The sequence below is a fragment of the Haemophilus seminalis genome (assembly GCF_006384255.1).
GTDB lineage: Bacteria > Pseudomonadota > Gammaproteobacteria > Enterobacterales > Pasteurellaceae > Haemophilus > Haemophilus seminalis.
The window spans coordinates 173,015-230,685 of sequence record NZ_VCED01000001.1 but is presented as its reverse complement, the minus strand read 5'-3'; the positions used below and the strand labels follow the sequence as shown (position 1 = coordinate 230,685).

Annotated in this window: 57 protein-coding genes, 1 tRNA gene and 1 riboswitch (2 of these 59 running past the window's edge); of the genes, 29 read left to right on the top strand and 29 right to left on the bottom strand. The window is 37.7% G+C overall.

The window, feature by feature from the left end; all coding sequences use genetic code 11:
- Nucleotides 1-618: the 3' end of a peptide ABC transporter substrate-binding protein gene (locus FE813_RS01125; protein ID WP_139989143.1), read on the top strand. Its footprint begins 924 nt before the window's first position; 618 of the gene's 1,542 nt are visible here — the last part of the coding sequence; its start codon lies off the left edge, out of view; its stop codon occupies nt 616-618.
- Between the two features lie 320 nt (nt 619-938).
- Here FE813_RS01125 and ribA read toward each other — a convergent pair whose 3' ends face one another.
- On the bottom strand, nt 939-1,589 hold the full coding sequence (gene ribA, locus FE813_RS01120; protein WP_005629111.1) for a GTP cyclohydrolase II: 651 nt from the start codon (nt 1,587-1,589) through the stop codon (nt 939-941).
- Nucleotides 1,590-1,658: 69 nt separating this feature from the next.
- Here ribA and FE813_RS01115 point away from each other — a divergent pair, with 69 nt between their 5' ends.
- Nucleotides 1,659-2,384, top strand: a complete 726-nt coding sequence (locus FE813_RS01115) for a phosphatase PAP2 family protein (protein ID WP_139989142.1) — start codon at nt 1,659-1,661, stop codon at nt 2,382-2,384.
- 63 nt (nt 2,385-2,447) lie between these two features.
- Nucleotides 2,448-3,362 carry an N-acetylglucosamine kinase gene (gene nagK / locus FE813_RS01110; RefSeq protein WP_139989141.1) on the top strand — a complete coding sequence of 305 codons (915 nt, stop codon included), beginning with the start codon at nt 2,448-2,450 and terminating at the stop codon, nt 3,360-3,362.
- 158 nt (nt 3,363-3,520) lie between these two features.
- Here nagK and fbpC read toward each other — a convergent pair whose 3' ends face one another.
- The 4 genes from fbpC to FE813_RS01090 all read right to left on the bottom strand — a co-directional run bounded on the left by fbpC (nt 3,521) and on the right by FE813_RS01090 (nt 8,913).
- Nucleotides 3,521-4,570 (bottom strand): ferric ABC transporter ATP-binding protein, encoded by a 1,050-nt coding sequence (fbpC, locus tag FE813_RS01105; protein ID WP_139989140.1) that lies wholly within the window; start codon nt 4,568-4,570, stop codon nt 3,521-3,523.
- Nucleotides 4,571-4,594: 24 nt separating this feature from the next.
- Nucleotides 4,595-6,652 carry an ABC transporter permease gene (locus FE813_RS01100; protein WP_180978652.1) on the bottom strand — a complete coding sequence of 686 codons (2,058 nt, stop codon included), beginning with the start codon at nt 6,650-6,652 and terminating at the stop codon, nt 4,595-4,597.
- Between the two features lie 63 nt (nt 6,653-6,715).
- Nucleotides 6,716-7,750 (bottom strand): ABC transporter substrate-binding protein, encoded by a 1,035-nt coding sequence (locus FE813_RS01095; protein WP_139989139.1) that lies wholly within the window; start codon nt 7,748-7,750, stop codon nt 6,716-6,718.
- 122 nt (nt 7,751-7,872) lie between these two features.
- On the bottom strand, nt 7,873-8,913 hold the full coding sequence (locus tag FE813_RS01090; protein ID WP_139989138.1) for an ABC transporter substrate-binding protein: 1,041 nt from the start codon (nt 8,911-8,913) through the stop codon (nt 7,873-7,875).
- A gap of 166 nt (nt 8,914-9,079) precedes the next feature.
- Here FE813_RS01090 and udk point away from each other — a divergent pair, with 166 nt between their 5' ends.
- Genes udk through FE813_RS01070 form a run of 4 tightly spaced genes read left to right on the top strand, consistent with a single transcriptional unit; the run spans nt 9,080 to nt 12,686 of the window.
- Complete coding sequence (udk, locus tag FE813_RS01085) at nt 9,080-9,718, top strand: uridine kinase (protein WP_180978651.1); 639 nt, start codon at nt 9,080-9,082, stop codon at nt 9,716-9,718.
- Between the two features lie 8 nt (nt 9,719-9,726).
- Entirely contained in the window at nt 9,727-10,314 is a 588-nt protein-coding gene (gene dcd / locus FE813_RS01080; RefSeq protein ID WP_046953132.1) for a dCTP deaminase, read from the top strand.
- Between the two features lie 3 nt (nt 10,315-10,317).
- The gene (locus FE813_RS01075) at nt 10,318-11,505 is read left to right on the top strand and encodes a hypothetical protein (protein ID WP_139989137.1); all 1,188 of its coding nucleotides are present in this window, start codon (nt 10,318-10,320) and stop codon (nt 11,503-11,505) included.
- Nucleotides 11,505-12,686 (top strand): sugar transporter, encoded by a 1,182-nt coding sequence (locus tag FE813_RS01070; RefSeq protein ID WP_139989136.1) that lies wholly within the window; start codon nt 11,505-11,507, stop codon nt 12,684-12,686. Before FE813_RS01075 ends, FE813_RS01070 begins: the two co-directional genes overlap by 1 nt.
- A 77-nt stretch (nt 12,687-12,763) precedes the next feature.
- On the opposite strand, the gene miaB is transcribed toward FE813_RS01070, so the two are convergent.
- The 11 genes from miaB to FE813_RS01015 all read right to left on the bottom strand — a co-directional run bounded on the left by miaB (nt 12,764) and on the right by FE813_RS01015 (nt 24,198).
- A complete protein-coding gene (gene miaB / locus FE813_RS01065; protein ID WP_005630294.1) occupies nt 12,764-14,188 on the bottom strand; it encodes a tRNA (N6-isopentenyl adenosine(37)-C2)-methylthiotransferase MiaB in 1,425 nt (474 codons plus the stop codon).
- A 170-nt stretch (nt 14,189-14,358) separates the two neighbouring features.
- The gene (gene lipA, locus FE813_RS01060) at nt 14,359-15,321 is read right to left on the bottom strand and encodes a lipoyl synthase (protein ID WP_139989135.1); all 963 of its coding nucleotides are present in this window, start codon (nt 15,319-15,321) and stop codon (nt 14,359-14,361) included.
- 51 nt (nt 15,322-15,372) lie between these two features.
- Entirely contained in the window at nt 15,373-16,011 is a 639-nt protein-coding gene (lipB, locus tag FE813_RS01055) for a lipoyl(octanoyl) transferase LipB (RefSeq protein WP_139989134.1), read from the bottom strand.
- Between the two features lies 1 nt (nt 16,012).
- Complete coding sequence (gene ybeD / locus FE813_RS01050; RefSeq protein ID WP_006995721.1) at nt 16,013-16,291, bottom strand: DUF493 family protein YbeD; 279 nt, start codon at nt 16,289-16,291, stop codon at nt 16,013-16,015.
- Nucleotides 16,292-16,394: 103 nt separating this feature from the next.
- The gene (locus FE813_RS01045) at nt 16,395-17,576 is read right to left on the bottom strand and encodes a serine hydrolase (protein ID WP_139989133.1); all 1,182 of its coding nucleotides are present in this window, start codon (nt 17,574-17,576) and stop codon (nt 16,395-16,397) included.
- A gap of 15 nt (nt 17,577-17,591) precedes the next feature.
- Nucleotides 17,592-18,452: a septal ring lytic transglycosylase RlpA family protein gene (locus FE813_RS01040; RefSeq protein WP_139989132.1), complete on the bottom strand. Its 861-nt coding sequence runs from the start codon at nt 18,450-18,452 to the stop codon at nt 17,592-17,594.
- 52 nt (nt 18,453-18,504) lie between these two features.
- Nucleotides 18,505-19,620 carry a rod shape-determining protein RodA gene (gene rodA / locus FE813_RS01035; RefSeq protein ID WP_139989131.1) on the bottom strand — a complete coding sequence of 372 codons (1,116 nt, stop codon included), beginning with the start codon at nt 19,618-19,620 and terminating at the stop codon, nt 18,505-18,507.
- The gene (gene mrdA, locus FE813_RS01030) at nt 19,610-21,565 is read right to left on the bottom strand and encodes a penicillin-binding protein 2 (RefSeq protein WP_139989130.1); all 1,956 of its coding nucleotides are present in this window, start codon (nt 21,563-21,565) and stop codon (nt 19,610-19,612) included. Before mrdA ends, rodA begins: the two co-directional genes overlap by 11 nt.
- A gap of 21 nt (nt 21,566-21,586) precedes the next feature.
- The gene (rlmH, locus tag FE813_RS01025; protein WP_139989129.1) at nt 21,587-22,054 is read right to left on the bottom strand and encodes a 23S rRNA (pseudouridine(1915)-N(3))-methyltransferase RlmH; all 468 of its coding nucleotides are present in this window, start codon (nt 22,052-22,054) and stop codon (nt 21,587-21,589) included.
- Nucleotides 22,055-22,107: 53 nt separating this feature from the next.
- Entirely contained in the window at nt 22,108-22,416 is a 309-nt protein-coding gene (gene rsfS, locus FE813_RS01020; protein ID WP_139989128.1) for a ribosome silencing factor, read from the bottom strand.
- A gap of 126 nt (nt 22,417-22,542) precedes the next feature.
- Complete coding sequence (locus tag FE813_RS01015; protein WP_139989127.1) at nt 22,543-24,198, bottom strand: putative transporter; 1,656 nt, start codon at nt 24,196-24,198, stop codon at nt 22,543-22,545.
- A gap of 204 nt (nt 24,199-24,402) precedes the next feature.
- Between FE813_RS01015 and FE813_RS01010 the strand changes: the two genes are divergently transcribed.
- The 4 genes from FE813_RS01010 (at nt 24,403) to mreD (ending at nt 28,994) form a co-directional block, all read left to right on the top strand.
- Nucleotides 24,403-26,181, top strand: coding sequence for an ABC transporter ATP-binding protein/permease (locus FE813_RS01010; protein WP_139989126.1), 1,779 nt, complete (start codon nt 24,403-24,405; stop codon nt 26,179-26,181).
- Between the two features lie 134 nt (nt 26,182-26,315).
- A complete protein-coding gene (locus FE813_RS01005; RefSeq protein WP_005637582.1) occupies nt 26,316-27,371 on the top strand; it encodes a rod shape-determining protein in 1,056 nt (351 codons plus the stop codon).
- A 79-nt stretch (nt 27,372-27,450) separates the two neighbouring features.
- Nucleotides 27,451-28,506, top strand: a complete 1,056-nt coding sequence (mreC, locus tag FE813_RS01000) for a rod shape-determining protein MreC (protein ID WP_118878245.1) — start codon at nt 27,451-27,453, stop codon at nt 28,504-28,506.
- Nucleotides 28,506-28,994: a rod shape-determining protein MreD gene (gene mreD / locus FE813_RS00995; protein ID WP_139989125.1), complete on the top strand. Its 489-nt coding sequence runs from the start codon at nt 28,506-28,508 to the stop codon at nt 28,992-28,994. The genes mreC and mreD overlap by 1 nt, the downstream gene beginning before the upstream one ends.
- Before the next feature lie 50 nt (nt 28,995-29,044).
- On the opposite strand, the gene FE813_RS00990 is transcribed toward mreD, so the two are convergent.
- Genes FE813_RS00990 through FE813_RS00970 form a run of 5 tightly spaced genes read right to left on the bottom strand, consistent with a single transcriptional unit; the run spans nt 29,045 to nt 33,139 of the window.
- Nucleotides 29,045-29,818: a TIGR01619 family protein gene (locus tag FE813_RS00990; protein WP_139989124.1), complete on the bottom strand. Its 774-nt coding sequence runs from the start codon at nt 29,816-29,818 to the stop codon at nt 29,045-29,047.
- Between the two features lie 9 nt (nt 29,819-29,827).
- Complete coding sequence (xthA, locus tag FE813_RS00985) at nt 29,828-30,631, bottom strand: exodeoxyribonuclease III (RefSeq protein WP_139989123.1); 804 nt, start codon at nt 30,629-30,631, stop codon at nt 29,828-29,830.
- 47 nt (nt 30,632-30,678) lie between these two features.
- The gene (locus FE813_RS00980) at nt 30,679-31,353 is read right to left on the bottom strand and encodes a TIGR01621 family pseudouridine synthase (protein WP_139989122.1); all 675 of its coding nucleotides are present in this window, start codon (nt 31,351-31,353) and stop codon (nt 30,679-30,681) included.
- Nucleotides 31,353-32,417: a YcjF family protein gene (locus FE813_RS00975; protein ID WP_139989121.1), complete on the bottom strand. Its 1,065-nt coding sequence runs from the start codon at nt 32,415-32,417 to the stop codon at nt 31,353-31,355. The genes FE813_RS00980 and FE813_RS00975 overlap by 1 nt, the downstream gene beginning before the upstream one ends.
- Nucleotides 32,418-32,476: 59 nt before the next feature.
- Nucleotides 32,477-33,139, bottom strand: a complete 663-nt coding sequence (locus FE813_RS00970) for a Bax inhibitor-1/YccA family membrane protein (RefSeq protein WP_139989120.1) — start codon at nt 33,137-33,139, stop codon at nt 32,477-32,479.
- 180 nt (nt 33,140-33,319) lie between these two features.
- On the opposite strand from FE813_RS00970, the gene FE813_RS00965 reads away from it, so the two are divergent.
- The 8 genes from FE813_RS00965 to mtgA all read left to right on the top strand — a co-directional run bounded on the left by FE813_RS00965 (nt 33,320) and on the right by mtgA (nt 38,633).
- Nucleotides 33,320-33,409: transfer RNA gene (locus FE813_RS00965), tRNA-Ser, on the top strand.
- A gap of 176 nt (nt 33,410-33,585) precedes the next feature.
- Entirely contained in the window at nt 33,586-34,323 is a 738-nt protein-coding gene (locus tag FE813_RS00960) for a hypothetical protein (RefSeq protein ID WP_139989119.1), read from the top strand.
- 2 nt (nt 34,324-34,325) lie between these two features.
- Complete coding sequence (locus FE813_RS00955) at nt 34,326-34,883, top strand: septation protein A (RefSeq protein WP_048953818.1); 558 nt, start codon at nt 34,326-34,328, stop codon at nt 34,881-34,883.
- A complete protein-coding gene (gene yciA / locus FE813_RS00950) occupies nt 34,883-35,365 on the top strand; it encodes an acyl-CoA thioester hydrolase YciA (protein WP_111407524.1) in 483 nt (160 codons plus the stop codon). Before FE813_RS00955 ends, yciA begins: the two co-directional genes overlap by 1 nt.
- A gap of 11 nt (nt 35,366-35,376) precedes the next feature.
- Nucleotides 35,377-35,673, top strand: coding sequence for a YciI family protein (locus FE813_RS00945; protein WP_139989118.1), 297 nt, complete (start codon nt 35,377-35,379; stop codon nt 35,671-35,673).
- A gap of 111 nt (nt 35,674-35,784) precedes the next feature.
- Entirely contained in the window at nt 35,785-37,569 is a 1,785-nt protein-coding gene (locus tag FE813_RS00940; RefSeq protein WP_139989117.1) for a transglycosylase SLT domain-containing protein, read from the top strand.
- A 31-nt stretch (nt 37,570-37,600) separates the two neighbouring features.
- Complete coding sequence (trpR, locus tag FE813_RS00935) at nt 37,601-37,906, top strand: trp operon repressor (RefSeq protein WP_048953822.1); 306 nt, start codon at nt 37,601-37,603, stop codon at nt 37,904-37,906.
- Nucleotides 37,884-38,633, top strand: coding sequence for a monofunctional biosynthetic peptidoglycan transglycosylase (mtgA, locus tag FE813_RS00930; RefSeq protein WP_373366629.1), 750 nt, complete (start codon nt 37,884-37,886; stop codon nt 38,631-38,633). Before trpR ends, mtgA begins: the two co-directional genes overlap by 23 nt.
- A gap of 59 nt (nt 38,634-38,692) precedes the next feature.
- Here the strand turns inward: mtgA and FE813_RS00925 are convergent, their stop codons facing one another.
- Nucleotides 38,693-39,907 (bottom strand): pyridoxal phosphate-dependent aminotransferase, encoded by a 1,215-nt coding sequence (locus FE813_RS00925; RefSeq protein ID WP_106014091.1) that lies wholly within the window; start codon nt 39,905-39,907, stop codon nt 38,693-38,695.
- A gap of 156 nt (nt 39,908-40,063) precedes the next feature.
- Here FE813_RS00925 and FE813_RS00915 point away from each other — a divergent pair, with 156 nt between their 5' ends.
- Genes FE813_RS00915 through FE813_RS00900 form a run of 4 tightly spaced genes read left to right on the top strand, consistent with a single transcriptional unit; the run spans nt 40,064 to nt 45,231 of the window.
- The gene (locus tag FE813_RS00915; RefSeq protein ID WP_180978650.1) at nt 40,064-41,368 is read left to right on the top strand and encodes an isochorismate synthase; all 1,305 of its coding nucleotides are present in this window, start codon (nt 40,064-40,066) and stop codon (nt 41,366-41,368) included.
- A complete protein-coding gene (gene menD / locus FE813_RS00910) occupies nt 41,349-43,055 on the top strand; it encodes a 2-succinyl-5-enolpyruvyl-6-hydroxy-3-cyclohexene-1-carboxylic-acid synthase (RefSeq protein ID WP_139989114.1) in 1,707 nt (568 codons plus the stop codon). Before FE813_RS00915 ends, menD begins: the two co-directional genes overlap by 20 nt.
- A 60-nt stretch (nt 43,056-43,115) precedes the next feature.
- Nucleotides 43,116-43,859 (top strand): 2-succinyl-6-hydroxy-2,4-cyclohexadiene-1-carboxylate synthase, encoded by a 744-nt coding sequence (gene menH, locus FE813_RS00905; RefSeq protein WP_139989113.1) that lies wholly within the window; start codon nt 43,116-43,118, stop codon nt 43,857-43,859.
- 55 nt (nt 43,860-43,914) lie between these two features.
- Nucleotides 43,915-45,231, top strand: coding sequence for an MFS transporter (locus FE813_RS00900; protein WP_139989112.1), 1,317 nt, complete (start codon nt 43,915-43,917; stop codon nt 45,229-45,231).
- A 71-nt stretch (nt 45,232-45,302) separates the two neighbouring features.
- On the opposite strand, the gene hpf is transcribed toward FE813_RS00900, so the two are convergent.
- The 6 genes from hpf to FE813_RS00870 form a co-directional block, all read right to left on the bottom strand.
- A complete protein-coding gene (gene hpf / locus FE813_RS00895) occupies nt 45,303-45,626 on the bottom strand; it encodes a ribosome hibernation-promoting factor, HPF/YfiA family (protein ID WP_139989111.1) in 324 nt (107 codons plus the stop codon).
- 233 nt (nt 45,627-45,859) lie between these two features.
- Nucleotides 45,860-47,230: an alanine/glycine:cation symporter family protein gene (locus tag FE813_RS00890; RefSeq protein WP_139989110.1), complete on the bottom strand. Its 1,371-nt coding sequence runs from the start codon at nt 47,228-47,230 to the stop codon at nt 45,860-45,862.
- Between the two features lie 111 nt (nt 47,231-47,341).
- A riboswitch (glycine riboswitch) is annotated at nt 47,342-47,452 on the bottom strand.
- Nucleotides 47,453-47,642: 190 nt separating this feature from the next.
- The gene (locus tag FE813_RS00885) at nt 47,643-48,464 is read right to left on the bottom strand and encodes a metal ABC transporter permease (RefSeq protein ID WP_139989109.1); all 822 of its coding nucleotides are present in this window, start codon (nt 48,462-48,464) and stop codon (nt 47,643-47,645) included.
- Nucleotides 48,457-49,305, bottom strand: coding sequence for a metal ABC transporter permease (locus FE813_RS00880; protein ID WP_139989108.1), 849 nt, complete (start codon nt 49,303-49,305; stop codon nt 48,457-48,459). Before FE813_RS00880 ends, FE813_RS00885 begins: the two co-directional genes overlap by 8 nt.
- Before the next feature lie 3 nt (nt 49,306-49,308).
- The gene (locus FE813_RS00875) at nt 49,309-50,229 is read right to left on the bottom strand and encodes an ATP-binding cassette domain-containing protein (RefSeq protein WP_005637461.1); all 921 of its coding nucleotides are present in this window, start codon (nt 50,227-50,229) and stop codon (nt 49,309-49,311) included.
- Nucleotides 50,229-51,110, bottom strand: a complete 882-nt coding sequence (locus FE813_RS00870) for a metal ABC transporter substrate-binding protein (RefSeq protein ID WP_139989107.1) — start codon at nt 51,108-51,110, stop codon at nt 50,229-50,231. Before FE813_RS00870 ends, FE813_RS00875 begins: the two co-directional genes overlap by 1 nt.
- 356 nt (nt 51,111-51,466) lie before the next feature.
- On the opposite strand from FE813_RS00870, the gene FE813_RS00865 reads away from it, so the two are divergent.
- Nucleotides 51,467-51,913: a hypothetical protein gene (locus FE813_RS00865; protein WP_139989106.1), complete on the top strand. Its 447-nt coding sequence runs from the start codon at nt 51,467-51,469 to the stop codon at nt 51,911-51,913.
- 110 nt (nt 51,914-52,023) lie between these two features.
- Here the strand turns inward: FE813_RS00865 and FE813_RS00860 are convergent, their stop codons facing one another.
- Nucleotides 52,024-52,902, bottom strand: a complete 879-nt coding sequence (locus FE813_RS00860) for a D-alanyl-D-alanine carboxypeptidase family protein (protein ID WP_139989105.1) — start codon at nt 52,900-52,902, stop codon at nt 52,024-52,026.
- A 246-nt stretch (nt 52,903-53,148) separates the two neighbouring features.
- Here FE813_RS00860 and rlmN point away from each other — a divergent pair, with 246 nt between their 5' ends.
- The 5 genes from rlmN to hisS form a co-directional block, all read left to right on the top strand.
- Complete coding sequence (gene rlmN / locus FE813_RS00855; RefSeq protein ID WP_180978649.1) at nt 53,149-54,300, top strand: dual-specificity RNA methyltransferase RlmN; 1,152 nt, start codon at nt 53,149-53,151, stop codon at nt 54,298-54,300.
- 100 nt (nt 54,301-54,400) lie between these two features.
- Entirely contained in the window at nt 54,401-54,943 is a 543-nt protein-coding gene (gene pilW, locus FE813_RS00850) for a type IV pilus biogenesis/stability protein PilW (protein WP_139989103.1), read from the top strand.
- Between the two features lie 70 nt (nt 54,944-55,013).
- Nucleotides 55,014-55,925 (top strand): RodZ domain-containing protein, encoded by a 912-nt coding sequence (locus FE813_RS00845; protein ID WP_139989102.1) that lies wholly within the window; start codon nt 55,014-55,016, stop codon nt 55,923-55,925.
- Nucleotides 55,926-55,936: 11 nt separating this feature from the next.
- Nucleotides 55,937-57,043, top strand: a complete 1,107-nt coding sequence (gene ispG, locus FE813_RS00840) for a flavodoxin-dependent (E)-4-hydroxy-3-methylbut-2-enyl-diphosphate synthase (RefSeq protein WP_005630108.1) — start codon at nt 55,937-55,939, stop codon at nt 57,041-57,043.
- A gap of 9 nt (nt 57,044-57,052) precedes the next feature.
- On the top strand, nt 57,053-57,671 hold the start of the coding sequence (hisS, locus tag FE813_RS00835; RefSeq protein WP_139989101.1) for a histidine--tRNA ligase. 653 nt of this gene lie beyond the right edge of the window; only the first 619 of its 1,272 coding nucleotides appear in the window; it begins with the start codon at nt 57,053-57,055; its stop codon lies beyond the right edge, outside the window.

The following is a 57,671-nucleotide window of genomic DNA, read 5'->3' as shown; positions in this document are numbered from 1 at the left end:
TTGGTTGCAGATATTACTCATCTTCATCCTAGTAATACTTTTTTGCCAAAATCTATGCTAGGTGAGCAAGAATCGGTTTGGGAGCCAGTTGTTGCAGAACAGTTTCTTTCCCAAAACCAAATTAGTGAAACTCACCCATTGAAATTACGCATTCGTTATGATGATTCGTCTCTGAATCAAACTATTGCAACGCGATTGAATCGTCAATTATCGCAATCAGATTTATTACGAGTTGAAAATCAAGGGATGGGTTGGCAAGAATTGCAAACGGCTCGCACAAAAGGCGATTTTCAATTAATTCGTTCTGGTTGGTGTGCTGATTTTAATGATCCCGTCGCTTTCTTAAATTTGTTTTATTCAAAAAGCCCTGATAACAAAAATGGCTATAAAAATGCAGAATTTGATCGTTTATTTGAAGCTGCAATGACGACGACATCTGAAAAAGTGCGGTTAGAAAATTACGCGAAATTAAAAGGGATAGTTCAGCAAGAATATTTAGTGTTACCCATTTTTCAATATAGTACGCCAGTTTATCTTGCGCCAAGTATAATGGGCGCGCAAGTAAATTCTGTTGGAACCATTTATAGTAAAGATTTATGGCGAAAGGTTAAAAATTAGTAATCACGCTTGCAATCAAGGAAAGAATTCTTTAAGATTGGAGGCGTTGGGGACAACTCCGACATCGTCTCCGTAGCGATTATCTTAGATAACTGTACCAGAACAGCTAACTAAACAACAGATAATCAAGAAAATGAAAAAGAGTGTTTTTTTCATTTTACTTACTCTTGATAAGCCCCGATCTTTGGAATACGAGACGGGGTTTCTCGTTTTTAGCAATATGCTAAAAAATCTTTTGATTATTCCATGGCATAAGGTTTAAATAAAAAAGCCACACTGTTCAATATAACAGTATGGCTTTTTTTGCATGTATTATTTTATTAAATAATCTCTTCCTGGCAATGCGGGCAAGTCATTAAATGTTGTTCATCATTGTTATGCACAATGTAATGCCCCATTTTTTTCGCTTTAGTATCAAGATATTTTGTGTTGTAGCGGTTTTCGCCAACATTAAGGGGAACTCTCTCAACTACGTTGATACCTGCTTTTTTCATGGTTTCTACTTTTTCTGGGTTGTTGGTCATCAAGCGAACCTTTTTGACACCAAGTAGCTCGAACATATCGGCACAGACTTCAAAGTTACGTTCATCTGCTTTGAAACCTAAAGCAAGATTGGCTTCAATGGTATCCATTCCTTTATCTTGTAAAGAATACGCGCGGATTTTATTAATCAAACCAATGCCACGGCCTTCTTCGCGATGATAAATTAAGACACCGCGACCTTCTTCTTGAATTTGTTTCAATGCTGTCGCCAGTTGGAAACCACAATCGCATTTTAAGCTATGGAGTGCATCGCCAGTTAAACATTCAGAATGGATGCGAGCTAACACAGGTTCATCAGCATTAGAAATATCACCCATCACTAAGGCTACATGTTCTTTTTTTGTATCTGGAAATTCAAATCCCACCATTTTGAAAATACCATATTCAGTGGGTAAATTGGCTTGCGCAACTAGCTGAATTTTTGCCATAAAGTGATCCTTATCCGTAGTCATTTCTGTTAGAATGCGCGCGTTATTTTTTATTATTAAGGGGCGAGCATGTTCAAAAGGCTGTCATTATATACGTTATTACTTTGTCTTGTACCATTTTTTATTTGGGGTATTTCCTATCAGTGGCATGGCAATAGCCAATTAACTCAAGCTGATTATTGGCTTTATTTGCTCACTGAAACGGGTAGCGTACCTTATGCGTTGATCACCTGTGTGTTATTTACGCTTTTGTTTGCTTTTTTATTTAAAAATCCAAAACAATGGATATTAGGCGTAATTGTGATGGGGATTTCAGTTATTGCAACTCAAGCCGCAAAAACAGGGGCAAAAGCATTATTTGAAGAACCTCGTCCGTTCACTGTGTATCTAGCTGAGCAAACTCATTCAACGCCAGAAAATTTTTATAAAAATGACCGCACTTTGCGTGCAGAAATCGCTAAGAATTTTTATGCGATGGATGCCATCACACCAGCTTGGTTAGTTCATCATTATGAAAATGAAACGGGATATTCGTTCCCATCAGGGCATACGATTTTTGCAGCAACTTGGCTAATGCTTGCTGTTGGCTTTACCCAATTATTGGGTAACCGTTCTTTTAAAGCAAAATTGCTGGTAGCGGGTATTGCGGTGTGGGGCTTGTTGATGTTGATTAGCCGTGTGCGATTAGGCATGCATTACCCAATTGATTTATTTGTGGCGACATTGCTGGCATGGTTGATTAATAGCATTATTTTTGCCTTTTTAAAGAAAAAGGCGATCTTCGTCATAAAATAATGATTTAAGTGCGGTTAAAATTTTGGCTAATTTTAACCGCACTTCTTTATAAAGGAGCAGATTATGTATTATGGTTTAGATATTGGTGGCACGAAAATCGAGCTTGCCGTATTCAATGAAAAATTAGAAAAATTATATTCTGAACGGGTACCAACACCTAAAATTGACTATGAAGAATGGCTTAACACGATTGTGGATTTAGTGAATCGTGCTGATGAAAAGTTTGGTGAAGTGGGCACCGTAGGTTTGGGCGTACCTGGTTTTGTTAATCAACAAACTGGATTAGCCGAAATTACCAATATTCGTGTGGCAGATAATAAACCAATTTTACGCGATCTGTCTGCGCGTTTAGGGCGTGAAGTGCGGGCAGAAAATGACGCAAATTGTTTTGCGTTATCTGAAGCATGGGATGCGGAAAATCAGCAATATCCAACGGTACTTGGTTTAATTCTTGGGACTGGTTTTGGTGGTGGCTTTGTCTTAAATGGTAAAGTTCATTCAGGTCAAGTGGGAATGGCGGGAGAGCTTGGTCATTTACAACTAAATTATCATGCCTTGAAATTATTGGGATGGGATAAAGCCCCAATTTATCAATGCGGTTGTGGTAACAAGGCCTGTTTGGATAATTATCTGTCTGGTCGCGGTTTTGAAATGCTTTATCGAGATTTGAAAGGCGAAACATTATCTGCTCGTGAAATTATTGATTTGTTCTATCAAGGCAATGAAAGTGCGATAGATTTTGTGAATCTTTTTGTTGAATTGGCGGCGATTTCTATTGGCAATATCATTACGGCATTTGATCCGCATATGATTGTGTTAGGTGGTGGATTATCTAATTTTGATTACCTTTATGAGGCTTTACCAAAAGCGCTTCCGCCTTATTTGATGCGGACAGCAAAAGTCCCACCAATTAAAAAAGCGAAACACGGCGATTCTGGTGGTGTGCGTGGTGCGGCCGCCTTATTCCTTTCAAAATAATCCTTACTCTCGCCTATCCGATTGTTAGGATAGGCGATGTAAGAACGCATTTTTATTCAACTAACATATCCTGAAGTACTTCATCATATTACGTCTTAGTCAATTCGCACGATGATAAAAAAGTATGGCTATTATTCATCGCACTTTTATGCGCTATACTACTCTTTCTTCAATAAGAAAATACCATGATCAGATAAATTTACATAAGCTTGTTTTAAATCGGCATTAAAATCTTCTGGCTTACAATTCACTAATAAATCTTTTCCTGCCCAATTTGCGACCACTTCCCAATGGTTGCCCATATAGACCGCACTTTTAATCTCACAACGTTGTGCATCACGGCCCTCTGCAGCAAGATAAATTGCTTCTGGGCGAATACCTACTAAGCATTCACCATCGGGTAAATTAAACTGTGCAGCATCTTTTAAAGACACATGATAGCCATTAATATCCACCACGCCATTTTCTAATTTTCCATCGAAAATACTGGATTCACCCATAAAGTTTGCTAAGAACAAAGAATTTGGTCGTAAATAAAGCTCTTTCGCTGGCGCTTTTTGCATAATTTTACCTTTATGCATAACAATAACTTCATCAGATACCGCAAAGGCCTCTGTTTGGTCGTGTGTCACATAAAGCGAGGTAATACCTAAACGTTGTTGCAATTCACGGATTTTTTCACGCATTGAACGACGTAAGTTTGCATCCAAATTACTTAATGGTTCATCAAACAATAGGACTTTTGGTTTCAATACCAAAGCACGAGCCAATGCAACACGTTGTTGTTGACCACCTGAAATTTGATCCACGAAACGATCTTCAAACCCTGCTAAGTCCACCAATTCTAAAGCCTCTTTTACTCGTTGAGCACGTTCTTCTTTGCCAATGCCTTGCATTTTTAAGCCGTAGCCCACGTTATCACCGATGCTCATATGCGGGAATAGCGCATAAGATTGGAAGACAATACAAATATCTCGATTTTGAATAGAGGATTTTGTTACATCTTCACCATCAATAAAAATTTGTCCTGATGTTGGATTTTCTAACCCCGCGACTAAACGCAACACGGTAGTTTTGCCGCAACCTGATGGCCCTAACAATGTCACCATCGTGCCACGTTTGATCGTTAAATCTAAATTATCAATGACGACAGCTTTACCAAATGCTTTGGTGATATTTTTTAATACTAAGAAATCATTATTACTCATAATATTTACCTACAACTTAACGAGTTAATTCATTTTTTTCGCTTTAGAACGAGAGATACGTGTATCACCTACAATCCAGTCGAAGAATAAAATAATTGCCATCATGACAACAATTAGGATTGAACCGTATGCAATAGCAACACCGTATTCACCATCTTCAACGCGATTTAGGATATAAGCTGTTGCGACCCGAGTATCTGCTGTCACTAAGAATATAATTGCGCTCACCGTCGTCATTGCACGAACGAAACTGGTAACAAGCGCTGAAAGCAATGCGGGTTTTAATAATGGCAAGACGATATACCATAAGGTTTTCCACGAACTTCCTTTTAAAGAAAGCGATGCTTCATCAAGAGATTTATCAAGCTGACCTAACCCTGCAATCGCAGCTCGCATACCAATTGGTAAGTCACGCATAACCATTGAAATAATCACGATAATGCCAGTACCCGTAATATAAAGTGGTGCATTGTTGAAAGCTAAAATATAAGACACCCCTGCCACAGTACCTGGCACGGCAAAACAAAGCATGGTTAAGAACTCAAGGGATTTTTTACCTTGGAAATCTTTACGCACCACAATGTACGCAATCAATAATCCAAAGAATGCGGTCAATGGTGCGGCAATACCTGCATAGATTAAGGTATTAATCAGTGATGGCCACGCTCCATCGCTCAATCCTTGCCCGAATAACATGGCATAATTTTTCAAGGTTAAAGTGTAGTCGACACCCCAGTTTACAGTGAAGCTTCCGTAGAAAATACTTCCGTAAAGAGCCATATTAAAGATTACCCAGAATCCAAGCATGCCAATGATGGTATATTTCAAACCAGTTGGAAGATCTTGCACATCACCACGATAAGATTTACCTGAAACGGTGACATAAGAGCGGTTACCAATCCAAATGTATTGAATGATAAAAATCGCTAGAGAGAAAATTAATAATATTGAACCTAAGGTACTTGCCGATGCGTAATCTAACTGTGACCCCGCAATATAGAAATAAATCTGTGTTGCAATCACATCAAAGCTCCCCCCCAATACCAATGGGTTACTAAAATCTGCAAGGGATTGGATAAATACAATTAAAAATGAGTTTGCCAACGCAGGGCGTAACAGTGGGAAAATAATGTTATAAAAAGTTTGATAGCGATTGGCTCGTAACGTATAAGAGGCTTCTTCAATAGAAGGATGTACCGATTTCAATGCGCCATCTAAAATCATAAAAGAAATAGGAGCAAATGCGAGAATTTGAGCAATTGCAATCCCATTAAAACCATAAAGCCAGTTATGATTGGTGAAACCAAAATTCGTACTTAAAAATTCGGTTACATAACCAGAACGGCCAAGCATTAAAGTTACCCCTAATCCCACAACAAATGGTGGCGTAACAATTGGCAAAATAGAGAAAATTTTTCCGATAAATGCCGTTCTACGAGCAATACGCGTAGTATAAAGCGCAAAGGCTAAACCAAATACAGTAGACACTACGCCCACAAAGCCCGATAAGAAAAGAGAATTCGTAATCACTCGAACAATATAGCTCTGCGTTAAAATTCGCATCACTTGTTGTGGCGCAAACGTATCACCGTCATAAAACATTGAAACGAAAATAGCCAATGTTGGATAAACGATAAAGAAGAAAATGAGCAAGATAATGCAAAGTAAAGAAGCGATGATAAATTTGTCACCTTGCATCACTTTTAGTTTTGCCAGTGAAAGTGTCGCCAATGCGGTATATCCCGCAAGCAACACAATCACAGAATAGCCCATGCTAATTTTGTACAGCGTCGCACTGATAAACATAAATAGTACAGAAAGTGCGGTCAAAAATAGCTCTGTTTTTGCTTGGGTTTGCTGTGGCAATCTCAATAACGGCAAAGCACCATACACAATAACAGGCAGGAACCAAGCCCAAGTTAAATTGAAAGAAGCCCAGCCCATTGCCTCTAAATATTCATCTGAAGTACTTTCAAACAAACCGTAATCAAGTGCATTGGAAGGCAGAAGCACAAATGCCAATAAGGATAAAATAATCCAAAAATAAGCAGAATGCATTATGGAAAGTTTTTTTGCGTTCATACAACCTCGCATAAGGTAAAAAAACGAAGCGATATGCGACATATCACTTCGTTAGTGACATCATTATTTGGCTAATTTTACTTCATCAACCCATTTTGTGATTAAGCGTTTACGTAAATCAGTCGCACCGTATTTATCAAAATCATAGTTAATTAAATTAATAGATTTAAAATCTAACGCATAAGGCGATTGTTGTGCGGTGGTGTTCGTTAAAATGGAATACGCCTCACCTTTTTGCCAAGTTAATTCTTGCGCCTCTTTGGATAACGCCCAATCAACAAAAAGTTTCGCATTATCTAAATTACGCGCACCTTTAATGACACTTACGCCACCAATTTCATAGCCAGTACCTTCACAAGGGACGACTAATTCTACTGGTGCGCCTTTCGCTTTTTCTAAAGAATATTCATGTAAGAAACCAATGCCAATTGCCGTTTCCCCACGCGCTGTATTGCGTGTTGCCGTATTACCAGATTTGGTATATTGCGATACGTTTTTATTCAACTCTTTTAAGAATTTAAACGCCTCGTCTTCTCCCCAAAGTTGCATATAAGTGGCTAGCTGAGTGTAACCCGTACCAGAACTTTGTGGATCTGCGGCTTGAATTTCATTTTTGTAAATTGGGTTAGCTAAATCCTTCCAGCATTTTGGAATAGGTAAATTCAATTTTTTCAAACGTTCTGGATTTACACCAAAACCTAACACGCCTAAATAAATCGCCGAAGAATAATTCCCTTTCATTTTGGCTGGATCACGGAATTTTTCTACAATCTGAGGAAGATTGGATGATTTATAAGGCTCCAACAAGCCCATTTCTCCTGCTTGAGAATGAGGATCCATCGTCCCACCATACCAAACATCACCTTGTGGATTATCTTTCTCAGCATCAATTTTCGCTAGAATAGTACCTGTTCCACCACGAATAAAACTTGTTTTAACATCAAATTTTTTCTCAAATGCCATCGCTTCTTGCTCGCACATCGTATTTTGCGCACTGCAATAAATGACTAGACGTCCTTTTGCAAAAGATGGATTACTTAAAAGCAATCCGCTTAACATCACACCTGACAAGGTTACTGCGATTTTTGATAGTTTCATCTGATTATAACTCCCTTATGAATGAAAATTTTGCAATCTCTTAGAGGGAAAACGAAATCACATTAAAAATACGAAAAAGTGCGGTCAAAAACTTCAGTATTTTTTACCGCACTTATTCAGCGCTATTTCGCTAATTTAACTTCTTGTACCCATTTTTCAATTAAGGCTTTACGTTGTTCTGTTGCACCGTATTTTTCAAAGTCATAATTGATCAATTTAAGTTTATTTGGATCAAACGCGGTTGGTGATTGTTCTGCGGTCGTGTTAGTTAAGATTTGTAAAGAATCCCCTTGTTTCCAAGCTAATTCTTGGCCTTCTTTTGATAAAGCCCAATCGACGAATAATTTTGCATTATCAATATTACGCGCACCTTTTAAGATACTCACGCCACCTAACTCATAACCGGTTCCTTCACAAGGCACAACTAATTCTAACGGTGCCCCATTGCGTTTTTCTAATGCATAATCATGTAAGAAACCTACCCCAATTGTCGCTTCACCACGCGCAGCGTTACGTGATGGCGTGATACCCGATTTGGTATATTGAGAAACATTAGGATGCAATGCTTTTAAGTATTCAAACGCCTCTTTTTCACCCCATAATTGGACGAAAGTTGCCAATGCTGTGTAAGCGGTACCCGCACTTTGAGGGTCTGCAATTTGAACTTCGCCTTTTAAACGTGGATCTGTTAAGTCTTTCCAGCATTTTGGCACTTCTTTAATACCTAATTTTGCCAAACGTTCAGTATTCACACCAAAACCTAAGATCCCCATATAAATTGAGGAAACATAATGACCTTTCGTTTTTGCTGGATCACGGAAACGTTCTACAATTTCATCAATGTGTTTAGATTTATAAGGCTCAATTAACCCTAATTCTGCAGCTTGTGCTTGAGGGTCAAAAGTACCACCGAACCAAACATCCGCTTGAGGGTTATTTTTTTCAGCTTCAACTTTGGCAAAAGTACTGCCTGAACCATTGCGAATAAAGGATGTTTTCACATCATATTTTTCGCCAAATGCTTTTGTGGTGGTTTCGCACAAAATATTGGTTGCACTACAGTACACAACTAAACGACCTTTAGCGTTAGCAGAACCAGAAATAGCCAAGCCTGCAGCTAAAAGTGCGGCAGAAACAGAAAGAGAAATTTTGTTGAATTTCATAATAAATACTCCTTATTGGATAGAATGGTACGAATCCTACGTGAAAAAGGCGAATAATACCGTGATGAAGCTCACACTTTTTAAAATTCAAGTGAAAAAATAAACGTGAAATTCACCGCACTTTTACTTATAATTGCCGAAATTTCCCTTACATCAAAACACAATTATGTCAGATTCTTGTATAATCATTGCCATCACTGGCGCATCCGCATCAGGCAAAAGTTCTATCGCCTCCACCGTTCACAAAGAACTCTGTAATGAATTAGGCTGCCAAGAAATTGGGATTATTGCTGAAGACAGTTACTACAAAGATCAAAGCCATTTAGAAATGAGCGAACGTATAAAAACAAATTACGACCATCCAAGCTCTATGGATCGCGATTTGCTTATTCAACATTTAAAAGATTTAAAATCAGGAAAAGCGGTTGATGTGCCTGTTTATAGCTATGTTGATCATACTCGTACGGGTCAAACCACAACATTTACACCAAAACGTATTGTGATTTTAGAAGGGATTTTACTGCTCACTGATGAACGCGTTCGTCAACTTGCGGATATTTCCGTATTCGTGGACACGCCATTAGACATTTGTTTTATTCGTCGTTTACAACGTGATATGGAAGAACGTGGTCGTTCCCTACAATCGGTTATTGATCAATATCGTGCAACCGTGCGCCCAATGTTCTTACAATTTATTGAGCCTTCTAAACAATATGCGGATATTGTCATTCCTCGTGGCGGTAAAAACCGTATTGCAATCAATATGTTAAAAGCTCAAATCCTTCATTTATTGAATCAAAAATAGGAAATCTTATGCGCCTTTGCGATACTGATATTGAACGCTATCTCGATGATGGCATTATTTCTTTAACTCCTCGTCCAAATAATGACAAAATCAACGGTGCGACGATTGATGTTCGCTTGGGTAATTCTTTCCGCGTATTTCGTGAGCATTCCGCGCCTTTCATTGATTTAAGCGGCCCGAAAGAAGAAGTGTCCGCCCAGCTTGAATCGGTGATGAGCGATGAAATTATTGTGCCTGAAGACGAAGCATTTTTCTTACATCCAGGTACTTTAGCGTTAGCAACCACACTTGAATCAGTGAAATTACCCGCCAATATTATCGGTTGGTTAGATGGTCGATCTTCTTTAGCTCGTTTAGGTTTAATGGTACACGTCACTGCCCACCGCATTGATCCGGGTTGGGAAGGAAAAATCGTATTGGAATTTTATAATTCAGGGAAATTACCATTAGCATTACGTCCAAATATGGTGATTGGTGCATTAAGCTTTGAAATATTAAGTGGCGAAGCGAAACGACCATACAGTAGCCGCAAAGATGCAAAATATAAAAATCAACAAAGTGCGGTTGCGAGTCGTATTGACGAAGATAAGGAATAATCAATGAAAAAGTTCGCGCTTAGCGTAGGGATCGTCGCTTTGGCAATCTTTTCTTTTTTGTATATCCAACTTTATCGAGTACAAAGTTCCATCAGTGAACAACTGGCACAACAAAATATTGCGGTTCAATCAGTCAATTTATCTCTATTTCCACCCGCACTTTCTCTCGAGAAAGTTCAGTCTGAACAATTTTCTGTGCAAAAGATTGAAAGTCAATTCAACCTGTTGCCACTTTTTTACGGTAATATTAACCTTTCCTCACTTCAACTTAAACAGCTCAAATTAAGCAATAAAGCACAAAATCTAGCCGATATAAAAATGCATTTTTCAGCGCTTTCTTTAACTCAATTATTGGCAAAAAAAATAATTTTAAATGGTAATAATCAAATATCTATTAAGTTAGAAAAACCATTTTATGGGAAAAATAAAACCTTTGATTTTACTTTTACTAAAGCTAATATTGACCTCTCTAATGAAAAATTATCGCTCATTCAGTTTGTCAATGCCAAATTAAATAATCAATCACTTGGTTATATTGAAGCTCATGGTGATTTTAACAAGCCATTAAAACGGCTTGTTACCTATATCAAACCACAATGTGATAATAATTGTTTAGCTGTAGTTAATTATCAGAGTGTGGGTGATCAAAGCATGATCAATTTTTCTGGTAAGGAGTTTCCTGTCAAGCCATTGCTTAGCTTATTGAGCTTTCCTGAATCCTTGAGTGGTTACACTGATTTTAAAATCAATTTAGGTTTTAAGAATTCTGAAATAACACAAGGAAAATTCAATTTTCAGGCAAAAAATGGCGAAATTATCGGTGTAAATTTATTAGATATTGTCTCACAATATTTCCCGATTAATTACAGCAATGATTTATTAGCGAATAAAGAATTAAATACACAGTTTGAACAATTTCAAATACAACTCTCACTGTTAAAAGATCAATTAAATGCTGAAAAATTTGAATTAAAAACCCCCACACTTTTGGGAAATGGTACGGGTGTCGTCTCATTAAATCAAATGCAATGTGATATAAATCTTACAGTACGTTCTACAAATAAAAATTATCAAAATCTTATCTTACCAATCCGATTCTTTGGGGATTGTTATTCACCTCAATATAAATTTAATTTTACAAAAGAATTTCGTCATCAACTCATAGACATCATAAAAGAGAAGCTACATTAATGTCACCACTAAATATAAGAAAAATTCAATTATGGCGAGTCCTATTAATGGCATTCGCAGGGTTTATTTTTAATACTACTGAATTCGTCCCTGTTGCAATGTTAAGTGATATAGCAACCAGTTTTAATATGCAAACTGCCGATACAGGACTAATGATGACAGTATATGCCTGGACAGTACTTATTGTATCTCTTCCAGCAATGCTTCTAACAGGTGAAATAGAGCGGAAAAATTTACTTACCAAGCTCTTTATTATTTTCATCATAGGGCATATTTTATCTGTTATAGCATGGAATTTCTGGATTCTACTTATTGCTCGAGTTTGTATTGCCATTGCTCATTCTGTCTTCTGGTCTATTACGGCTTCGCTTGTGATGAGAATCGCACCGAAAGATAAAAAGACACAAGCGCTAGGAATGCTTGCTATAGGAACATCCCTTGCAACAATTTTAGGGTTGCCTATTGGAAGAATTATAGGACAACTCGTAGGCTGGCGTATTACTTTCGGAATTATTGCGCTTTTAGCATTCTTCGTTATGCTACTAATAATTCAACTCTTACCAAAACTACCAAGTAAAAACGCAGGTTCTATTACAAGCTTACCAATACTCGCTAAGCGTCCGCTACTCATTGGGCTTTATATCGCCACAATGCTGATTGTTGCCGCACATTTTACGGCTTATACTTATATTGAGCCTTTTATGATTGAAATAGGCCATTTGGATCCAAATTTTGCAACTTTTGTACTTCTTATTTTTGGTATATCTGGCATTTTAGCTAGCCTTTTATTCAATCGATTACACCGTTTTGGCCCTACTAAATTTGTTGTTGTCGCAATGGCTTTGCAAAGCCTTTCTCTCTTACTATTACTCCTTTCAACAGAATATATCATCACAATGCTTGCTCTTTCTTTTCTTTGGGGAATTGGTGTTGGTTGTATTGGTCTTGCTTTACAAATACGCGTATTAAGACTTGCACCTGATGCAACAGATGTGGCTACGGCTATTTACTCTGGTATTTATAATGCAGGTATCGGTACTGGGGCATTATTTGGAAATCTTGTGGCAACCCATATAGGGCTAGACAAAATTGGCTATATTGGCGCAATGTTAGGATTATGTAGCCTTATTCTTTTTATTGGGTCACATTTAAAATATCGTCATACATTTCTCTCTAAATAATTGAAGCCCTGAATATTTAACAAAAAATAACCGCACTTTAATTTCTCAAAGTGCGGTTAAATATTTCAAGATTTCAATTAGCCGTGATAACGCCCTACACCTAATTCATCTTCTTTACGCGTGCGATTCATCACTTCTTGTGGAGATTGCGCAATACGTAATCCCATTTCATCTTCAGTACGCACTACTTCACCGCGTAGAGAATTGGTATAAACATCAGTGATTTTCACATCCACAAATTTACCAATCATTTCCGGAGAACCTTGGAAATTGACAATACGATTCGTTTCAGTACGTCCCGTTAATTCCATAATGTCTTTCTTCGATGGCCCTTCAACTAACACGCGTTGTTCTGTGCCAAGCATGCGACGGCTAAACTGTGCAGCTTGTTGATTAATACGCTCTTGTAACACATAAAGACGTTGTTTCTTTTCATCTTCCGTTACATCATCTGGCATATCTGCAGCTGGCGTACCTGGTCGGGCAGAATACACAAAACTGAAGCTCATATCAAAGTTCACTTGTGCAATCAAATTCATAGTTTGCTCAAAATCTTCAGCAGTTTCGCCCGGGAAACCAACAATAAAGTCTGAGCTGATTTGAATATCAGGACGCACAGCACGAAGTTTACGAATAATAGATTTATATTCTAATGCTGTATGACCACGTTTCATCATCGTTAATACACGATCAGAACCCGCTTGGACTGGAAGATGTAAGAAACTCACCAATTCAGGCGTATCACGATATACGTCAATAATATCATCTGTAAATTCTATTGGATGACTAGTTGTGAAGCGTAAACGGTCAATACCATCGATAGAGGCCACGAGACGAAGCAACTCAGCAAAGCTACAAATTTGACCATCATGTGTCGGACCACGATAAGCATTCACGTTTTGACCAAGTAAGTTAACCTCACGCACACCTTGATCCGCAAGCTGCGCAATTTCAAATAAGACATCATCAACAGGACGGCTGACTTCCTCACCGCGTGTATAAGGTACAACACAGAAAGTACAGTATTTATTACAGCCCTCCATAATCGAAACGAATGCCGTTGGGCCTTCTGCACGAGGTTCTGGTAAGCGGTCAAATTTCTCAATTTCAGGAAAACTTACATCTACAACAGAACTCTTACCACCACGAATTTGGTTAATCATTTCAGGCAGGCGGTGCAAAGTTTGCGGACCAAAAATAATATCTACATAAGGCGCACGATGGCGAATATGTTCACCTTCTTGAGAAGCTACACAGCCGCCCACACCAATCACTAAATTTGGATTATTTTTCTTTAATTCTTTCCAACGCCCAAGTTGGTGGAAAACTTTTTCTTGTGCTTTTTCACGAATAGAACAGGTATTCAATAATAATACGTCTGCTTCTTCAGGAATTTCAGTAAGTTCTAATCCATGAGTACTTAATAAAAGATCGGCCATTTTAGATGAATCGTATTCATTCATCTGGCAGCCCCAAGTTTTAATATGTAATTTTTGAGTCATTTTCTACAATATCGTCAGGTGTTATAAATAATTAGTCGAATAAAGCGGTCGGTTATTTTACAGGCTTGCAATAATTCTGGCTAGTAAATATTCGGTGAAAAAAAATATCAAAAATAAACCGCACTTTCGTGACAAGCCAAAAGTGCGGTTTAATTCAGCGCAATTTTTAATTATTTCACCAATTCACCACTGGCTTGTAAATCAGCGTGATAAGAAGAACGAACAAATGGCCCACAAGCCGCATGTTCAAAGCCCATTGCATTGGCTTTTTCACGGAATTCATCAAATTCAGCTGGCGGTACATAACGGGCCACTGGCAAATGATGACGGCTAGGTTGAAGATATTGCCCCAACGTGAGCATTGTCACACCATTATCACGTAAATCTTGCATGACTTGTAAAATTTCCTCGTTGGTTTCGCCTAATCCCACCATTAAACCTGATTTAGTTGGGATATTCGGGAACATTTCTTTAAATTCACGCAATAATTTAAGTGACCATTCGTAATCTGCCCCTGGACGAATCTCTTTATATAGGCGCGGCACGTTTTCTAAATTATGGTTAAAGACATCTGGCGGATTATCTTTTAATTTTTCCAATGCCTGTGTAATGCGACCACGGAAATCAGGCACTAAAATTTCAATCTTAATGTTAGGATTAAGCTCGCGCACAGCTTTTACACATTCTGCAAAATGACCCGCACCACGATCAGGCAAATCATCACGATCCACCGATGTAATCACCACATATTTAAGTTTCATATCTTGGATAGTTTCAGCCAATTTTTGTGGCTCTTCAAGATCGGGCGGTAATGGTTTCCCATGCGCGACATCACAGAACGGGCAACGGCGCGTGCAAATTGCGCCTAAAATCATAAAAGTTGCTGTTCCATGATTAAAACATTCGTGTAAATTTGGACAAGATGCTTCTTCACACACGGAATGCAAACCATGACGACGCATTCCATTTTTGATACTTTCAATTTTAAGTGAATTTGCCGGAAGTTTAATTTTCATCCATTCAGGCTTTTTCAATAGCTCTTGGTTTGGATCAATATTTTTTACTGGAATAATCGACGTTTTTGCCGCATCGCGATATTTTACACCGCGTTCCATTTTGAAAGGCGTAGACATAAGCGTTCCTAAATAAAAATGCCCAAACAGGGCATTTTTGATCATTAAATATTACAAATTTGTTACATTATAGCCTAAAAGCTCAGCAAAGTGTTTAATTAATTTTGGTGAAACCTTATCACAATTAGCCTCATATTGATTAACAAAATCCGCTAATTGACACATTTCAAGACCAGCATAGCCGCATGGGTTAATATAATGAAATGGATTCAGATCCATATTAATATTCAATGCTAACCCGTGAAAAGAGCAACCACGACGAATACGCAGCCCAAGAGAACAAATCTTTTTTCCATCCACATACACGCCTGGCGCATCAGGTTTTGGATAACTTTCAATACCATATTCAGCTAAAGTTTTTACCACCGTTTGTTCAAGTGCGGTAACTAATTGACGTACATTTAAATTCTCATGACGCTTAATATCAATGAGCACATACATCACTTGCTGACCGGGTGCATGATAGGTTATTTGCCCACCACGATCCGACTGCACCACAGGTATTTCACTACGTTGTAAAAGATGCTCAGGTTTACCTGCTTGCCCTTGGGTAAATACAGGAGGATGTTGCACCAACCAAATTTCGTCTTGCGTTTCTGCTGTGCGACTATCTGTAAAATTCTGCATTTTATGCCAAATTTCTTGATAATCTTGCAACCCTAACTGACGAACCATAAGGGAATTATTCATGCTAGATGACCATTTTTACGCCTTCAACTTTAGCAAGTTCTTTATAAAGTGTTTCTACCTGCTCAAAGTTTTCAGCAATAATGTCGATTGAAACCGAATTATAGGTACCTTTACTACTCCGTTTTTCCTTAGGAATATAATCACCTTTAATATATTTTTGGACGACTTGAATTAGATCTTGTGCTAACCCCTCGCGATTAATTCCAGCAACTTTAAATGTCATTTTTGCTGGAAATTCCATTAATTCTTTAAGTTTTGCGTAATCGTTTTCTGTTGTCATATTATTTCCCAATAATAAAAATGATGTGTGGATAGTACACCACCCACACATTACGAATGCCTCAGTTAAAAATGAAAAAAGTGCGGTAAGTTTCTGGCATATTTTATGCAAATAAGCCTTTCACAGTGAGCACGAGCCAATCCCAAACTTTTCCGAAAATACTCGCTTCGCCCACTTCATCCATCACTTGTAAGTTTACCGCTGCAATATCTTTACCTTCTAATTGATAAATGACTTTACCTACGACTTGACCTTTTGCTAAAGGCGCTTGTAAGTTTTTACTTTCTAACTCATATCGAGCTTTAAGCTCATTTTGTTTGCCTTTCGGAACCGTGATAAAACTATCTTGTAAGGTTCCTAATTTCACACTACCTTTATTACCATAATAAACAGGTTGTTCTGAAACTTCTTTGCCTGCCTCTAAAGTTTTAAATGTTTCGAAATTAGCAAAGCCCCATTGTAAAAGTTTTTTACTTTCTACTTCACGACCTTTGTAAGTTGGAACACCCATTACTACAGAAATTAAACGCATATTGTTTGGTGTAGTCGCTGAAGCAACTAAGTTATATCCAGCTTGGCTAGTATGGCCTGTTTTCATTCCATCAACATTGATGGTTTTATCCCATAATAGGCCATTACGGTTAGGTTGTTTGATTTTATTAAATGTAAAATCTTTTTCTGAGTAAATTTTATATTCTTCAGGTAAATCACGAATAATATGTGCTCCAATAAGCGCCATATCACGAGCAGAAGAATATTGATTAGGATCGTCTAAACCATGCGGCGTGGTGAAATTTGTATTTTTCAAACCAAATTGTTGAACATATTTGTTCATTGTTTCTACAAAGTTCGGGACATTGCCAGAAATATATTCAGCCAATGCCACTGTTGCATCATTACCGGATACAACAATCACACCACGATTCAAATCTGCTACAGATACTTGTGTATTTAAATCTAAAAACATTTTTGATGAGTCAGGGAAATTACGCCCCCACGCACTCTGACCGATAGTTACCATATCGGTATTGTGAATTTTACCCTGTTTTAAAGCGCTCCCTACCACATAACTTGTCATCATTTTTGTTAATGATGCAGGATATTGACGCTCATCAGGATTAAGTGCGGCCAAAATTGCGCCTGAATTGTAATCCATCAATACATACGTTTGAGCAGTAATTTGTGGTGGGGTTACGCCAAACTGGATATCCTCGGCAGCTACCGAAAAAGCACTAAGTGCTACAAAACTTGATAAAAATGCGATTTTTGTTGTTCTTTTCAACATAGTGTGTTCCTACAATTAATTTTTATATGTGTAAACAATTAGTGGCTTGTTTACTGCCATTTTTTGTAATTTGGTTCTTACTTGTGACATTTGTGTTTCGTTATCAAAAGGTCCAATGTGAATTTCGTATTTATTGCCTGAGCGATTTACTTCGGCTTGAATATTATCTAACGCGAGTTGCGTAATTAACTTATCAGCTTGACTACGAGAAGTAACCTCAAGCATTTTCAAACGATAAACTTCATTTCCTTTTTTTTCATTTATCATCTTAAACGACTTATTAGAAGATTCATTAAATTTCACTAAACGATCAGCAGCTTCTTGAGTTTTTGCATGCTTAGCCAGCGTTCTTGTCGCTGCCCCCGATAAATTCCCATTTTTAGCAACATGCAACGCCTCAATTCTAACATGCCCCATACCTCGAGAAATTAATCCAATTTCTTTCGCCGCCGCATGAGAAAGATCAATTAAACGTTTATCACTAAAAGGCCCTCGATCGTTAATACGTACAATCACTTTTCGATTATTATGTAAATTCGTCACCAAGGCATAAGAATTGATTGGAAGCGTTTTATGTGCTGCAGTAAATTGTGTTGAATTATAAACATCACCACTTGCAGTTCTACGCCCATTAAATTTGAGATGATAGTAACTAGCCATCCCTTCTTTCGTATAAGATTTAGCATCATCTTCAGTTTTTGTCGTATAAGTTTGCCCTTTCACAGAATAAGTACTAGGAGAAGGTACTTTGGTTATAATCGAAAGTTTATCCCCTTGGATACCATACATTTTGTGAGTGTCCGCATGGGCTGAAAAGCTAGTAATTATAGCAAACAAAGCAAGTGCGGTCAGATTTAATAATGTTTTTAATTTCATAAGTGTTGACTATTTTCATTTATTTACTCTTTTAAGAAAAGCAAAAATGAAATTAGTTCCCTTTCATAAATTTTACTTGATGTGTATGAACTGACATCACCAAGCCAAAAGCAGCCATAATAGCAACGTAAGAAGTGCCACCGTAGCTGAATAAAGGTAATGGCACCCCCACTACAGGCAAAATACCACTTACCATGCCTATGTTAACAAACACATAAACAAAGAAAATTAACGTCGTTGCACCAGCAAGAATTCGCCCAAAAGAAGTTTGATCGTTCACGGCAATTATCAAACCACGTATAATAATGAACATATAAATGGAGATCAAAATAAGAAAACCAACCATTCCATGTTCTTCACTCATTACAGCAAAAATAAAATCTGTATGAGGTTCAGGTAAAAATTCAAGCTGGGATTGCGTACCCTGCATCCAGCCTTTTCCCCAAAGGCCACCAGAACCAATCGCAATCTTTGATTGTAAAATATGATAGCCAGCACCGAGAGGATCTTTTTCTGGGTCCAATAATGTGAGAACGCGAGTACGTTGATAATCGTGCATTAGATATAGCCACATGATCGGAATAAATCCAGCTAAGCCAATCACTGCTGCTAAAATTAGCCACCAACTCATTCCCGCTAAAAATACTACAAATAAACCTGACGCACTTACCAAAATTGATGTGCCTAAATCAGGTTGTATAGCTACAAGTAAAGTCGGAATCATAATCATTGCAATCGCAATAAATGTTTCACTTAATTTAGGTGGAAGTGGTCGATTACCTAAATACACAGCGACCATTAATGGTACCGCAAGCTTTATAATTTCAGATGGCTGAAAACGAATAAATCCGAGATCAAGCCAACGCTGTGCACCTTTACTCGTTGTTCCAATAGCATCCACTAAAATCAACATGATAAAGCCTATCAGATAGAGATAAGGCGCAATACGTTGATAAAATTTAGGTGGGAATTGTGCCATGACGAGCATAACAGTAAATCCAAGAAAAACCTGAATAATACGGTTGTTAAACATGATTTCACTGGCACCAGTTGCACTATAAAGCACAAGCATACCATAGGCTGTTATTGCAACTAAGCCAATAAAAAGCCAAAAATCAATATGCAAACGTTGCCATGCGCGCAACCAGAAAGGTATTTTATCTTCCATTTATCTGCTCGCTCTCTTGTGGTAAATCTTCTTTTTGCTGAATGGTTGCATTATATTTTTCAACTTGTGGTAAACGCTGATTTAAATAGTAATCCATCACTTTACGCGCTAACGGTGCGGCATTACTTGAACCACCACCCGCATTCTCTAAAATAACTGTCACAACCAATCTAGGGTTTTCATAAGGTGCATATGCGGTAAACCATGCGTGATCGTGCAATTCTTTTTTCAATCCAGCCGCATTGTATTTTTCATTTTCTTTGAGACTAAAAACTTGTGCCGTACCCGACTTACCCGCAACTCTATAATTAGCACCGGCAAATGCCTTTCGTCCAGTGCCTGCTGCAGAATTAACAACATTATACATTCCACGTTTTGCTGCATCCCAATAATTTTGTTTTGGCTCACTAATATCAGGATAAATCAATGGATCTTTATAAGGTGATAATTCCGCACCTTCAATAGCTTTCATTAAATGTGGTGTATTTACTTTACCGTTATTGACTAATATTGCTGTTGCTTTTGCTACTTGTAACGGCGTAGCAGTCCAATAACCTTGCCCAATACCAACTGAAATCGTATCACCCAATACCCAAGGACGTTTATAGCGTTTTTGTTTCCATTCACGACTTGGCATATTGGCAGCCGCTTCTTCCTGAATTTCAATACCTGTTGGCATGCCGAAACCAAAGCGTTTCATCCAATCAGAAAGACGATCAATCCCCATACTATGAGCCACTTGATAAAAATAGGTATCAGATGATTCTGTAATTGCTTTATTTAAATCTGTATAACCATGACCGCTCTTTTTCCAATCTCGGAATCGCTTAGTCGTATTTGGCAATACCCAATAGCCGGGGTCAAAAATCGTCGTATTTTGGGTAATCACATTTTCAGTTTGTGCGGCTACTGCAATAAAAGGTTTCACTGTAGAAGCAGGAGGATACACCCCTTGGGTCGCACGACTATAAAGCGGGCGAGCAGGATCATTTAGTAGACGCTTATAATCTTCTGACGAAATACCATCAACAAACAAATTATTATCATAACTTGGCGTAGACACCATAGCCAGCACACCACTATCTTTTGGATCTAATACAACAATTGCGCCTTTTTGTCCTGCCAAAAGATCTGTGATATAACGCTGCAACTCTAAATCAATAGTAAGATAAATACTTTTTCCTGCTACTGAAGGTTGTTCACGTAACTTGCGAATAACTTTACCACGATTGTTAATTTCTACTTCTTCAAAACCTGTGGTGCCATGCAACTCATCTTCATAATAGCGTTCAATCCCCAATTTACCCATATCATTGCTACCAGAATAATTGGCAAATTTTTCATCTTTTTTCAAACGTTCAACATCTTTATCGTTGATTTTTCCCACATAACCTAAAATATGCGTCATAATCTCGCCATATAAGTAATAGCGTTTGAAATAAGGACGTACATCTAAACTCGGATACTGATAGCCACTTACTGCAAAACGTGCGATTTGTTCTTCTGTTAAATTCGGTTTCAATAAAATAGGCGTGTAACGCGTTCCTCGGCGACGTTCCTTTTTAAAATTTTCAATATCATTATCCGTCAATCCCACAATGTAGCGTAATTCACCTAAAGTGCGGTCTAAATTTTCAGTTTTTTCTGGCACAATGTATAAACCAAAAAAAGTAAGATTTTCGGCTAATAATTTACCGTAACGATCATAGATTAAGCCACGCGTTGGGGGTAAAGGTAATAATTTAATTCGGTTACCATTAGAACGCGTTTGGTAAGTATCGAAATTAACAATCTGTAGCTGATAAATATTAGTGAATAACACCCCTGTTAATAGCAAAATCCCCAAAAAAGCCACTAAAGTTCGGCGTGCAAAAAGGTTACGCTCCGCTTTTTTATCGCGGAACGGCTCATGAGTTGGAGTATTGAAGAATCTTTTTAAATTCATCTGACTAAAAATGAGGATTTACTATTCTCGATGATAAGGATGATTAGTCGTAAGAGACCACGCACGATACAAACTTTCAGCCACCACAACACGAACAAGCGGGTGAGGTAATGTCAAGGGTGAAAGCGACCAGCTTTGCTCTGCTGCAGCTTTACATTCAGGTGAAAGGCCCTCTGGCCCACCGATCAATAAACATACTTCACGGCCATCGTTTTTCCACGCTTCTAGTTGCTCGGCTAATTGCAGGGTGGTCCAAGGTTTACCTGGAATATCTAATGTCACAACTTTACCTTTTCCACAGGCAGCTAACATCGCCTTACCTTCTTGTTCTAAAATGCGTTTAATATCAGCATTTTTTCCACGCTTGCCTGCTGGGATTTCAATCAGTTCAAAAGGCATATCTTTTGGGAAACGGCGTTGATATTCCTCAAACCCCGTTGTAACCCAAGAAGGCATTTTTGTTCCGACAGCAATTAACGTGATTTTCACAAGTCATCCTTATCTAAAAAGTGCGGTTATTTTTCACCGCACTTCACTAAAATTTACGCCCAAAGTTTCTCTAATTGATACATTTCACGCGCGTCACGTTGCATGATATGTACGATTGCTTGACCAAGATCCACCACAATCCAATCTGCAGTATTTTTACCTTCTTCACCAAAAGTTTCAAAACCTGCTTTTTTACATTCTGTAATTAAATTCTCTGCCATTGCAGAAACTTGGCGGCTCGATGTACCCGTGCAAATAATCATATTATCCGTAATCGAGGATTTTCCACGTACATCAAAATGTACAATATCTGTTCCCTTTAAGCCATCTAAGGTTTTCATCAAAAATTCAATTAGTGCCATTTTGTTCTCGCTTCGCAATAAAAGTGCGAGATTCTATCATTGAATACCCTCTCGCGCAAAATCCATGCAAAAAAATAAGCGCGAAATTAACCGCGCTTTTGTTTGTATAAATTGAACTTGTTTTGGCTATGCCGCCCACAATAACACTGCTAATAATTGTGGAGACATTATCCGCAAGAACATCACCAATGGATACACAGTGGCATAAGAAAGTGCTGCTGCACCGTTATCTTCTTTAATTTCATTCGCAAATGCTAAAGCAGGAGGATCTGTCATGGAACCTGCAAGTAAACCACAGATTGTAAGGTAATTCAGTTTGCCATATAGACGAGCCAAAATACCGGTAATCATTAATGGAATAAAGGTGATAAAAATACCGTATCCCATCCATTCAAGACCTGAACCATTCAACAAGGTATCAAAGAAACTTCCACCGGATTTTAAACCTACCACAGCCAAGAAAAGAACAATCCCTATTTCACGCAATGCCAAGTTAGCACTAGGTGGCATAAACCAGTAAAGTTTACCAATCGTGCCAATTCTCGCTAAGATCAACGCAACCACCAATGGTCCGCCAGCAAGCCCTAATTTTAACGCTACTGGGAAACCTGGAATATAGAATGGGATCGAGCCAACAAGCACACCTAAACCAATACCGATGAACACAGGTAACATTTGCACTTGAAGTAATTTTTGTTGTGCATTACCAATTACGGAAATAGCTTTGTTTAGCACATCGGTATGCCCCACCATATGAAGTACGTCACCAAATTGCAAGGTTGTATTCGCTGTTGGCACTAATTCAATACCCGCACGATTCAAGCGCGAAATCACCACACCATATTTTTGATGAATACCCAACGTGCGGATCTTTTTACCTAAGACTTTTTCATTAGTAACCACTACACGTTCGGCACGAATCTCCCCACTATAAGAGGATGTTGGCGCATCTACCTCATGACCAATAATCAAGCGCATTTTAGATAGAGCTGCATCATCGCCGACTAATTGCAAAATATCATTGGTACGAATTTCTGTGCTAGCCTTTGGAACAATTTCCATGTCCTCGCGTTTTAAACGAGAGCAAACCACTTCCTCATCACTAAATCCTGGCACTTCAATCAGCATCAAACCATCTAAATTTTGGTTGGTCACTTTTAAAGAAATATTATGTAAACTTTCTTTTTCTTGACCGCTCTCCGCATTAAAACGTGCCGCTTCATCGTCCACTTTAACTTTAAAAAATAAGCGGATTAACCACATTGCAAGCAAAATACCACAAATCCCGAATGGGTAAGCCATCGCATAAGACATCCCCATTGTCACTGTAGTTTGTTGCACGCCAAGTTCAGTCAAAATTTGCTGACCAGCACCAAGGGCTGGCGTGTTAGTTACTGCCCCTGCGTAAATACCAAGAGCGATATCTAACGGGACATCCGCAACCTTATGCACAATCACCGCTGCAACAGACCCCAGAACAACGATTAAAATAGCAAACGCATTCAGTTTTAAACCTGATTTTCTTAAAGATGCAAAAAAACCAGGCCCAACTTGAATCCCAATCGTATAAACGAACAGAATCAAGCCAAACTCCTGCACAAAATGCAACGTACGTGCATCTAATTGCAAGCCATATTGATTGGTGAAATGAGCCACAATGATGCCACCAAACAGCACACCACCGATGCCAAGCCCAACCCCACGGATCTTCCAATGCCCGATCCATAAACCGATTACGGCAACGAGGGCAAGAAGACTAATCGTGATTGCAATATCACTCATATTGACCCCTTAAAAATGAAATTTAACTCCTTCGGATTATATCCAAGTTGTTTTTTGAAAACCTTAACCAAACTCAAAAAATGCTACGTTCGTCACATTTTTTCTTGCGAAATTGAGCATAGACTCTACAATACCGAAAATTTTGACCCTTTTACAAAAAGTGCGGTTATTTTTCACCGCACTTTTATCTCGGATGGAATATTTATGGATTACGGCCAAGAAGCCATTACTTCTCTTATTTGGATTTTACAAACGCTAGCCATCACCTCTGTCGTCTTTAGTTTTGGCATTTTTCTTTTGGTGCGTTTTACCCAATGGGGAAAACAATTTTGGATGTTTGCAGGTGGCTATCTTTCACCTAAACGTAGCATAAAACCTATCCTATTCTTTCTGCTTATTGTTGCGATGACATTACTCAGCGTACGTATCAGCCTTGTACATTCTGAGTGGTACAAAAATATGTACACATCATTGCAAGAATTTAATGAACATGTATTTTGGCAACAAATGGGCTTGTTCTGCGTCATTGCCGCAAGTTCTGTTTCAGCAGCATTAATAAGCTATTATTTAGAGCAACGTTTTACCATTAACTGGATTGAATGGCTCAACGAACAATTTGTAGATAAATGGATGGCACATCGCGCTTATTACAAAACACAATATTTATCCGAAAATCTTGATAACCCTGATCAACGTATTCAACAAGATGTCCAATCTTATGTAAAAACCACGCTTTCTTTAAGCACCGGAGTCATTGATGCGGTCACCTCGATGATCTCTTACACGATTTTGTTATGGGGATTAGCGGGTCCAATGATGGTACTTGGCGTGGAAATTCCACATATGATGGTGTTCTTAGTATTTGGCTATGTCATTTTCACTACCCTTATTGCATTTTGGCTCGGTCGTCCATTAATCTCTTTGAATTTTATTAATGAACGCTTAAACGCAAACTACCGTTATTCTTTAATTCGCATAAAAGAATATGCCGAAAGTATTGCTTTTTATGCGGGTGAAAAGGTAGAAAAAAATCAGCTTTACCAACAATTCAATGCTGTCATCCATAACATGTGGGTAATCGTATTTAGAACGCTAAAATTTTCAGGATTTAACTTAGTCGTAAGCCAAGTTTCTGTTGTTTTCCCATTGTTAATTCAAGTTGGACGTTACTTTGAAAAACAAATAAAACTCGGTGATTTAATGCAAACTTTACAAGTATTTGGAAAATTGCACAGTAATCTTTCATTTTTCCGTAATACTTACGACAGTTTTGCTGGATATAAAGCGACGCTCGATCGTTTAACCGGTTTCATCTATGCCATTGAAATGGTGAATCATGAATCGCAAGCACAAATTCACAATCACCCTACAGATGTTATTTTCAACAACTTAAGTGTTAAAAATCCATTAGGTCACACACTGGTAGAAAATCTCAATATTACGCTACCGCAAGGAACGAGTTTACTCATTCAAGGAAAATCTGGTGCAGGAAAAACGACACTTTTACGAACAATCGCAGGACTCTGGAGCTACGCAGAAGGTGAGGTGATTTGCCCAATAAACAGTCAACTTTTCTTATCACAAAAACCCTATGTGCCACAAGGAAATTTGATGTCGGCATTAACTTATCCCAATAAGCCTGACAATATTTCACATACACAAGCGGTAGAAATATTAAATAAAGTGCAACTGGGACATTTGGCTGAACAATTAGAAAAAGAACAAGACTGGACGCGTATTCTTTCTCTTGGTGAGCAACAGCGTTTAGCGTTTGCGCGTTTGATTCTACACAAACCTGCCGTAGCCTTCTTAGATGAAGCCACAGCTAGTATGGATGAAGGTTTAGAATTTGCGATGTATCAACTATTAAAACAAGAGCTACCAAAAACCACGCTAATCAGTGTTGGCCACCGTTCAACGCTGAAAACTTTACATCAGCAGCAACTGACTCTTCAAGATAAAGGCCAGTGGCAACTCACGTAAAAAACACGAAAAACAACTGTAATTTCAACACATTTTTTGGTACATTTAGCACAATTTTTTTGCGTGCTTGGCTATGAGATAATCTCACTTTTTCAGCCAAGCAAAATTAACTCTGATTTTAGAATAGGATAATTATGTTATTTAAAAAAATTCGTGGACTTTTCTCAAATGATCTTTCTATCGACTTAGGTACTGCAAACACGTTAATTTATGTGAAAGGTCAAGGTATTGTCTTAGATGAGCCTTCGGTTGTTGCCATTCGACAAGATCGCGTTGGTTCACTAAAAAGCATCGCTGCTGTAGGTAAAGAAGCAAAATTAATGCTTGGACGTACACCAAAAAGCATCGCTGCCATTCGCCCAATGAAAGATGGTGTAATCGCAGACTTCTTTGTTACAGAAAAAATGTTGCAATACTTTATCAAACAAGTTCACAGCGGTAATTTTATGCGTCCAAGCCCTCGTGTACTTGTCTGTGTGCCTGCTGGTGCAACACAAGTAGAACGTCGTGCAATTAAAGAATCCGCAATCGGTGCTGGTGCGCGTGAAGTATATTTAATTGAAGAACCAATGGCAGCAGCAATCGGCGCTAAATTACCTGTTTCTACTGCAGTTGGTTCTATGGTAATTGATATCGGTGGCGGTACAACTGAAGTTGCTGTTATTTCCTTAAACGGTATCGTATATTCTTCTTCAGTTCGTATCGGTGGTGACCGTTTTGATGAGGCAATTATTTCTTATGTTCGCCGCACTTTTGGTTCTGTTATCGGTGAACCTACTGCTGAACGCATTAAACAAGAAATTGGTACAGCCTACATTCAAGAAGGTGATGAAATTAAAGAAATGGAAGTGCATGGTCATAATCTTGCTGAAGGTGCGCCTCGTTCATTCACCTTAACCTCACGTGATGTGTTAGAAGCTATTCAACAGCCCTTAAATGGTATTGTTGCAGCCGTTCGAACCGCACTTGAAGAATGTCAGCCAGAACATGCTGCAGACATTTTTGAGCGTGGTATGGTATTAACTGGTGGTGGTGCACTACTACGCAATATCGATATTCTCCTTTCTAAAGAATCGGGAGTGCCAGTCATCATTGCTGAAGATCCATTAACCTGTGTTGCTCGCGGTGGTGGTGAAGCGTTAGAAATGATCGATATGCACGGTGGCGACATTTTTAGTGACGAAATTTAATTTAGAACAAAAATAAAAAGTGCGGTTAAAATGACCGCACTTTTCCTTTTAATCTTTTTATCTCAACGTAGGACGCTTAATGAAGCCTATTTTCGGTAAAGCCCCCCCGCTTGGCATTCGATTATTATTAGCAGTAGCAGCTTCCCTTTCTTTAATCTTAGCTGATGGTCAAACTAATTCAATGACTAAAGCTCGCAGCGCCATGGAAACTGCAGTGGGTGGGCTCTATTATCTTGCCAATAGCCCTCGTACCGTATTAGATGGGGTATCAGATAATTTAGTGGATACCAGTAAATTACAAATCGAAAATAAAGTATTACGCGAACAATTACGTGAAAAAAATGCAGATTTACTCTTACTAGATCAACTCAAAGTCGAGAATCAGCGTTTACGTTTATTGTTAAACTCCCCTTTACGCACCGATGAATACAAAAAGATTGCGGAAATTTTAACTGCAGAAACCGATGTTTATCGTCAACAAATTGTTATTAACCAAGGCGAAAAAGACGGTGCGTATGTAGGCCAGCCTGTAATTGATGAAAAAGGCGTTATTGGTCAAATTATTTCTGTGGGCGAGAACACCAGTCGAGTACTACTCTTAACCGATGTTACCCATTCTATTCCCGTACAAGTTCTACGTAACGATGTTCGCGTCATTGCAAGTGGTACAGGGCATACTGATGAGCTAACTCTTGATAATGTACCTCGTTCTGTGGATATTGAAAAAGGCGACTTACTTGTAACGTCTGGTCTTGGTGGCCGCTTCCTTGAAGGCTATCCAGTAGCGGTTGTACAAAGCGTTTCACGTGATGGTTCCAATTACTTTGCGACTGTCAAAGCCAAACCTCTCGCAGCCCTTGAACGCTTACGCTATGTATTACTACTTTGGCCAAGCAATTTAGATATGTCTAAAGTAAAATCTATGTCTCCAGAAGAGGTGCGTAATTTAGTACAAAAACGTTTAGAAAGCCAAGCGAATGAAGCTGATTACAAAGTAAAAAAAGCCCCGTTAACAGACGATAATCTTCAAGAAAATAAGGATAAATCAACAGTTGAACCTGAAATTCCAACCGATGCACCGCAAAATGAAGAAGCTGTACCGTCAGAACAACAAGAACATAGGGAAGAAGATTAATGCAAACTCGCTTTATTTTACAATGGCTCACAATTTTAAGCTTCTTTGTCGTGGCATTAGTGCTAGAACTCGCCCCCTGGCCGCTTGGTTTTCAAGCATTTAAGCCTGCTTGGTTAGTTCTCGTTTTACTTTACTGGGTTCTGGCTATTCCAAATAAAGTCAGTATTGGATGGGCATTTTTATTAGGACTTGTATGGGATTTAATCCTAGGTTCCACATTAGGCATTCATGCTTTAGTCCTTTCTGTGACAATTTACTTTGTGGCAAAAAACTATCTCGTACTCAGAAATTTATCGCTTTGGTTTCAAAGTCTTTTAGTGATTGCGTTTGTGTTTATTGTCAGATTAGCTATTTTCTTAGTCGAATTCTCCCTGCATACCGCATTTTTTAACTGGCAAGAAATCTTTGGAGCATTGGCTTCTGGAATCTTATGGCCATGGGTATTTTTATTAATGCGTAAAATCCGCCGAAAAGTTAAATTACATTAAAAAAGAGAGATAAACATCTCTCTTTTTATGACTCGTGAATGTGCAAACACCTAATTCAACTGCTTGTTCGCATCCATCAAAGAATCACATTCCCAGCCGATATACTCTCCCCAAAATTGTCCAGCCAGTTTTTCAAACCGTTCTACTTGTTCAAAAATATCACCATTATCTAATGAAATTTCTTGCTCTAATTTCACCAAGAAATAAGGCTCATCTTCATTAAACTGAATAGCTTGTGCGGAATATTGTAATGTCGTGAAAGAATAATCCCCTAAACTAAGCTCATCCATAAAAGGGAACATTTTCTCTTCTTCATCAAAATGAAAACTATGCTCCACCAGATACGTATCACTTAAATCACGACCTTTATTTTTCAATAAATCAATTAACTCTTCCGTTGCATTTAATTTAATCTCTAATGGAGAAGCAAGCAAAAAGTCAAAATAAGTATCCCAACTTAAATCCTTTTGTACATTAATATCTTTAACAAAATCAATTTGTTGTAAGGTTTCTACTACAAGATTTTCATGCTCACAGTAAAAATGCATTTTAGCTTGGGAATTACAAATAAAATGTCCCGCAAAAAATACATTCGGAAGTGCGGTTAATTGCGCCAGAATTTTAAATACACGATTAATTAACTTATCGTATTCAACTTCTGAGGGCAAACCTGTTTCATCATCTGCCTTATAAGCGATTGTGAATTGCACTATTTTATCGAGATCTTTACCGTGATATTTTTCAACATCTTCAATATTTGCGGTAAACACGGCGGGCATACCATTCACGGTAGAACGATAATTCTGCCAATTTGCCATATCCATTTCGCTTTCCTATTTAAATTCAGCCCAAATCGGTGCGTGATCAGAAGGTTTTTCCATTGCTCGAATATCTAGTGCAATGCCCACATCGACACAGCGTTCAGCCAATTTTTGACTTACTAAAATATGATCAATTCGTAAACCTCGATTATCATCAAAACCTTTAGAACGGTAATCAAACCACGAGAATTTATCATTTACCGTTGGGTTCAGCTTACGGAAACTATCTTCTAATCCGTAATCGTACAAACGTTGATACCACGCTCGTTCTTCTGGTAAGAAAGAGCATTTACCCGTGCGTAACCAACGTTTACGATTTTCATCGCCGATACCAATATCTAAATCACTTGGGCTAATATTCATATCACCCATAATTAAAATAGGATTCGATTTGTCGTGTTCTTTTTCTAAATACTGTTGAAGATCTGCATAAAATTTCTCTTTAGCTGGAAATTTAGTCTCGTGCGCACGGCTTTCCCCTTGAGGGAAATAGCCATTAATTACAGTCAGTAAACCAAAATCAGTTTCAAGATCAGCCATAATAATGCGTTTTTGCGCATCTTCATTGTCTGTTGGAAAACCACGACGAACCGCTTTAGGTTCTTGTTTAGTCAATAATGCTACGCCATAGTGACCTTTCTGTCCGTGATGAAATACGTGATAACCTAAGTTTTCTGTAATTTCATAAGGAAAAGCTTCATCAGCAACTTTAATTTCTTGCAAGCCGATTACATCTGGCTGATATCTTTCAATAATGGCTTCAAGTTGATGTGGGCGAGCACGTAAACCATTTATATTAAAAGAGATAAATTTCATTTTTGTTCCTATTAAAGAGTAAAATTGCCTTTATTATACAGAGATTTCTATTTTGATAAAAACGGCTTTGCCAAATAAGCCTTAATTTGCTCAGACACACTGGATTTAATCCAAAATTGCCCTTGAGAGGGTAAACAAGTTACCGAAATAAAATCATTCAAATAATCAAATTCCAATTGAGCAGCATGCAAATAAGTGCGGTCAATTTCTTCAGTATTTTTACCATAAAGTCCATCGCCTAAAATCGGACTACCTAAACTTTTCATCGCAACACGTAATTGATGAGTTTTCCCCGTTTGTGGTTTTAAAATAAATAAACGTAAATTAGGCTCACAGCTGACACTTTCAAAACGCGTAATTGCGGGATTGTCTTTTGTTTGGCAAAGTTTCCATGCGCCATCTCGGGCTTTCTTCATATCCCCGATAATCAAACCTTGTTTCTTTTTAGGCTTTTGGTTACTTAATGCCAGATAAGTTTTATGGATTTTATGTTCAGAAAAAAGTCGCGAAAATTCAGCCGCACTTTCAGCATTCAACGCCAAAATTAATAACCCCGAAGTCACCTTATCCAAGCGATGAACTAACCAGACTTGAGGCACATTCAATTGCTTTGCAACAAGTTCTGTTAAACCTTGTTCTGCTTGATCTTTATGAACGCTAATACCTTCCGGCTTGTTGATAATAATAAAATCGCTATGTTGATAAACAACCTCGATTTTCATCAGACTTGCTCCTTTTTGTAAATTTTATTTTTACCGAGAACAATATCTTTCACCGAGCTAAGTAATTCCTGTTGAATATGGGAAAGCTTTGGTTTTTCATTTAATTGAAATGCTAACGGGCGACAAAGCTCCATTGCTTTCACGCCTAATCTAACAGTAAGCAATCCTACTCCAATTCCTTGAGCGATACGCGCAGAAAGTTTTGCTGTCACATCTTGAGAAAGCCAATCCATTCCAATATCTTGTGCCACTTCGGTTGCCCCAGCAAAAGCGATATTGACCAATACCATTCTTAACAATCTAATACGTGAAAAATACCCTAATTCAATTCCATAAATCTCAGCAATCTTATTCATTAATCGAAGATTTCTCCACGCAATAAAAAACATATCCACCACAGCAAGTGGACTAATCGCGACAATCACCGCTGATTCAGCGGCCATTTTACTAATCAATTTTTTAGCTTGTGCATCAAAAGTAGACAAAACATTACGACTGAATAAATGCGTAATTTCTTGCGCTGAATAAGCTTCATTTAATTGACGTTGCCATTGAATTACCGCTGGAGAATCATTTTCCAAACGTAGCGATTTTGCAATATCTAAGCAAAGAACTTTACTTTTTTCTACGCTCTGAACAGAAAAAACATCGCCATTTTTTACCTCACTTTCTAACCAAATCTGCTGACTTTGTTGTTGCAATTGCTCACGTTTTTTTAAACGAACTAAACGTCGCCACTCACCAATAATCTCTTTAATACCCAATAAAATGATAATTAAACTGACTAAAGCAAAAGCAAGATAAATCCATTGATGTTGTTGATAGCTATCCCAAATCCATTGCACGGATTGCGCAACTGTCGCTGCACCAAATAAAAGTGCGGTAAATTTTAATAAAGTTTTTCCAAAACCTGATTTTGGTTTCAATGCCTGTTCAAGTTGAGCATCAAGTAATTTCCCTTCCAAGGGCTCATCCAGCTTTGTTTCTACATGATGAAACTCTTGCTTAGGCTGATATTGTTCTTCCTTAATGTTGACTGAATGTTCAAAAATTTGTTTTTCCATTGCCTATTCCAAAAAATAACCCCACTGAAAAGTGGGGTCACAACGTCAAAATTCAATCATTATTCATCGCTTGAGAAGATAGAAAGTAATCTTAATAAACTCAAGAATAAATTGTAGATTGAAACATAAATATTCACGGTTGCGCGAATGTAATTCGTTTCACCACCGTGAATGATATTACTCGTTTCATACAAAATAGTCATTGTAGAGAACACAACAAATAATGCGCTAATTGCAACTGATAACGCAGGAATTTGGAAGAAGAAACTTGCCACCATACCAAGCAATAGCACAATAAATAATGCGAACATTGCGCTTGATAAAAATGACATATCTTTTTTCGTAGTCAATACATAAGCGGAACACGCGAAAAATACGATAGCAGTTCCTGCGAATGCAAGCATAATCAAATCTTCCATTCCACGTGCCACATACATATTTAAAATTGGCCCGATGGTGTATCCCATGAATCCTGTGAAAGCAAAGGTCGCCAAAATACCAGCAGGACGATCAGCTAATTTATTTGTTAAGAAAAGTAAGCCATAAAAACCCACTAATAACACAATAATATTTGGATATGGCAAGTTTAGACTCATTGAAATAAACGCAACAACCGCTGAAAATGCCATGGTTAATCCCAATAAAAAATACGTGTTACGCAACACTTTATGTGTGCTGAGTAGCGATTCCTGCTGACCATCCACAATAAGACGTGATTGCATAAAAGCTCCTTGTAAAATAAGTAAAAAGTCTCCTGTAAAGTAAGGGCTAGGGGTAAAAAAGTCAATGGTATTAATGGAATTAATTTCATCAAAATGAATAAATTATCATCACCTAAACTTAAATCATGAGATTTCTGTTTACATCAATAAAATATTCATTATACTACGCCCATCAATCACGGAGGAATGGTCGAGTGGTTGAAGGCACCGGTCTTGAAAACCGGCGAGGGTTTACGCCCTCCTAGGGTTCGAATCCCTATTCCTCCGCCATCAGAATCAAAAAATCCCTAAGTCGAAAGGCTTAGGGATTTTTACATTCCGTAAACCATCTTTTCGCCTGTAAGCTTAATTATATTTTAGACAAACGAATATGGTAATTTTTACAATTTAAGACAATCCTAAACAAACCCTGTATAATCGCCACATATTTTTATAGAGAACACGCCATGCAAATCAACTTTACTCACATATTACAAGATAGTTGGAATTTTTTTAGAAACCAGCAAAAAGTCATGTTTCAATTTGTCTTAATTTTATTTATTGCACAAAATGTAGGAGCACTATTAAGCCCCCCTCTCAATAATGAATCCCATAATAATTTAAGTGAACTAGCCAATATAAATATTGAAAACATAGCCTTTTCTATTGCTATCACACAACTTTTAACAAGTTTTATCTCTGCATGGGGACTCATTTCAATCCATAGTATTAGCCAGCAAAACTACCAAACTTTAACTAAATCGTTTACTCTCACATTACGTCGTTTTTTTGGTGTTATTGTACTTAATTTACTCATGACAGCCCCAATGCTACTTGGATTAAGTGAGGCATTCGCTGCATTATTAACAAAATCCTCTCCATCAATAATATCACTTATCGCAATGCTCGTGGGAATATGGTTCTTTGTACGCTTAAATTTAACTGCAGTACACTACCTTTCAACTCAAGATAATATAAAACGAACAATCCAAAAAATTTGGATTAAAGGAAGTTCTCGTAAGAATGTATTATTTATTTATACACTACTGGTTTATTTCCTAGCTCCTATCTTAGTTTTCCATCTTACTACATTTTCAAATAATGTACTATTTGATATGGTAATCAGCATCCTTAGCGCCATATTAAATATTTTTATGTTAGTAATAACTTATCGCTTTTATAGTTTATTTATAAAGGAAGAATAAAAATGAAACAACTACTTGAATTTATCCCTTTAGTACTATTTTTTGTTACATACAAACTTGCTGGCGTACGCGATGCAGCCATCGTGCTTGTGATCGCAACCATTATTCAGCTAATTGTTTTGAAATGGAAATATAGCAAAATTGAAAAACAACAAAAAATAATGGCTGGTTCAGTTATTTTTTTCGGTTTATTAACAGCATATTTCAATGAAATTCGCTATCTTCAATGGAAAGTAACAATTATTAATGCATTATTTGCTATTATTTTATTAATTGCACAATTCCAATTTAAAATACCCTTAGTGAAAAAGTTACTAGGAAAAGAAGTGCAATTACCAGATAAAGTATGGAATACTCTAAATCTCGGCTGGGCACTATTTTTTATTATTTGTATGTTGGTAAATATTTATATTAGCCATAATATGTCAGAAGAGGCATGGGTAGATTTCAAATCTTTTGGTATTCTTGGAATGACTGTGATTGCGACTCTTATTTCAGGTGCATATATTTATCGCTATTTACCCAAAGATAAAACGCATTCAAAAGACGGAGAAAAATAATGTCTTCTAATTTTCTTATTGATAAAAACGGTCGACAGTCAAAAGGTGTTCTCTTATTAAGAACACTTGCAATGCCATCAAACACTAACGCCAATGGTGATATATTCGGCGGTTGGATTATGTCTCAAATGGATATGGGAGGAGCAATTTTAGCTAAAGAAATAGCTCATGGTCGAGTCGTAACCGTTGCTGTTGAAAGTATGAATTTCATCAAACCTATTTCAGTTGGAGATGTCGTTTGTTGTTACGGACAATGTCTAAAAGTAGGCCGTTCATCCATTAAAATAAAAGTAGAAGTTTGGGTAAAAAAAGTTGCGAGTGAACCTATTGGTGAACGCTATTGCGTGACAGATGCAGTATTTACTTTTGTTGCTGTCGATAGCAATGGTAAATCACGTACAATTCCGCGTGAAAATAATCATGAATTAGAAAAAGCACTAGCTTTGATTGCAGAACTTGAATCTGAACAAACTAATCAATAAAAGGAGCCATTATGTACTACGTTATTTTTGCTCAAGATATTCCAAATACGTTAGAAAAACGTCTTGCCGTGCGTGAGCAACATTTAGCCCGCTTAAAACAACTTCAAAAAGAAAATCGTCTACTCATTGCTGGCCCAAATCCAGCAATTGATGATGAAAATCCTGGTGAAGCAGGTTTTACAGGTTCAACAGTCATTGCACAATTTGAAAACCTGCAAGCAGCCAAAAATTGGGCTACGCAAGATCCTTATGTGGAAGCTGGCGTATACGGTGAAGTAATTATAAAACCATTCAAAAAAGTATTTTAGCATTGCTAGATATGTGAATTCGAAAGGCTTATCCAAAAATAAAAATGTGTGTGAAATCAGTATATTTCACACACTCATATACGATTCCATGAATAAAAAACATTTCATTCTATGAAAAAACAAGTTCTTATTTTCCTCACTGTTTTTACTATACTTTCCACATTGGCTGAAGAGCCTCCTATAACCAATAATCCCGCCGTTATTAATCTAGAACAAGAAAAGCAAATTTGGAAACAAACACAGCATCAATCGTATTTGACTCACTTAGCGCAACGTGAGACTTTCTTACAAATTGAAAACCTATTAAAAAGTGCGGTTAGAAATCAACAATTTTCTGAAAACACCCAAGAGCTTACGAAGAATTTAATTAGATCAATCTCAGAGTATCCTTTACAAATGGATCTCATTTTACGTTTTTGGGAAACAAAAATTCGATTTTTGAAATCTAATGATGAAAAAAATATATCTCTGGCAAACAATGAACTCGACAAACTTATCGCTCAAAATCCCCTATTTATAACCAAATCATTGAAAGAGTTAAAACAAAAATTGAAAAATCTTATCAGTGATTCCAAAGATATTTCAGGTAAAACTATACAAGATAAAGATTTACAGGATAAAGTGGTTCAAATAGAGGATCCGGCTAAGTTACCTGAAATTATAGAAAATAGCGATCCCTCTACCTTAAAAAAAGATGTTTTACTTGAAGCCTTCCCTCGGTATCTAAAAACACGTCCAGAAAAAATACAGAATCCAAGTTTTGTACCTTATCAACAATGGGCTGAAATTTGGCGACTTTCAGAAGATGAGCTAAAACAATGGAAAATCGCATTTTTGACACGTTTTTTTGATAATGAAAATAGTGATTTCCAAGTATGGCGGGATACACAAATAACTCAATTAAAAACCGATAATCTTACTGAACGTCGTTTACGAATGGCTATCTGGCAAAAAAATGACCTCACCCCCTGGCTTTCGTTGCTTTCTGATACAGCAAAAGAAAAACAAGAATGGCGTTACTGGATAGCCAAAAATGATAAACAAAATATAACAGAAAAACTTACCGCTCTTTCTCAAGAACGTGGTTTTTATCCTATGTTGGCTGCTGCTCAATTAAAAAAAATTTATAAATTTGACATCCCTAACTCACCTAATTTTAGCATAGAAGAACAAAAATCATTTGAGAGCGCATTTAATATAATTGCTGAATTACGTGAGCTGGGTCGATATGGATTAGCCAAACAACGTTGGAGGGTATTATTAGATAATACTGATTTCAATACACAGCTAAAACTTGCAAAATATGCACAAGAACAACAATGGTATGAATTGTCAGTTGATAGTACCATTGTCGCCAAAGCTTGGAATTATCTTAATTTACGTCTGCCAAACGCTTATTCTGATTATTTTGATATTGCGTTAAAGAACTTAAACATCAGTAAAACCTTTTCTATGGCTATTGCTCGTCAGGAAAGCGCTTGGAATCCAATGGCTCTATCATCAGCAAATGCCAAAGGACTCATGCAACTTTTACCAACAACCGCTAAATTAACTGCTGAAAATAATCAAATTCCATATTTAAATGAACAAGATTTATTTAAGCCATTAAATAATATTTTGCTCGGCACGGCACATTTAAATGACCTTAATAACCTATATCCCAATAATAGAATATTAATTGCCGCATCTTACAATGCAGGTACAAATCGAGTAAATCAATGGCTCTACCGTGCCAATAATAAGCTAACATTAGATGAATTTGTCGCATCAATTCCGTTTTATGAAACTCGTGATTATGTTCAAAATACTATTGTCTACGATTTTTACTATCAAATTTTACAACAAAAAGAAAATCCACAAATGTTTAGCCAAGAAGAATGGGATCGGCTATACTAAACGCACTAGTTTAATAGTATAAGGTGATAACATGTATATTAGTCGCAATTTAGAACAATGGAATGCATTTTTGTCCATGCTACAGACTGCTTTTAAAGAAAATAAAGCTCAAGAATTGCTAACCTTGTTATTAACTGCTGACGAACGTGACGCAGTGGGATTACGCCTACAAATTGTTTCACAATTATTAGATAAAAATCTTTCTCAACGTGAAATTCAACAAAATTTGAATACAAGTGCCGCCACTATTACGCGTGGTTCTAATATGATAAAAATAATGGATTCAGATTTTATGAAATGGGTGAAAGAACATCTTGATAACATTGAAAAAAAGTAAACGGATTTTTACCGCACTGTCTCACTTATCTCTTCCCCAATGGTGGCAAAAAAATTGGCAACGCGTTGCCTTTCTATTTTTCCTCACCATTTTTATTTTTTTATTCATTTTTCGTTTTCTGCCTATCCCCTTTTCAGCCTATATGGTACAACAAAAAATTGGGCATATTCTACAAGGTGATTTTCGTTATAAAACGCAATATGATTGGGTGAATTTAGAAAACATATCTCCCTCTGTTCAACTCGCTGTTATTGCATCTGAAGATCAACGCTTTCCTGATCATTTTGGTTTTGATTTCGAGGCGATTCAACGAGCCATAAAATACAACGAAAAATTCCCTAAAAGGGTTCGTGGTGCCTCTACAATCTCTCAGCAAACTGCAAAAAATCTCATTCTTTGGCATGGGCAAAATTGGTTACGTAAAGGATTAGAAGTTCCTGCAACCCTACTACTTGAAATCACTTGGTCTAAAAAAAGAATTTTAGAAGTCTATTTAAATATTGCTGAGTTTGGTAATGGAATATTCGGTATTGAAGCGGCAAGTCACTATTATTTCAAAAAGGCTGCAAAAAATTTAACCTCAAATGAAGCTGCACTTCTTGCAGCTATTTTACCTAACCCGATTATTTATAATGCGAATAAGCCAAGTGCTTTAATACGTAAAAAACAAGCATGGATATTGCGTCAAATGAGGAATTTAGGTACCGAATATCTCAACGACTTATAATATAAAAAGGGGGAATGATTCTAGTCCTCCCCCTTTTTAAATCCCGTTCAACCCCATTGTTACTGATGATAACTTTCCAAAAATCTTCCTAATTTTGTAATGGCTTCTTCAAGCTGATTTACATAAGGAAGAGTCACAACACGGAAGTGATCAGGTGAATGCCAATTAAATCCTTTACCGTGCACAAGTAGTACTTTTTCTTGGCGGAGTAAATCCAGTACCATTTTTTCATCACTGTGAATATTGAATTTTTTCACATCAATTTTCGGGAACATATACATCGCCCCCATAGGTTTCACGCAAGTAATACCCGGAATTTGAGTGATGAGATCATAGGCTTTATTACGTTGCTCAAGTAATCGACCGCCTGGCAAAATAAACTCATTAATACTTTGATAGCCACCAAGTGCGGTTTGAATTGCATGTTGCATTGGTACGTTAGCGCATAAACGCATTGATGCCAGCATATCCAAGCCTTCAATATAACCTTTTGCATTATGTTTTGGGCCATTTAAAATCATCCATCCTTGACGGAAGCCCGCAACTCGATAAGCTTTTGATAAACCATTTAACGTAACGGTTAATAAATCAGGAGCAAGTGCGGCAATATGATGATGTACTGCGCCATCATATAAAATTTTGTCGTAGATTTCGTCTGCGAAGATAATCAAATTATTTTGGCGAGCGATTTCTACAATTTCTTGTAATAATTCTTTGCTGTACACCGCGCCAGTTGGGTTGTTCGGGTTGATGATGACAATCGCTTTAGTCTTCGCATTCACCTTGGCTTTAATATCATCAATAGCAGGGAACCAATTTGCTTCTTCATCACAAAGGTAATGAACAGCTTTACCGCCAGAAAGTGTTACCGCAGCAGTCCAAAGGGGATAATCAGGCATCGGCACGAGTACTTCATCACCATCATTGAGTAATGCTTGCATGGCCATTGTGATAAGCTCAGATACGCCGTTACCAATATATACATCATTGACGGTCGCGCCGTGAATTCCTTTTGATTGATAATATTGAACAATGGCTTTACGAGCAGAATATAACCCCTTTGAATCACAGTAGCCTTGCGCTGACGGCAAATTACGTAATACGTCAACCAAAATTTCATCTGGTGCTTCAAAGCCGAAAGGTGCGGGATTGCCGATATTAAGTTTTAAAATTTTATTGCCTTCTTCTTCTAAGCGTAGAGCTTCTTTGTGCACCGGCCCGCGAATGTCATAACATACGTGTTCTAATTTGTCGGATTTTGGGAATAATCGCATAGTGAAATCCTTTTGTTTCTAATAAATTTTTCGAGAAAATTGCGGTTAATTTACGCTGAATTTTCAATATTGAAAAGATTTTGTAAAAAAATTTTTTGTCATTAACAATCTGCGGTAGAATACGGCTAATTTTTTGTGTATTTAAAACAAAATCTAATGAGTTATTTAGCGCAGGCAATAGGCGAGTTAAAATCGCAAATTCACGCATATTTACAGCAATCAACGAATGAACTTGTCCGTTTTCAGGTGAAACTGGACAAGGTCGATTTGTTGGCGTGGCTGAAAGGTCAATCTGCGTATCCACAATTTTATTTACATTTTCGAGATGAAGCAAAAGCATTAGCTGCTATTGGTGAAGTGCGGTCATTTTCACAGTTAAATTTAGCTCAAGAATTTATCAAAGAAAGTGGTTTTCCATTAGTCGGTGGTTTGCAATTTCAAGGTGCTGCACAATTTGTATTACCCAAAATTCTTGTTGAACAGGATGAGAAAGGTGCATTGGTATCATTTTTTGTGAAAGATGAGCAAAGTGCGAATGATACTTTAGCCCACCTCAAAACTTTTGAAAATCTCACCGCACTTTCTGCTTTGCCAAAACAGGTTCCTTTGCATACAGAGCCTAGAGCTAACGAAAGAACTTGGTGTGATTGGGTAAATCAGGCTTTGGTAGAAATTAAAAGTGGGGAACTGACAAAAATTGTATTAGCCAATGAAACTACTTTTCATTTAAAGCAAGCGATTAATGCGTACGATTTTTTAGCTGAAAGCGAACAACAAAATCAAGGTTGTTATCATTTTTTGTGGGCTGAACATCCTCATTCAGTTTTTGTCGGTTCTACGCCAGAACGCCTATTTGCTCGTGAGTATAACTTGTTGCTAACCGAAGCTTTGGCGGGGACAGCATCGGTTTCTAAAAGCGAGGAAGAAACGCAATCTCAAGCCAATTGGTTGTTAAATGACGAGAAAAATTTAAAAGAAAATTGGTTGGTCGTAGAAGATATTTCGCAGAATTTACGTAATCAAGTAGAAAGTTTTGATGTAAGCAATGTGGAATTGAAACCGTTACGTAAAGTACAACATTTGATTCGTAAAATTCGTGCAAATTTGACCGCACATTATGCAGATGTAAATATATTAAAAGCGATTCATCCTACAGCTGCGGTATCTGGTTTGCCACAGCAACAAGCCAAAATGAGTTTGTCAGAAATTGAAACCTTTGATCGAGGCTGGTATGCGGGAACATTGGGTGTGATGAGTGATGTATGTTCAGAGTTTTGTGTGGCGATTCGTTCTGCCTTTATTGAAGGTCATCGTATCCGAGTATTTGCTGGCGCTGGCATTGTGGTGGGCTCGCAGCCATTGGAAGAATGGAAAGAAATTGAACGTAAAGCAGCAGGGTTGATTTCCTTGTTTGCAGAAGAAAATGATAACGGAGAAAAAAATGTCGGTAAGCGTGTTTAATCGTTGTTGGTCGAAAGTGATTTTAGAAACCTTGGTACGCCAAGGCGTTTCTCACGTTTGTATCGCGCCAGGTTCGCGTTCGACACCTTTAACTCTTGAAGCCGTACGTTTGCAAAATGCGGGTTCAGTCACTTGTCATACGCATTTTGATGAACGTGGTTTAGGTTTTTTTGCCTTGGGTATTGCTAAGGCAACTCAATCACCTGTTGCAATTATTGTTACATCAGGCACGGCGACTGCAAACCTTTATCCCGCAATTATTGAAGCACGCCAAACTGGTGTTAATCTATTTGTTTTAACAGCTGATCGTCCACCAGAACTTTGGGAGTGCGGTGCAAATCAGGCTATTTTGCAGCAAAATATTTTTGGTCAGTATCCGGTTGCAAATGTTAATTTACCTAAACCGAACGAGGATTATTCTGCGCAATGGTTGATTTCTCTACTTGAACAGGCTGCCTTTCAACAAAAACAACAGGGTGGCGTTGTTCATATTAATGTGCCATTTGCCGAGCCTCTTTATGATGCAACTGATGAGGCTGTAGATTCTCACCCTTGGTTGCAGCCGTTACAACGCTGGTTAATTCAAACTAAGCCTTGGATGAATGTGGAAGCTCAACAGAACGAAGTATTAATGCATGAAAACTGGGATCATTGGCGTACCAAACGTGGTGTCGTTGTGGTTGGTCAATTACCTGCTGAACAAGCGATGGGCATTAACTCTTGGGCAAGTGCTATGGGCTGGGTATTACTGACGGATATTCAATCCGGTGTTGTTCCAACGACGCCTTATGAAGATATTTGGCTCGCAAATCAAACTGTTCGTGAAAAACTTCTGCAAGCTGATATTGTGATTCAATTTGGTGCACGCTTTATTAGTAAACGAATTAATCAATTCTTACAGGCGTTTAAAGGTGAATTTTGGTTGGTTGAACAAAGCGGTAAAGCATTAGATCCTTATCATCATTCGCTTACCAGATTTAATGCAAAAGCACATCATTGGTTGCGTGCGCATCCTCCTTTACGCCAAAAGCCTTGGTTGCTTGAGCCCTTAGCTTTATCTAAGTTCTGTGCGACCTTTATTGAACAGCAAGTAGGCGGAAATTTAACGGAAGCCTCGCTTGCATTACGTTTACCAACACTTTTACCTTATAACGGTGTTTTATTTTTAGGCAATAGTTTACTTGTTCGTCTGGTTGATGCGCTAACGCAATTACCAGAAAGCTATCCTGTTTATACCAATCGTGGTGCGAGTGGAATTGATGGTTTGTTGGCTACGGCAGCTGGAATTGGTATCGGTTCAAATAAACCTGTTGTTGCAGTGATTGGCGATACGTCCACTTTATATGATTTGAATTCTTTCGCATTATTCAAAAATGTTACGCAACCAACGGTAATCTTTGTGATCAATAATAATGGCGGCGCGATTTTTGATATGTTACCTGTTGATGAACAAGTCAAAGATCAGTTTTATCGATTACCGCATAATGGTGATTTTTCTCAAATTGCCGCAATGTTTGATCTTAAATATGCTCATCCTTATACTTGGGCTGATCTCAATTCTGTTGTTAAACAGGCTTATAGTCGTCGCAAGGCAACGTTAATTGAAATTAAAACGAATCCGAGTGATGGTAGCAGTTTGTATAAACGCTTAATCGAGCAAATTAGCCACGCAGTGATTGGTGCTTAAGTATGTTGTAGGCGGGCTTTAGTCCGCCATATTTTATTATTTCTATCAATAATCCCTTCAATGATAAACATCATTTTTCTTCACGGACTTCTTGGTACAAAAAACGATTGGCAAAAAGTCATTGAAAATCTACCGCACTTTAATTGTATTGCGCTAGATTTGCCTTTTCACGGGCAAGCTAAAGATATTGAAGTCACAAATTTTGAAGAGACAGCGAAGTATTTGGCTCAGCAAATTAAAAGTGCGGTGAAAAATGAGCCGTATTTTCTTGTTGGGTATTCTCTAGGTGGAAGGATCGCTTTGTATTATGCCCTGCAAGCTCAGGTGGAAAGATCTAATTTGCAAGGCGTTATTTTAGAAGGAGCTAATCTAGGTTTAAAAACTGACAAAGAAAAGCAGGCTCGGTTTCAGCAAGATTTTGCTTGGGCGCAACGTTTTATACAAGAACCACCAGAAAATGTATTAAATGATTGGTATCAACAGCCCGTATTTTCTCATTTGACTGCAGAAGAAAGACAGCAGTTAGTTGAAAAACGAAAATCAAATTGTGGTGAAAATATTGGCAGGATGTTGCTGGCGACAAGTCTATCTAAACAATCTGATTTTAGTGAAAAAGTGCGGTTAAGTTCTTTGCCATTTTTTTATTTTTGTGGCGAACGAGATCATAAATTTCAAACTATTGCCAAAGAAAATCAAATTGATTTAGTAACTATTCCTTCCGCTGGGCATAATTCACATTTAGAAAATTCAAAATATTTCTCTAAAAAAATAGAAAATTTTGTATTAAAAATTGCTAGGCCTTAGTTAAAGTGCTAGGATTCAATCCTTTCTCTTTATAATAAACTACTAAGGAAACACAATGTCTACACAACTTCGTAATAATCCGATGAAAGTGGCGTTAGCCTCGATGGTCGGTACGGCAATCGAATTCTTTGATTATTATATCTATGCGGCTGCCGCTGTATTAGTTTTCAATACGCAATTCTTCCATAGCGATGATCCGCTTTCTAATGATTTACTTTCCCTTTCTACGCTTGCTTTAGCATTTTTTGCTCGTCCAATTGGTTCCGCATTATTTGGTCACTTTGGCGATAAAATCGGTCGTAAAAAAACCTTAGTTACCTCCCTTGTTTTAATGGGTGGTTCAACAGTAGTAATTGGCTTACTTCCTAACTATGCTCAAATCGGTATCTGGGCACCGATTTTGCTTTGCGTATGCCGTGTTGGTCAAGGAATTGGACTCGGTGGTGAATGGGGAGGTGCAGCTTTAGTCGCCACAGAAAATGCGCCGGAAGGCAAACGAGCTTGGTACGGTACTTTCCCTCAATTAGGTGCGCCAATTGGCTTATTTGTAGCGAATGCAACATTCTTCTTAGTTAGCTATTTTCTCGGGCAAGATGCTCTTGTGGAATGGGCATGGCGTATTCCGTTTGTATCTTCCGTTTTATTAGTTGCGGTTGGCTTATATGTTCGCTTAACTTTGCATGAAAGCCATGTATTTGTGGAAGCGGAGCAAAAAGGGAAAAAATTGAATGCACCAGTGAGTGTTGTTTTTACTAAACACTTAAAACCAATGATTATTGGCACATTTATCATGGTTGCAACTTATTCTCTATTTTACATTATGACGGCTTTTGCTCAGGCATATTCTCGAACAGCACCAAAGATTTCTGAAGCAGGTTATGCACTTGGCCTAGGTATACCAGCAAATACCTTTACTGGCTTGTTATTAATTAGTGCTATTGTATTTGGTATTTTTATCAGTATTTCTGGTGTTTATGCCGATAAAATCGGTCGCCGTAAATGGTTGATTTGGGTGACTGTTGCTGTTGGTGTGCTCGGTTTAACAATGCCATTCTTCTTAGAAAATGGTACTCCAATGAGTGTATTTGCATTTTTAGTAATTGGTATGGCAATCATGGGAATGACATTTGGTCCAATGGCTGCGCTATTACCAGAATTATTCCCAACAGAAGTGCGTTATTCTGGTGCATCTCTTGCTTATAATTTAGCATCAATTATTGGTGCAACGATTGCAGCGATGATTTCTTTAAAAATTAATGCATCATTTGGTGTGATGGGCGTAGGTATTTATTTAGCAATCAATGCCCTCATGACGCTATTGGCATTATTAGCATCAAAAGAAACCAAAAATGTAGATTTAACACAAATCTAATCCTAGTAAGAAAAAAGAGCGGTGAAATTTCACCGCTCTTTTGCTTTTCTTTCTTTAGTTTATTTTCAATATTAACTTTCAAACGAATCTTTTAAGCGTTCATCTGCTCGGCGAGATTCACTTTTATGTTGAAATTTATTAAGCTGGCGCTCCAATTTTTCCTCAACTTCATTAATTGCTTTATACATATCATCTGAGGTTGCACTTGCCAATAAATTGCCTAGTGGCGTGCCAATAGATGCTTCTACAGTAAATCCATTCGGTACTTTGTTTAAAACAAAATGGGGGGTAATTAACTGTGTTTGCCATTTACCTAATTTCGCGAGTCTTTCCTCCACGTGTTCACGAATAGCAGGGGTGATTTCCATTTGTTTGCTGGTGATATTAAGTGTCATAGCATTTACCTCTTTGTTGCGTGATTTACAGTTTTCCTTAACTACAAAATAGCCTTCTTAATTCAGGTTTTCAAGGGCTTTAAGAGGAAATGTCAAAGTAATTTTTAAAAATATGATCTATGTCTAATTTCTGAAAAAAGCTGCTTTTCTTTCTAAGATAAGTTGTTAAGATGAAAAATTGTGATAAGAAAAAGGTGTGGATATTGACTGTATCTACACCTTTTTTCATTTGATTATTCTACGATTTCATCTTGATCGTGATGATTTATTTTCAATCGTTGGAAATAATCTTTTGTTTCTTCAATCACAACTTTTCGCAATCCAATGAGTGCGATGAGATTTGGAAAGGCCATTAAACCATTTACGATATCGGCGATAATCCATATTAAATTTAAGTGTAAGAATGAGCCTAACCCTACCAACACAATATAAATTAAACGATATAGTTTTACACCACGAATACCAACGAGATAAACAAAGCAACGTTCACCATAGTAACACCAGCCTAAAATTGTTGTGAATGCAAAAAATAATAAACCGACGGTTACAATCGTTGCACCAATTGATGTCCCTAAACCTTGTGAAAAGGCGTAGTTTGTTACTGTTGCACCCGCTAACTCAGGGTTATTCCAAGCGCCTGTTAACACTAATACAATACCTGTCATTGTACAAACGATGATGGTATCCAAGAATGTTCCTGTCATGGAAATTAAGCCTTGGCGAACAGGTTCACGAGTTTGTGCCGCTGCGGCTGCAATTGGTGCGCTTCCTAAACCTGATTCATTGGAGAAAATACCTCGAGCGACGCCTGATTGAATAGCCTTCATTACGGTAAAGCCAACAGCCCCGCCTAACGCAGCTTGCGGATCAAAAGCACTATAAATAATTAATGAGATCGCATCTGGTACTTTTTCTATATTTAAAAGGATAATAACCAGTGAAGTTGTAACGTATAAAATCGCCATAAACGGCACAATTACCGATGATGCGGTTGCGATACGTTTTACACCACCAAGAATGATTAAACCGACTAAAAGCGTTACAATAATTGCGGTAACTAAAACAGGAATATTAAAAGTATCTTGCATTGCATGGGTAATCGCATTGACCTGTGGGAATGTACCGATCCCGAAAAAGGCCACCATTACACCAAATAATGCAAATAATTTTGCTAGCCACTTGATACCTAGACCGCGTTCAATGTAATACATTGGACCGCCAGCCATAAAGCCATTTTTATCGCGAACACGGTATTTGACCGCGAGTAAACATTCGGCATATTTTGTTGCCATTCCTAACAAGGCGACTAGCCACATCCAAAAAATAGCGCCAGGCCCACCTGCTTGTACAGCAGTTGCAACGCCCACAATATTCCCAGTTCCGATCGTTGCTGCTAATGCGGTACAAAGTGCGGCAAAAGATGATACATCCCCTTTTCCACCTTTATCTTTTTTAAATAAATAACCTAGCGCTCGTGGTAAATAGCGAATTTGAATAAAGCCTAAACGTAGCGTTAAATAGAGCCCGGTTCCCGATAAGAGTATGAGTAGCGGTGCGCCCCAAATAAAGCTATCAATAGCTGAAAGAATTGACTCAATTGTCATGTGATTCCTCGTCGTTTAAATCAAAAATAAACACGACAAGAAGACGAAAAGATACAATGGAAAAGAAAGTGCGGTGAAAAGATAGATAATTTCCACACTTACGATAGATTGTCTTTTGCCCCTGTCCTTTTGCCTGAGCGTTTGAAAAACGATTGAAAAATTAACCGCTCTTTTGCGCCTTCGGCGTCCATTTCTAAAATGGATCTCTCCAAGGGTTCGTCCAGTAACAGTCCCTGCCATCGCACCTGAAAGATTTTACATCGTCGGTGTGGGGTCAATTCCCCACTCTCCAGCTACCTTCATCCGAACTCACTTTTCATCCCTATATAAGAGATAAAAAGCGTATGAATTCTAACAAAATAAGAAATAAATTTCAAAAATCATTTTGAATAATAAGTTAAGTAATAAAAACTTAGTACGTTTTTTGCTTTATGCGACTCAAAAATAATGCTCCTATGAAAAATATCGCTTGTAATAAAATAATACAAGCACCAGTTGACGCATCAAAATGATAGCTCAATATTACACCAATTAGGCTTGATGTAATGGAACTGACAATAGCAATCCATAACATTTTATCAAAAGATTTTGTGAGCGTAAGTGCGGTAATTCCTGGTGCAATTAACATTGCCACCACCAAAATAACACCTACCACTTGCATCGTGCTTACAATGGTTAAAGCAAGCAACATTAATAAGCCATAATGTAAAATTTTAGGAGAAAGCCCTGCAACACGGGCGTGACTTGGGTCAAAACAATAAAGCAAAAAGTCTTTACGTTTAAAGACAATCATACAAAAAATTATCGCAGAAATGACCGCACTTTGAATAAGTTCTTGATGACTTACGCCCAATACATTACCAAACAAAATATGCGTTAAATGCTGTTCTGTTTGAATTTTGGTGAACATAACAAGACCAATAGCAAACATTCCAGAAAATACAATGCCCATTGCTGTATCTTCTTTTATACGACTATTTTCTTTTAAATATCCCACACCAAGCGAGCAAAAAATGCCTGAGAAAAATGCCCCAATCGCTAAAGGAATTCCTGCCAAATAAGCGAGTACAATACCAGGCAATACCGCATGGGAAATCGCATCGCCCATTAATGACCAACCTTTCAAGACTAAATAACAAGAAAGCAACGCACAAATAATTGAAACAATCAATGCGGTCAACAAGGCATTTTGCATAAACTCAAATTGTAGCGGTTCTAAAAGCCAATCAAACATTTTCTACCGCCTTTTTATTACGAGTTAATAAGCCATATTTGGGTGAAAATAAGAAAGCGGCCAAGAATAATAATGTTTGCAATGTCACAATCACACCGCCAGTGGCACCATCTAAATAATAGCTAATATAAACACCAACAAAACTTGTCACCGCCCCTAAAAGAATGGCGATAATTGACAAGGTTTTGAATTTATCCGTCAGTAAATATGCCGTCGCACCTGGGGTAATCACCATCGCAATCACTAAAATAGCGCCTACCGTTTGCAATGCAGCTACCACACAAGCACTCAATAATGTAAAAAATAAAATTTTATAAAATAATGGTGAAAGCCCTACCGTTCTTGCTTGTGTTTCATCGAAAAAGATCAGTAATAAGTCTTTCCAAAATAATAAAAGCAATACTAAACAAACACCGATGATAATTGCCACTTGGTAAATATCTTCATCAGCAATGCCTAAAATATTGCCTAAAATGATGCTTTGCACATTTACTGCGGTTGGATTTAAAGAAATGATCAATAGACCTAATGCAAAGAAAGTACTAAAAATAAACCCGATAACGGCATCTTCTTTCAGTTTAGAAATGGATTTAATCCAAAGAATGGAAAGTGCGGCTAAAATCCCGGCAAAAAATGCACCAAGTGCATAAGGCAAAGAAAAGGCATAGGCTATCGCGACACCAGGCACAACAGAATGAGAAAGTGCATCGCCAATCAAAGACCAGCCTTTAAGCATTAAATATGAAGACAAAAAAGCACAAATCCCACCAACTGCCGTACTCAAGATCATCGCCTTGAGCATATAATCATAGGAAAAGGGTTCTAATAATAATGCTAACATGCCCTAATCCTTCTCTTTTTTGACCGCACTTTTACAAGGACAGTCTTCAAAATGGCAATCCTGTGTTGTTGGCGCTGGAGGATCCTGCTTAGTTTCGCCATAGAATACAACGGCTTTTTCATCATCCGTTAAGACAGTAACCGCACGTTTATCTTCATCGTTATGTAAATCTTCGCCCAATAATTTAATATGGCGTAATACCCCACCAAACACAATTTCCAAATTATGTTGGTTAAAGGTGTCTTCCGTTTTCCCTGCGGCAATCACCGTACGATTAATCATCACTACTTGATCACAGAAATCTGGGACAGAACCTAAGTTATGGGTTGAAACAAGAATAAGATGACCTTCTTCTCGAAGCTGTTGAAGAAGATCAACAATGGCATTTTCAGTTTTCACATCAACGCCAGTGAAAGGTTCATCCAATAAAATAATTGGACTTTGTTGTGCTAAAGCGCGGGCCAAAAACACACGTTTTTTCTGCCCGCCAGATAACTCACCAATTTGACGATGCGCGAGATGCTCAATATTCACTCGCTGCATCGCCTCTTGAACTTTTTGTTTATCAATCGCCTTGGGGATACGAAGGAAATTCATATACCCATAACGCCCCATCATAACGACATCATACACTGACACAGGAAATTGCCAGTCCACTTCTTCAGATTGTGGAACATAAGCAACCAAATTACGTTTCAGTGCTTGGGAAATTGGCAAATCACAAAGTTTGATTTCACCTTGTTGTGGCTTCACAAGCCCCATTATGCTTTTAAATAACGTGGATTTACCACTGCCATTCACACCCACTAATGCACAAATAGTTCCACTGTTTAATGAGAACGTCATATTGTGAATAGCCGTGTGGCCATTGTTGTAACGAACAGTTACATCATTAACCCAAATTGATGTCGAGAAAGAGTCCATTATTTTCCGAATCCTTTAACAATGGTTGATACAGTGACGTTAAGCAAATCAATATAAGTTGGCACAGGGCCGTTTTTCGCAGAAAGTGAATCAACGTACAACACGCCACCGTATTTTGCGCCACTTTCTTTCGCTACTTGTTGTGCTGGTTTTGCTGAAATTGTACTTTCACTAAACACAACAGGAATATTGTTTTTACGAACTAAATCAATCACTTTACGCACTTGTTGTGGTGTGCCTTGTTGTTCAGCATTGATTGGCCATAAATAACCTTCTTTTAAGTTGTAATCTTTTGCCAAATAACTGAAAGCACCTTCACTTGTCACAAGCCAGCGTTGCGCTTCTGGAATCTGTGCTAATTTTGCACGAAGTGGTTCATCAAGTTGTTTGATTTTTTGAGCGTAGTCAGCGGCATTTTTTTCATACACTGCTGCATTTTGTGGATCGTATTTCACCAATGCATTTTTAATATTTTCAATATAAATTAATGCATTAGATGGCGACATCCACGCATGTGGGTTAGGCGCATCTTTATACGGACCTTCATAAATAGACAATGGTTGAATACCTTCCGTCACCACTACTGCTGGTTTGTCTTTAATATTTTGGAAGAAACGTTCAAACCAACGTTCCAAATTTAAGCCGTTCCATAGAATTAAATCAGCAGACTGTGCTTTCACAATGTCTTTTGGAGTAGGTTCATATTCATGAATTTCAGCACCTGGTTTAGTGATAGATTCCACTGTAGCTGCATTACCCGCTACATTTTGAGCAATATCTTGAATCACGGTAAAGGTGGTGACAACTTTAAATTTTGCGTTAGCTTGCATTGCAAATAAACCAAGTGCAAGTGCGGTCATAATTTTGAATGAATTTCGCATAATATGTCCTTATAAAAAAGTATAGAGATTGGATGCCTGAATAATCGCTCAACTGCTCAACAATTATTCATCATGGACAATAATACTATTTTTATTACGTCTTTCAAATGAAAATAATTATCAAACGTTAATTTTTTTTGATTTTTGAAAGCATAACAAAAAGTGAGATAGATTTTCCCTATGTTTTTAAGTGTTATATCATCGTGATAAGCTAAGTTTTCAAAAGGTTTTGCATTTATTATTAATTTGGCTATTCCTATAAAAGTACAAATATTTTTCTATCTCTAGAATGACTTTTTCTAAAATTAAGTCTAGAATGCAACGCCTATTATAAATTCATCTTTTGAGGATAATACATGAAAAAAGCATTTTGGTTAGTATTAAGTTCAGCAATAGTCTTAACTGCCTGTGATGATAAGCCTAAAATGACAGAGCAAACTAAAACAACTGATCAAGCGAAAGTGACTGCAGAACAACCTGCTCAAAAACCAGTATCAATAAACTACAAACAGATTGCACTAGATAAATCTAAACAAGCAAGAGATGCGTCTGCATTAGCGAAAGATAAATCGTTACAAGCTAAAGAAGCTGTAAAAATAGCAATGCAGAAGCAGGAAGAAGCACAAATTATCTTAAAACAAGGAGGTAAAGATGCAGAAAAACTTTCTAAACAAAAGATGGACGAATCCAATTCAGCTGCAGATTTGGCTCTAAAATTGTCAGAAGAATCAGAAGCAGCTTCAACGCTTTCAAGTCAGCTTTCTAAAGAGGCTGAAGAAGCTGCCAATAAGGCTAATCAATAAGCTCAAGCTTGGAAATAGCGCAAGATTTATTCTTCTCATTGCTATTTAAATCAAGCAAAAAACGCGAGATAAAACAAACTGTTATCTCGCGTTTTTTATGTTTATGAACATTATTTTGATAATTTCTGAATTAGCGTATTAAATCCCACTTCATCGTAACCATCTTCATATTGGGCTTCTCCTGCTACATCACGAATTGTTCTTCCATTTAATGCCGTGCAGCCAAATTTCTCTAATTTACTTTTAGTAAAACTAGAACGATACGCAGAGGAAGCGTTATTTAAACTAATTACGCCAATAGTTGCATTTTTGCATAGGTGTTTATTAATGAAAACGAGATTATAACCAGATTCTCGAATGTAGCCTGTTTTATTCACTGCCGCATCAAAGATTTCATCACGCACTAACTTATTAGTATTTTTAATATAAAGTTTGTGTTTCCCTGCTTGGATATAAGTTGCACTAAGATTAGATAAACGTTTAATGTCTGATTTATTCAAGGAATGTTTAGCAAGTTTAACTAAATCCATAGGACTAGAGATATTGCTACTCGATAAACCAGAACTATCATGAAAACGAGTAGAATACATACCAAGTTGATGGGCTTTTTCGTTCATTTTATTAATAAATTGTATTCTGCTCATTCCTGCAGCACGAGAAAGCGCGTGGGCGGCATAGTTATCAGAATGCACAAGCATTGCTTTCAATAATTCGTTACAAGAGATAGGAATATTTTTAGGTAATTTTGTTCCTGTACCTTTAATTCGATCCGTATCCTCTTTTGTGATTGCGATTCGACAATTAGGATTTTTATTATTCTCTAAAAATACATTAGCCGTCATTAATTTCGTTACAGAAGCAATGGGCTGAACGCTATCAGGCGCACGGCTTTCCAACACTCGATTATGCGTAAAATCATACACAACATAAGACTGTGCCACCGCAAAAGAAGGACACAAAGATAAAATAAATAAAGCTTTCTTAAACATTATTGGTCACCTTAGAAAATAGGCTTACATTTTACCGCACTTTTTACGCTGTAATTGGAAATATTTGCGATCTAGATCGCAAAAAAGTGCGGTGATATTTTCCATCGTTTTTCAATTCCGCTAGATTATACGGTGACAAATCTGTACAATCGCCGTTCATTTTTTAATTGCGAATTTTTCGTTGTGAGTTTTTGATAAAAACACCAGCACAACGCTATCGCCACAATGTGTAATAACGAGGCTAAAATGTCAGAATTATTGTCTGTGCAATCAGATGCACCAGCTAAAAAAATTAATCTAATGGATTTAACGCGCCAACAAATGCGCGAATTTTTTAAAGAACTCGGCGAAAAACCATTCCGAGCAGATCAATTAGTTAAATGGATTTATCATTTTGGCGAAGATAACTTCGACAATATGACAAACATTAATAAGAAATTACGAGAAAAGCTCAAGGCAGTTGCAGAAATTAAAGCCCCAGAAGTTGCCGTTGAACAGCGTTCAGCCGATGGCACGATAAAATGGGCAATGCAAGTCGGCGAGCAGCAAGTTGAAACCGTGTATATCCCCGAAGCAGATCGCGCGACGCTTTGTGTATCTTCCCAAGTTGGCTGCGCCTTGGCTTGTACATTCTGTTCAACAGCACAACAAGGATTTAATCGCAATTTAACGGTTTCAGAAATTATCGGCCAAGTTTGGAGAGCCTCTAAAATTATTGGCAACTTTGGGGTGACTGGCATTAGACCAATTACAAATGTGGTAATGATGGGAATGGGCGAACCCTTGTTAAATGTCGCTAACGTTGTTCCCGCAATGGAAATTATGTTAGATGATTTTGCCTACGGTTTATCAAAACGTCGTGTCACTTTATCAACTTCTGGTGTTGTGCCAGCATTGGATAATTTGAGCAAAATGATCGATGTGGCTTTGGCTATTTCATTACATGCCCCAAACGATGAATTGCGTGATGAAATTGTGCCAATCAACAAAAAATATAATATCAAAACCTTGATTGACTCAGTAAATCGTTATTTGAGTGTATCAAATGCAAACCACGGCAAAGTCACGATCGAATATGTCATGCTCGATCATGTGAATGATGGTGTAGAACATGCTCATCAACTTGCAGAAGTATTAAAAAATACACCTTGTAAAATTAATTTAATTCCGTGGAATCCGTTCCCAGAAGCACCTTATGCAAAAAGCTCGAATACGCGTATTGACCGTTTCCAAAAAACCTTAATGGAATATGGCTTTACCGTGATTATTCGTAAAACTCGTGGAGATGACATTGATGCAGCTTGCGGACAGTTAGCTGGAGATGTTATCGATCGTACTAAACGTACGGCAATGAAACGCCAATTTGGACAAAATATTGGGGTGACAGAAATTAATTAATATTCTAGGCATGTGAATTAATCAAATTCACATGCCCTATGTTTTCATACAAATTAAAACATATTAAATATTTCTTCCTGCCCTGTTAAAAGGAGAAAAAATGCAAACAATAAGTAAACAACTCAGTGCGGTTATTTTCCCTTTCATTTTTTCTGCTTGCGTTTCCCAATCAACTATTCAAGATGTCAATCAACAATCTGCAGCTAAAGCTCGCGTAGAACTTGCACTCGGTTACCTTCAACAAAATAATCCTCAACTCGCTAAAATCAACTTAGATAAAGCACTTCAACACGATAAAGATTACTATCTCGTGCATTCAGCACTTGCACATTATTATCAACAACAAGGTGAAATTGAGAACGCTCATCGTGAATATGAAATAGCGTTAAAACTCAATAATCAACAGGGAGATTTACATAATAATTTTGGCACATTTTTATGTCGTCAAAAGCAATTTGAACAAGCTCAACAGCAATTTCAATTCGCACTGAATTCACCTAATTATTATCATCAAGCAGATACATTTGAAAATATGGCTCTTTGTGCTTATTCCGCTCAAAAAATGGATATTTATCAACAAGCATTACAAAAATTGCGACAAACAGATAGTAAACGAGCGGAAAAATTTAATACCTTTAAATAAAGCATTGCCAAATCAAGCGTTGGACTTTAAAATTTAGCCTTTATTTATCGAATATTATTTAATTGAATTTATGAATCCAACAACTGAGCAAGAACTTTCACCAGGTGAGATTTTTCGTCAAGCACGTGAAAACTTAAATCTTTCTCTCGAAGACGTCGCCAAAGAAATTTCGCTGCGTCCCTCCATATTACAGCAGCTTGAAAATAACGAATTTATTCAAAAATCTACCCCTGCAATCTTTGTAAAAGGTTATGTGCGTAGTTATGCCAAGTTCTTACGTTTACCTGATTCTGTATGGGAAAATATTACATTTGCAGAGAACGATAAAAATGATCTGAGTAAAAATGCTCGTTCAACTCGTGAAGTAAATCAATATTCATCGCACTCTCGTTGGGTCGGGCGTTTATCTATTATTGTACTTATTTTAGTCCTTGGCATGACTGGACTTTGGTGGTGGCAAAGTTACCAACAAAATAACCAAGAACGTGATGACTTAGTACAAAGCTATGTTGCCTCTACCGAAAACGATCAGCCAACCACGGCTCTTGTGACAACAGAAAAAAGTAATAAAACTGCACCAGAAACAACAGCAGCAGTCTCACAACCAGTAGAAATAACAAATAATGTGTTACCAGAAATAACACAAGAAAATGTCGTTCCACAACCAAAAAACGATGAAAAATCAGTTTCAGACACTCAAAGTGCGGTAGAAAATCCATCAATTTCTCCAACAGCCCCTACTGTGAAAGGAGACTTGATTGTAGAAATCTTAAATAATACGAGCTGGCTCAGCGTAAAAGATAAAAATCGCCGAGTATTAGCACAAAAAGAGTATAAAAAAGGTGAAATATTAACTTTTAATGGAGATGAGTTTTCATTAATTGTTGGAGCACCAAGTAATGTACGTATCACCTATAAAGGCGAAAATTATCCATTAAAAGTGGATGGTCGCATTGCAAAATTCAAACTTTCACAACCTTAATAAGGAAAAAGATGTCGGCTTTTCAACCAAGCATTAAGCGTCGTGAATCGACAAAAATTTATGTAGGAAATGTACCCGTTGGTGGTGATGCACCAATTGCCGTGCAATCAATGACAAATACTCGCACCACTGATGTGGAGGCGACAGTTGCTCAAATTAAATCATTAGAACGTGTTGGTGCAGATATCGTTCGTGTATCTGTTCCAACAATGGACGCTGCAGAAGCATTTAAACAAATTAAACAACAAGTGAATGTCCCGCTCGTGGCAGATATTCATTTCGACTATCGTATCGCGCTAAAAGTCGCAGAATATGGAGTAGATTGTTTACGCATCAATCCAGGCAATATTGGTCGTGAAGATCGCATCCGTGCCGTTGTTGATTGTGCTCGTGACAAAAATATTCCGATTCGTATCGGCGTAAACGCAGGCTCTTTAGAAAAAGATCTGCAAGAAAAATACGGCGAACCAACACCAGAAGCATTATTAGAATCAGCATTACGTCATGTAGAAATTCTAGACCGTCTTAATTTCGATCAATTTAAGGTTAGTGTAAAAGCCTCTGATGTATTCCTAGCGGTAGAAGCTTATCGTTTACTTGCCAAATCTATCAAACAGCCATTGCATTTAGGGATTACTGAGGCGGGTGGCGCGCGTGCAGGTGCGGTTAAATCAGCAATAGGTTTAGGCATGTTACTTGCTGAAGGTATTGGTGACACATTACGTGTATCATTGGCCGCGGATCCTGTAGAGGAAATTAAAGTTGGTTTTGATATTTTGAAATCTTTACGAATTCGCTCTCGTGGCATTAATTTTATTGCGTGCCCAACCTGCTCTCGCCAAGAGTTTGATGTGATCGGAACGGTAAACGCACTAGAACAACGTCTTGAAGATATTATTACACCAATGGATGTATCAATTATCGGTTGCGTAGTGAATGGTCCAGGCGAAGCGCTCGTATCTGATCTCGGGGTAACCGGTGGTAACAAAAAAAGCGGTTATTATCTTAATGGCGAACGCCAAAAAGAACGCTTCGATAACGAAGATATTGTTAACCAATTAGAAGCAAAAATTCGTGCAAAAGTCGCACAACAAGATCCAAAAAACAGAATTATTTAAGGAAAGCTCGTGGCTAAAACTATTCAAGCAATTCGTGGAATGAACGATTGCTCCCCTACTGAATCTCCATTATGGCAATGGATTGAAGCGCAAGTACGCCAGGTCTTAAACAATTACGGTTATTCCGAAGTGCGTATGCCAGTTGTAGAAAGTACACCATTATTCGCTCGTGCAATCGGCGAAGTAACAGATGTTGTTTCAAAAGAAATGTACACATTTTGGGATAACGATGAACAATTAACCTTACGCCCTGAGGGCACTGCAGGTTGCGTGCGTGCCGCCATTGAACACGGTTGGATCTATAACAATGAACAACGCTTGTGGTATATGGGACCAATGTTCCGTCATGAGCGTCCGCAAAAAGGTCGTTACCGTCAATTCCATCAAGCAGGTGCTGAGGTATTTGGTATTGCGAATCCAGAAATCGATGCCGAATTAATCATGCTTACCTACCGTTTATGGAAAGCATTAGGTATCGATCAACATGTTATACTTCAACTTAACTCAATTGGTTCTTTAGAAGCACGCGCAAATTATCGTTCAGCTTTGGTTGGATTCTTAGAAAACCATCAAGATTTAATGAACGATGAAGAAAAAGATCGCTTGGTAAAAAATCCGCTTCGTATTT

Bases quoted from the DNA above. Each gene is read 5' to 3' on its own strand.
- FE813_RS01005 (WP_005637582.1), top strand. From the start codon at position 26,316: ATGTTATTTAAAAAAATTCGTGGACTTTTCTCAAATGATCTTTCTATC.
- FE813_RS00955 (WP_048953818.1), top strand. From the start codon at position 34,326: ATGAAACAACTACTTGAATTTATCCCTTTAGTACTATTTTTTGTTACA.
- FE813_RS00975 (WP_139989121.1), bottom strand. From the start codon at position 32,417: ATGGAAAAACAAATTTTTGAACATTCAGTCAACATTAAGGAAGAACAA.
- FE813_RS00990 (WP_139989124.1), bottom strand. From the start codon at position 29,818: ATGGATATGGCAAATTGGCAGAATTATCGTTCTACCGTGAATGGTATG.
- lipB (WP_139989134.1), bottom strand. From the start codon at position 16,011: ATGAATAATTCCCTTATGGTTCGTCAGTTAGGGTTGCAAGATTATCAA.
- FE813_RS00915 (WP_180978650.1), top strand. From the start codon at position 40,064: ATGAGTTATTTAGCGCAGGCAATAGGCGAGTTAAAATCGCAAATTCAC.
- FE813_RS01075 (WP_139989137.1), top strand. From the start codon at position 10,318: ATGAAAAAGTTCGCGCTTAGCGTAGGGATCGTCGCTTTGGCAATCTTT.
- FE813_RS00845 (WP_139989102.1), top strand. From the start codon at position 55,014: ATGAATCCAACAACTGAGCAAGAACTTTCACCAGGTGAGATTTTTCGT.
- trpR (WP_048953822.1), top strand. From the start codon at position 37,601: ATGTATATTAGTCGCAATTTAGAACAATGGAATGCATTTTTGTCCATG.
- miaB (WP_005630294.1), bottom strand. From the start codon at position 14,188: ATGACTCAAAAATTACATATTAAAACTTGGGGCTGCCAGATGAATGAA.
- FE813_RS00980 (WP_139989122.1), bottom strand. From the start codon at position 31,353: ATGAAAATCGAGGTTGTTTATCAACATAGCGATTTTATTATTATCAAC.
- FE813_RS01015 (WP_139989127.1), bottom strand. From the start codon at position 24,198: ATGAGTGATATTGCAATCACGATTAGTCTTCTTGCCCTCGTTGCCGTA.
- ispG (WP_005630108.1), top strand. From the start codon at position 55,937: ATGTCGGCTTTTCAACCAAGCATTAAGCGTCGTGAATCGACAAAAATT.
- yciA (WP_111407524.1), top strand. From the start codon at position 34,883: ATGTCTTCTAATTTTCTTATTGATAAAAACGGTCGACAGTCAAAAGGT.
- mreD (WP_139989125.1), top strand. From the start codon at position 28,506: ATGCAAACTCGCTTTATTTTACAATGGCTCACAATTTTAAGCTTCTTT.
- menD (WP_139989114.1), top strand. From the start codon at position 41,349: ATGTCGGTAAGCGTGTTTAATCGTTGTTGGTCGAAAGTGATTTTAGAA.
- FE813_RS00940 (WP_139989117.1), top strand. From the start codon at position 35,785: ATGAAAAAACAAGTTCTTATTTTCCTCACTGTTTTTACTATACTTTCC.
- rodA (WP_139989131.1), bottom strand. From the start codon at position 19,620: ATGGAAGATAAAATACCTTTCTGGTTGCGCGCATGGCAACGTTTGCAT.
- dcd (WP_046953132.1), top strand. From the start codon at position 9,727: ATGCGCCTTTGCGATACTGATATTGAACGCTATCTCGATGATGGCATT.
- FE813_RS01010 (WP_139989126.1), top strand. From the start codon at position 24,403: ATGGATTACGGCCAAGAAGCCATTACTTCTCTTATTTGGATTTTACAA.
- FE813_RS01095 (WP_139989139.1), bottom strand. From the start codon at position 7,750: ATGAAACTATCAAAAATCGCAGTAACCTTGTCAGGTGTGATGTTAAGC.
- FE813_RS00870 (WP_139989107.1), bottom strand. From the start codon at position 51,110: ATGCGAAATTCATTCAAAATTATGACCGCACTTGCACTTGGTTTATTT.
- FE813_RS00960 (WP_139989119.1), top strand. From the start codon at position 33,586: ATGCAAATCAACTTTACTCACATATTACAAGATAGTTGGAATTTTTTT.
- lipA (WP_139989135.1), bottom strand. From the start codon at position 15,321: ATGTCTACGCCTTTCAAAATGGAACGCGGTGTAAAATATCGCGATGCG.
- mreC (WP_118878245.1), top strand. From the start codon at position 27,451: ATGAAGCCTATTTTCGGTAAAGCCCCCCCGCTTGGCATTCGATTATTA.
- hpf (WP_139989111.1), bottom strand. From the start codon at position 45,626: ATGACACTTAATATCACCAGCAAACAAATGGAAATCACCCCTGCTATT.
- FE813_RS00925 (WP_106014091.1), bottom strand. From the start codon at position 39,907: ATGCGATTATTCCCAAAATCCGACAAATTAGAACACGTATGTTATGAC.
- mrdA (WP_139989130.1), bottom strand. From the start codon at position 21,565: ATGAATTTAAAAAGATTCTTCAATACTCCAACTCATGAGCCGTTCCGC.
- pilW (WP_139989103.1), top strand. From the start codon at position 54,401: ATGCAAACAATAAGTAAACAACTCAGTGCGGTTATTTTCCCTTTCATT.
- FE813_RS01070 (WP_139989136.1), top strand. From the start codon at position 11,505: ATGTCACCACTAAATATAAGAAAAATTCAATTATGGCGAGTCCTATTA.
- FE813_RS00945 (WP_139989118.1), top strand. From the start codon at position 35,377: ATGTACTACGTTATTTTTGCTCAAGATATTCCAAATACGTTAGAAAAA.
- FE813_RS00970 (WP_139989120.1), bottom strand. From the start codon at position 33,139: ATGCAATCACGTCTTATTGTGGATGGTCAGCAGGAATCGCTACTCAGC.
- udk (WP_180978651.1), top strand. From the start codon at position 9,080: ATGTCAGATTCTTGTATAATCATTGCCATCACTGGCGCATCCGCATCA.
- xthA (WP_139989123.1), bottom strand. From the start codon at position 30,631: ATGAAATTTATCTCTTTTAATATAAATGGTTTACGTGCTCGCCCACAT.
- FE813_RS00880 (WP_139989108.1), bottom strand. From the start codon at position 49,305: ATGTTAGCATTATTATTAGAACCCTTTTCCTATGATTATATGCTCAAG.
- FE813_RS01040 (WP_139989132.1), bottom strand. From the start codon at position 18,452: ATGAAATTAAAAACATTATTAAATCTGACCGCACTTGCTTTGTTTGCT.
- FE813_RS00890 (WP_139989110.1), bottom strand. From the start codon at position 47,230: ATGACAATTGAGTCAATTCTTTCAGCTATTGATAGCTTTATTTGGGGC.
- FE813_RS00885 (WP_139989109.1), bottom strand. From the start codon at position 48,464: ATGTTTGATTGGCTTTTAGAACCGCTACAATTTGAGTTTATGCAAAAT.
- menH (WP_139989113.1), top strand. From the start codon at position 43,116: ATGATAAACATCATTTTTCTTCACGGACTTCTTGGTACAAAAAACGAT.
- rsfS (WP_139989128.1), bottom strand. From the start codon at position 22,416: ATGGCACTAATTGAATTTTTGATGAAAACCTTAGATGGCTTAAAGGGA.
- fbpC (WP_139989140.1), bottom strand. From the start codon at position 4,570: ATGAGTAATAATGATTTCTTAGTATTAAAAAATATCACCAAAGCATTT.
- FE813_RS01045 (WP_139989133.1), bottom strand. From the start codon at position 17,576: ATGTTGAAAAGAACAACAAAAATCGCATTTTTATCAAGTTTTGTAGCA.
- FE813_RS00875 (WP_005637461.1), bottom strand. From the start codon at position 50,229: ATGGACTCTTTCTCGACATCAATTTGGGTTAATGATGTAACTGTTCGT.
- rlmN (WP_180978649.1), top strand. From the start codon at position 53,149: ATGTCAGAATTATTGTCTGTGCAATCAGATGCACCAGCTAAAAAAATT.
- ybeD (WP_006995721.1), bottom strand. From the start codon at position 16,291: ATGACAACAGAAAACGATTACGCAAAACTTAAAGAATTAATGGAATTT.
- FE813_RS00900 (WP_139989112.1), top strand. From the start codon at position 43,915: ATGTCTACACAACTTCGTAATAATCCGATGAAAGTGGCGTTAGCCTCG.
- FE813_RS01100 (WP_180978652.1), bottom strand. From the start codon at position 6,652: ATGAACGCAAAAAAACTTTCCATAATGCATTCTGCTTATTTTTGGATT.
- ribA (WP_005629111.1), bottom strand. From the start codon at position 1,589: ATGGCAAAAATTCAGCTAGTTGCGCAAGCCAATTTACCCACTGAATAT.
- FE813_RS00865 (WP_139989106.1), top strand. From the start codon at position 51,467: ATGAAAAAAGCATTTTGGTTAGTATTAAGTTCAGCAATAGTCTTAACT.
- FE813_RS01090 (WP_139989138.1), bottom strand. From the start codon at position 8,913: ATGAAATTCAACAAAATTTCTCTTTCTGTTTCTGCCGCACTTTTAGCT.
- FE813_RS01115 (WP_139989142.1), top strand. From the start codon at position 1,659: ATGTTCAAAAGGCTGTCATTATATACGTTATTACTTTGTCTTGTACCA.
- nagK (WP_139989141.1), top strand. From the start codon at position 2,448: ATGTATTATGGTTTAGATATTGGTGGCACGAAAATCGAGCTTGCCGTA.
- FE813_RS00860 (WP_139989105.1), bottom strand. From the start codon at position 52,902: ATGTTTAAGAAAGCTTTATTTATTTTATCTTTGTGTCCTTCTTTTGCG.